The 43,986-nt window shown below is 39.4% G+C and carries 40 protein-coding genes and 1 pseudogene; 20 read left to right on the top strand and 21 right to left on the bottom strand.

The features are described 5' to 3' along the window. The 5 genes from J671_RS12090 to J671_RS12070 all read right to left on the bottom strand — a co-directional run. Positions 1-239: helix-turn-helix domain-containing protein (locus J671_RS12090; RefSeq protein ID WP_230400570.1), on the bottom strand; the 239-nt coding region annotated here is incomplete at its 3' end. 94 nt (positions 240-333) lie between these two features. After that, a complete protein-coding gene (locus J671_RS12085) occupies positions 334-723 on the bottom strand; it encodes a hypothetical protein (protein WP_228132352.1) in 390 nt (129 codons plus the stop codon). Between the two features lie 88 nt (positions 724-811). Continuing rightward, positions 812-2,881, bottom strand: a complete 2,070-nt coding sequence (glyS, locus tag J671_RS12080; protein ID WP_031982362.1) for a glycine--tRNA ligase subunit beta — start codon at positions 2,879-2,881, stop codon at positions 812-814. Then, positions 2,881-3,858 carry a glycine--tRNA ligase subunit alpha gene (gene glyQ, locus J671_RS12075; RefSeq protein ID WP_000085212.1) on the bottom strand — a complete coding sequence of 326 codons (978 nt, stop codon included), beginning with the start codon at positions 3,856-3,858 and terminating at the stop codon, positions 2,881-2,883. Before glyQ ends, glyS begins: the two co-directional genes overlap by 1 nt. An 89-nt stretch (positions 3,859-3,947) precedes the next feature. Further along, on the bottom strand, positions 3,948-4,373 hold the full coding sequence (locus J671_RS12070) for a hypothetical protein (RefSeq protein ID WP_031982360.1): 426 nt from the start codon (positions 4,371-4,373) through the stop codon (positions 3,948-3,950). 29 nt (positions 4,374-4,402) lie between these two features. Between J671_RS12070 and J671_RS12065 the strand changes: the two genes are divergently transcribed. From J671_RS12065 to J671_RS12050, 4 genes are all read left to right on the top strand, one after another. Next, the gene (locus tag J671_RS12065) at positions 4,403-4,819 is read left to right on the top strand and encodes a lysozyme inhibitor LprI family protein (protein ID WP_002052267.1); all 417 of its coding nucleotides are present in this window, start codon (positions 4,403-4,405) and stop codon (positions 4,817-4,819) included. A 109-nt stretch (positions 4,820-4,928) separates the two neighbouring features. Next, positions 4,929-6,191 (top strand): putative DNA modification/repair radical SAM protein, encoded by a 1,263-nt coding sequence (locus tag J671_RS12060; protein WP_031982359.1) that lies wholly within the window; start codon positions 4,929-4,931, stop codon positions 6,189-6,191. 2 nt (positions 6,192-6,193) lie between these two features. Then, the gene (locus tag J671_RS12055; RefSeq protein WP_004711769.1) at positions 6,194-6,991 is read left to right on the top strand and encodes a TIGR03915 family putative DNA repair protein; all 798 of its coding nucleotides are present in this window, start codon (positions 6,194-6,196) and stop codon (positions 6,989-6,991) included. A gap of 132 nt (positions 6,992-7,123) precedes the next feature. After that, positions 7,124-8,224: an HPP family protein gene (locus tag J671_RS12050; protein ID WP_031982357.1), complete on the top strand. Its 1,101-nt coding sequence runs from the start codon at positions 7,124-7,126 to the stop codon at positions 8,222-8,224. Positions 8,225-8,293: 69 nt separating this feature from the next. Here the strand turns inward: J671_RS12050 and J671_RS12045 are convergent, their stop codons facing one another. Next, a complete protein-coding gene (locus J671_RS12045) occupies positions 8,294-8,548 on the bottom strand; it encodes a PspC domain-containing protein (RefSeq protein ID WP_002052345.1) in 255 nt (84 codons plus the stop codon). Positions 8,549-8,799: 251 nt separating this feature from the next. Between J671_RS12045 and J671_RS12040 the strand changes: the two genes are divergently transcribed. After that, the gene (locus J671_RS12040; RefSeq protein WP_016803860.1) at positions 8,800-9,447 is read left to right on the top strand and encodes a hypothetical protein; all 648 of its coding nucleotides are present in this window, start codon (positions 8,800-8,802) and stop codon (positions 9,445-9,447) included. Between the two features lie 79 nt (positions 9,448-9,526). Here J671_RS12040 and J671_RS12035 read toward each other — a convergent pair whose 3' ends face one another. Beyond that, complete coding sequence (locus J671_RS12035) at positions 9,527-11,350, bottom strand: acyl-CoA dehydrogenase C-terminal domain-containing protein (protein WP_004884612.1); 1,824 nt, start codon at positions 11,348-11,350, stop codon at positions 9,527-9,529. A gap of 257 nt (positions 11,351-11,607) precedes the next feature. Here J671_RS12035 and J671_RS12030 point away from each other — a divergent pair, with 257 nt between their 5' ends. Continuing rightward, positions 11,608-13,950: a hypothetical protein gene (locus J671_RS12030; protein ID WP_031982355.1), complete on the top strand. Its 2,343-nt coding sequence runs from the start codon at positions 11,608-11,610 to the stop codon at positions 13,948-13,950. A gap of 47 nt (positions 13,951-13,997) precedes the next feature. Here the strand turns inward: J671_RS12030 and aroE are convergent, their stop codons facing one another. From aroE to ribA, 3 genes are all read right to left on the bottom strand, one after another. Next, positions 13,998-14,786: a shikimate dehydrogenase gene (aroE, locus tag J671_RS12025; protein ID WP_031982353.1), complete on the bottom strand. Its 789-nt coding sequence runs from the start codon at positions 14,784-14,786 to the stop codon at positions 13,998-14,000. A 177-nt stretch (positions 14,787-14,963) separates the two neighbouring features. Further along, positions 14,964-15,914, bottom strand: a complete 951-nt coding sequence (gene hemF, locus J671_RS12020; RefSeq protein ID WP_031982352.1) for an oxygen-dependent coproporphyrinogen oxidase — start codon at positions 15,912-15,914, stop codon at positions 14,964-14,966. A 127-nt stretch (positions 15,915-16,041) separates the two neighbouring features. Next, positions 16,042-16,644: a GTP cyclohydrolase II gene (ribA, locus tag J671_RS12015; protein WP_001121174.1), complete on the bottom strand. Its 603-nt coding sequence runs from the start codon at positions 16,642-16,644 to the stop codon at positions 16,042-16,044. 303 nt (positions 16,645-16,947) lie between these two features. Here ribA and dxs point away from each other — a divergent pair, with 303 nt between their 5' ends. The 8 genes from dxs to J671_RS11970 all read left to right on the top strand — a co-directional run bounded on the left by dxs (position 16,948) and on the right by J671_RS11970 (position 25,713). Next, positions 16,948-18,852 carry a 1-deoxy-D-xylulose-5-phosphate synthase gene (dxs, locus tag J671_RS12010; RefSeq protein ID WP_031982350.1) on the top strand — a complete coding sequence of 635 codons (1,905 nt, stop codon included), beginning with the start codon at positions 16,948-16,950 and terminating at the stop codon, positions 18,850-18,852. 121 nt (positions 18,853-18,973) lie between these two features. Beyond that, positions 18,974-19,804: an inositol monophosphatase family protein gene (locus J671_RS12005; RefSeq protein WP_002052337.1), complete on the top strand. Its 831-nt coding sequence runs from the start codon at positions 18,974-18,976 to the stop codon at positions 19,802-19,804. 410 nt (positions 19,805-20,214) lie between these two features. Next, on the top strand, positions 20,215-22,068 hold the full coding sequence (locus J671_RS12000) for a DEAD/DEAH box helicase (protein ID WP_016804170.1): 1,854 nt from the start codon (positions 20,215-20,217) through the stop codon (positions 22,066-22,068). A 403-nt stretch (positions 22,069-22,471) separates the two neighbouring features. Next, entirely contained in the window at positions 22,472-23,290 is an 819-nt protein-coding gene (locus tag J671_RS11990) for an ABC transporter ATP-binding protein (protein WP_004711782.1), read from the top strand. After that, positions 23,287-24,063: a lipid asymmetry maintenance ABC transporter permease subunit MlaE gene (gene mlaE / locus J671_RS11985; protein ID WP_001091949.1), complete on the top strand. Its 777-nt coding sequence runs from the start codon at positions 23,287-23,289 to the stop codon at positions 24,061-24,063. Before J671_RS11990 ends, mlaE begins: the two co-directional genes overlap by 4 nt. Next, positions 24,063-24,746: an outer membrane lipid asymmetry maintenance protein MlaD gene (locus J671_RS11980; protein ID WP_002049738.1), complete on the top strand. Its 684-nt coding sequence runs from the start codon at positions 24,063-24,065 to the stop codon at positions 24,744-24,746. Before mlaE ends, J671_RS11980 begins: the two co-directional genes overlap by 1 nt. Before the next feature lie 26 nt (positions 24,747-24,772). Further along, entirely contained in the window at positions 24,773-25,414 is a 642-nt protein-coding gene (locus tag J671_RS11975; protein ID WP_002049753.1) for an MlaC/ttg2D family ABC transporter substrate-binding protein, read from the top strand. Between the two features lie 11 nt (positions 25,415-25,425). Then, on the top strand, positions 25,426-25,713 hold the full coding sequence (locus J671_RS11970; protein WP_000250997.1) for an STAS domain-containing protein: 288 nt from the start codon (positions 25,426-25,428) through the stop codon (positions 25,711-25,713). A gap of 74 nt (positions 25,714-25,787) precedes the next feature. Here the strand turns inward: J671_RS11970 and J671_RS11965 are convergent, their stop codons facing one another. Further along, entirely contained in the window at positions 25,788-26,801 is a 1,014-nt protein-coding gene (locus tag J671_RS11965) for a CorA family divalent cation transporter (protein ID WP_002049699.1), read from the bottom strand. 157 nt (positions 26,802-26,958) lie between these two features. Between J671_RS11965 and J671_RS11960 the strand changes: the two genes are divergently transcribed. Beyond that, positions 26,959-27,540, top strand: a complete 582-nt coding sequence (locus tag J671_RS11960; protein WP_002049746.1) for a TIGR00730 family Rossman fold protein — start codon at positions 26,959-26,961, stop codon at positions 27,538-27,540. A 14-nt stretch (positions 27,541-27,554) separates the two neighbouring features. Continuing rightward, the gene (locus J671_RS11955) at positions 27,555-27,956 is read left to right on the top strand and encodes an NUDIX hydrolase (protein WP_004884602.1); all 402 of its coding nucleotides are present in this window, start codon (positions 27,555-27,557) and stop codon (positions 27,954-27,956) included. 2 nt (positions 27,957-27,958) lie between these two features. On the opposite strand, the gene J671_RS11950 is transcribed toward J671_RS11955, so the two are convergent. Further along, entirely contained in the window at positions 27,959-28,594 is a 636-nt protein-coding gene (locus J671_RS11950; protein WP_031982346.1) for a ComF family protein, read from the bottom strand. Then, a complete protein-coding gene (gene recG / locus J671_RS11945; RefSeq protein ID WP_031982344.1) occupies positions 28,587-30,632 on the bottom strand; it encodes an ATP-dependent DNA helicase RecG in 2,046 nt (681 codons plus the stop codon). Before recG ends, J671_RS11950 begins: the two co-directional genes overlap by 8 nt. A 20-nt stretch (positions 30,633-30,652) precedes the next feature. Here recG and J671_RS11940 point away from each other — a divergent pair, with 20 nt between their 5' ends. Next, complete coding sequence (locus J671_RS11940; RefSeq protein ID WP_006582598.1) at positions 30,653-31,468, top strand: NAD(P)H-binding protein; 816 nt, start codon at positions 30,653-30,655, stop codon at positions 31,466-31,468. A 79-nt stretch (positions 31,469-31,547) separates the two neighbouring features. Further along, positions 31,548-32,534 (top strand): putative multidrug efflux protein AdeT2, encoded by a 987-nt coding sequence (gene adeT2 / locus J671_RS11935; protein ID WP_004711792.1) that lies wholly within the window; start codon positions 31,548-31,550, stop codon positions 32,532-32,534. Positions 32,535-32,576: 42 nt separating this feature from the next. On the opposite strand, the gene plsB is transcribed toward adeT2, so the two are convergent. Further along, positions 32,577-35,150 (bottom strand): glycerol-3-phosphate 1-O-acyltransferase PlsB, encoded by a 2,574-nt coding sequence (gene plsB / locus J671_RS11930; protein ID WP_004711794.1) that lies wholly within the window; start codon positions 35,148-35,150, stop codon positions 32,577-32,579. 275 nt (positions 35,151-35,425) lie between these two features. On the opposite strand from plsB, the gene J671_RS11925 reads away from it, so the two are divergent. Beyond that, a complete protein-coding gene (locus tag J671_RS11925) occupies positions 35,426-36,298 on the top strand; it encodes an acyl-CoA thioesterase (protein ID WP_002049736.1) in 873 nt (290 codons plus the stop codon). A gap of 108 nt (positions 36,299-36,406) precedes the next feature. Then, positions 36,407-37,672 (top strand): dicarboxylate/amino acid:cation symporter, encoded by a 1,266-nt coding sequence (locus J671_RS11920; protein ID WP_031982342.1) that lies wholly within the window; start codon positions 36,407-36,409, stop codon positions 37,670-37,672. A gap of 43 nt (positions 37,673-37,715) precedes the next feature. Here J671_RS11920 and J671_RS11915 read toward each other — a convergent pair whose 3' ends face one another. The 7 genes and pseudogenes from J671_RS11915 to J671_RS11890 all read right to left on the bottom strand — a co-directional run bounded on the left by J671_RS11915 (position 37,716) and on the right by J671_RS11890 (position 43,875). After that, complete coding sequence (locus J671_RS11915; RefSeq protein WP_079378128.1) at positions 37,716-38,666, bottom strand: metal-dependent hydrolase; 951 nt, start codon at positions 38,664-38,666, stop codon at positions 37,716-37,718. A 123-nt stretch (positions 38,667-38,789) separates the two neighbouring features. After that, complete coding sequence (yihA, locus tag J671_RS11910) at positions 38,790-39,566, bottom strand: ribosome biogenesis GTP-binding protein YihA/YsxC (protein WP_022575955.1); 777 nt, start codon at positions 39,564-39,566, stop codon at positions 38,790-38,792. 108 nt (positions 39,567-39,674) lie between these two features. Next, positions 39,675-40,112, bottom strand: coding sequence for an RrF2 family transcriptional regulator (locus J671_RS11905; protein ID WP_006582600.1), 438 nt, complete (start codon positions 40,110-40,112; stop codon positions 39,675-39,677). An 85-nt stretch (positions 40,113-40,197) separates the two neighbouring features. Further along, complete coding sequence (locus tag J671_RS11900; protein WP_016804177.1) at positions 40,198-40,962, bottom strand: globin domain-containing protein; 765 nt, start codon at positions 40,960-40,962, stop codon at positions 40,198-40,200. 2 nt (positions 40,963-40,964) lie between these two features. Beyond that, positions 40,965-41,045: pseudogene (locus tag J671_RS26125) on the bottom strand (hypothetical protein); the annotation flags it as partial. Positions 41,046-41,105: 60 nt separating this feature from the next. After that, positions 41,106-42,641 carry a helicase HerA-like domain-containing protein gene (locus tag J671_RS11895; protein ID WP_004711804.1) on the bottom strand — a complete coding sequence of 512 codons (1,536 nt, stop codon included), beginning with the start codon at positions 42,639-42,641 and terminating at the stop codon, positions 41,106-41,108. A gap of 43 nt (positions 42,642-42,684) precedes the next feature. Further along, entirely contained in the window at positions 42,685-43,875 is a 1,191-nt protein-coding gene (locus J671_RS11890; RefSeq protein WP_016804179.1) for a PLP-dependent transferase, read from the bottom strand. Positions 43,876-43,986: the final 111 nt, after the last annotated feature.

The raw sequence follows: 43,986 nt of genomic DNA, 5'->3' as shown, positions 1-43,986 counted from the left end.
TGCTGAGGAGACCATAAACAACGGATCGCTTCAACAATAAATTTCCAGAGGATTGAATCGATTTTGAGTTTTCTGTGACCACGTCTACGTCTAGCGAAGGTGTTATCAGAAGCATATCGAGCTTGATAAACGTCATTGATGCTATTTCTTTTAAGCTCACGATAGATCGTACTAGGATGTCTTTTAATGAGTTCAGCAAATTTTCTGGCTGAAAAGCCTTCTTTTCTTGACTCAAGCATTAATGCAGTACGATCTTCAAAGTTAAGATGATGGTATGACAATTTTATATACTCCATAAACCCTTTAAATTAATTAGGTGGTTTATGTCGCACTTCAAGTTTTACTCTGCCGATAAATACTGCTGAAAAAAACCAAAACAAAAACCAGCAAAACTAGCGGATTATTGAAGAAGAATTTGCTGATGCCAAATAGCATGAAAATAATGGTACTCGAAATCCAATACAGCAGAGCCAAAATAAATTTGTTCACTGATAAATTACGAACAGAACGATCTAAACGAGGCAGAGTTACAGCTAGTATAATCAGCCCAGCAAAACCACCTAGAATAGAGATAACCATAAAGAACAGGCCGCTCATATCTGGTTTGGTCTTTATATGAGGATATAGTTTCCATAGGCCATAACCGAATGACATCAAAAGGGTGTGGCAAAGAACAAGATAACCATCTATACGATAAAAATTTTTAATTGAAGAGGTATTCATTATGATGACTGCGGATTTATTTTTAATATTATTAAAAAACCCCACTAATCTATAGAGGGGTTCTCATTAATTTACAACTAATAAAGGCTTAGCCCTGCAACACGCTCACATCAGCCACAGCAGTAAACAAGTTACGCAACTGAGCCAATAAACGTAAACGGTTTGCTTTCAGGTTAGCATCATCTGCCATTACCATTACGCCATCAAAGAATGCATCAATCGGCGCGCGAAGTGCTGCAAGCTTAGAAAGAGCAGCAGTGTAGTCTTTTGCTGCAAGTAATGGTTCAACTACAGGTGTCACTGCTTGAAGCTCAGCAAATAATGCCTTTTCAGCATTTTCAACCAAGTTCGCTTCAACAACAGAACCTTCTGGTGCTGCTTCTTTTGCAAGAATGTTAGCCACACGTTTATTTGCAGCAGCAAGTGCAGCAGCTTCAGGTAATGTGCGGAAGTGGTTAACAGCATTTACGCGCTTGTCAAAATCAAGTGGAGATTTTGGTGCAAGTGCTTGAACGGCTTGAAGTACATCAACAGCAACGCCTTGGTCTTCGTACTTGGCACGATAACGACCTTCCAAGAATGCAACAGCATCAGCACGAGTCTTGTCGTGGTCTTTAACGATATCGCCATAGCCTTGAAGCGCAAGATTCACTAGCTCTTCAATCGTTACATCTAATTCATTTTCAATGATTAAACGTAAGATACCAATTGCTGAACGACGAAGAGCAAATGGGTCTTTAGAGCCTGTTGGCGCTTGTCCAATACCGAAAATACCAACCAGCGTATCTAAACGGTCAGCAAGGGCAATGGTTGTACCTGTTTTAGTTTTAGGTAAAACATCACCCGCAAATTTTGGTAAATATTGTTCACCTAAAGCTTCAGAAACTTCAGTGTTTTCACCTTCAATACGTGCGTAGTAAGTACCCGCAATACCTTGAAGTTCTGGGAACTCACCTACAAGTTCAGAAGTTAAGTCACATTTAGCAAGTAATGCAGCTTTTTCAGCATCGGCTGGGTTTGCACCAGTGATTGGAGATAATGCAACTGCAAGTTTTGCAATACGTGTTGATTTGTCCCAAAGCGTACCAAGTTGTGCTTGGAATACCATGTTTGCTAGTTTTTCTTTACGAGATGCAAGCGGTTGCTTTTGATCTTGTAAGAAGAAGAATTCAGCATCAGACAAACGAGGACGAACAACTTTTTCGTTACCTTCAATAATTTGAGTCGGGTCTTTAGACTCAATGTTTGAAACAGTAATGAAGTAAGGTTGTAATTTACCTTCCGCATTGATCAAACAGAAATATTTCTGGTTGTCTTGCATTGTCGTAATAAGTGCTTCTTGAGGAACAGCTAAGTAGCGTTCTTCAAAAGTTGCCCGTAAAGCTACAGGCCATTCAACGAGACTTGTTACTTCATCAAGTAAGTCAGCTGGAACAATTGCAGTCGCGTTAACTTCATCAGCTAACTTTTTCACTTGTTCTTGTATGTTTGCCTGACGCTTTTCAAAGTTCGCAACGACGTAAGCTTTTTCTAAAGCCTCTAAGTAATCATTTGCATGCGCTAAAGTTACAGCGTCAGGTGCATGGAAACGGTGACCATAAGTCACATTGCCAGCTTTGTGATCTTGAATAGTCGCGTCAACAATTTGGTTATCTTTGAGTAAGACAACCCATTTCACTGGACGTACAAATTCGGTACGGCTTGCAGCAGAACGCATGCGCTTAGCAATTGGTAAATTATCTAACGCTGTTTGTAAAATCTGTGGAAGTAAAGCGTCAAGGCTTTGTCCTTTCACATCTTTTAAATAGCAAACTTTTTCAACTTTACCTGCTTGGAATGTAGAAAGCTGATCAACAGTAATGCCTTGTCCACGCATAAAGCCTTTAAGTGCTTTAGTCGGTTTGCCTTCTGCATCGTAAGCTGCTTGAACAGCCGGGCCGTCAAAACGTTTTTGTGTATCCGCTTGCGCAGCATCTACATCTACAATTTTAAGCGCTAAACGACGTGGAGCGGCATAAGCTTCAATAGATGCGAAGTTTAAACCTGCTTCATTTAAGCCTTTTACAGTTTCTGCTTGTAGTGCATCACGTAATGTTTTTAAGCTTTTTGGTGGAAGCTCTTCACAGCCAAGTTCGAATAAAACAGTATGTTTGCTCATTAGTTTTTCTCCGCCTTTGCTGCTTCACTTTCAGCTTGTGCTTTTAGCTGTGCCAATACTTCATCACGTAAATGCGGTTCTGCCATTGGGAAGCCAAGTTCTGCACGCGCTTGTACATAACTTTGTGCAATTGCGCGTGCCAAAGTACGTACACGTAAAATGTAACGCTGACGCTCAGTCACAGAAATTGCACCACGTGCATCAAGCAAGTTAAAGGTATGAGACGCTTTAACAACTTGCTCATAAGCTGGAAGTGGAAGTTTAGCTTCCATTAAACGGTTTGCTTCTGACTCGTAGAAATCAAACAGTTCAAATAGTTTGTCAACTGGAGCGTATTCAAAGTTATAAGTCGATTGCTCAACTTCATTTTGATGGAATACGTCGCCGTAAGTTACCGTGCCGAATTGGCCTTTCGTCCAAACAAGGTCATATACCGAATCAACACCCTGTAGGTACATCGCAAGACGTTCTAAACCGTAAGTGATTTCGCCTGTTACTGGGTAACATTCAACACCACCGACTTGTTGGAAGTAAGTGAACTGAGTTACTTCCATACCGTTAAGCCAAACTTCCCAACCTAGGCCCCAAGCCCCAAGAGTTGGAGATTCCCAGTTGTCTTCTACGAAACGGATATCGTGAGTAAGCGTATCAATCCCGATTGCTTTTAAAGAATCGAGATACAGCTGCTGGATGTTGTCTGGGTTTGGCTTAAGTACCACTTGGAATTGGTAGTAATGTTGCAAACGGTTCGGGTTTTCACCGTAGCGGCCATCTTTTGGACGACGTGAAGGTTGAACGTATGCCGCGTTCCAAGTCTCTGGCCCTAAAGCACGTAAGAATGTTGCGGTGTGGAATGTTCCAGCGCCCATTTCCATGTCGTAAGGTTGTAGTACGACGCAGCCTTGTTCGGCCCAATAGTTTTGTAGGGCAAGAATTAAGCCCTGAAATGTATCAATGTGCGAGATGGCGCGACTCATGTAGCATCCACGAATTTATGAGAAAAATTGCCCCTAAGTATAAGGATTTTGTAGGGGAGTGGCAAAGGCTTAATCAAATGAATACGTGATTAGCCTATTTGTTTTCGGCTTAGCCATTTCAAGCTTAACCAGTAGCAAAAGCCCGTAAATAAAATCATGAGATAAAAACTGTAAATCTTATAAATATTCCACCAAGGAGACGGGAATGACCCGACAAAAAACAAATGTGCAATAGGGATAATTAAAATCCAGATCGCAGTTCCGCTGATGAAAATACTCATCAGATTTAAACGACTTTTACGGGCCAGAAAATAGGAAATGATATATGCGAAAGGAATAACTAGAAGGCCATAAAAAAGTAAATAAAATAAGAAATGGGCTAGTAAAATAACTCCAATCGAATAAAGGTTAAACTCAGCATTTAATGTCATGACCCCTAAGACAGATAAACTCAGCAATGGTAGGGGTGCAAGCGCAAGTGCATGAATAATCGTTTTTTTGTTATATTGAAGCATATTAAAAATTATAGAACTGAGAAGAAGTTATGTTGAAATTTTGCTGCAAACTTATTGTTTTCTCCAGCCTTTTCTGTAGCCCGTGGCTTTACGCGCAAACCGAAACTGATGAGCAAGATGAATACAATCAATGTGTAGACCAGACCATTAAAGAAATGAAGCTTGAAAGCATTAATAATATGGTCGTGTATAGCTGTTCTGAACAAGCTAAAAAGACTTATGAAGAAAAAATTGTTGCTCTGATTGATCAAATTCGTGCACAAAGCGAAGAATACAAACAGCCAGAACGTTACCAAGATATTTTAAAATCTCAGCGACTCTGGAAAGCCTATGTAGATCAGGAATGTAATAATGCAGGTTCATATATCGGCTCACCGATGTATTCATATTGCCCAATGCAAGAGTATGAAAAGCGTGTAAAGCAGCTTGAAGAATACGTTAATTAAGACAAATTATTTTAAACGTCACCTCATGACGCTGAGCGTACTTCCCTAGATTAAATTTAAGAATGCGACATGATATTTTCTAAACGATGCCATAAATGAGTCGTTTGATATGTCTGATCGCATTCGGGAAAAACTACAAATTCTTGCTGATGCTGCTAAATATGATGTGTCTTGTTCATCAAGTGGCAGTGACCGTAAAAACAAAAATAAAGGTCTGGGGGATGCTAGTCATTCGGGTATTTGCCATAGCTATACTGAAGATGGTCGTTGTGTGTCTCTCTTAAAAATTCTGTTTAGCAATGTCTGTATTTTTGACTGCGCCTATTGTGTTTCACGTCGTTCTAATGACGTTCAACGTGCCGCATTTACGGTACAAGAGGTCGTCGATTTAACCATTAATTTTTACCGACGTAATTATATTGAAGGGTTATTTTTAAGCTCCGGCATTTTTAAATCGGCCGATTATACGATGGAGCGCATGCTCCAAGTGGTTAAAAAGTTGCGCCTTGAAGAAAACTTTAATGGTTATATTCACCTAAAAACAATTCCGGGCGCATCGCCTGAACTGATTCATGAAGCAGGTTTATATGCTGACCGGATGAGTATTAATTTAGAAATGCCGACAGAGATGGGGCTAAAAACTTTTGCGCCAGAAAAATCACATGAGGAAGTACAAAAAGATTTAGGTTTGGTTCGTGACAGACTCATTCAACTGAAAGATGAACGACAAGTTATTAAGCATGTGCCGAAATATGTACCAGCAGGGCAGACCACCCAAATGGTGGTAGGAGCGCATCAAGAGTCAGATCAAGATGTCTTGTTCATGGCAGACAAGCACTATAAAGAATTTAAACTCAAACGCGTCTATTATTCGGGTTATATCCCAATTAATACCGAAAATAATTACTTGCCTGCTGTTGGTTCTGCACCGCCGTTGCTTCGTGAAAATCGACTCTATCAAAGTGATTGGTTGATGCGTTTTTACGGTTTTGAAGTCAATGAAATTGTTAATGAAAAACACCCAAATTTGGATCTGGATGTAGACCCAAAATTAAGCTGGGCGTTAAGGCATCCCGAGCAGTTTCCAGTAGATTTAAATCGTGCAGATTATCAAATGATTTTACGTGTACCGGGTATTGGGGTGAAATCGGCCAAGAAAATTGTGCAAGCACGCCGGTTTGGCAAAATCCATACCGATTTACTTAAAAAACTCGGTGTGGCCTATCAGCGTGCAAAATTCTTTATTCGCTGTGAAGACACTCCAAAATTCCAAAAAGAATTGTCTTCAAGTTTTATTCGGCAGCAGATTTTAACGCAGGGATCTTCGAAATATGTGCAGCAACTCTCGCCACAATTAAGTCTTGGGTTTTAGCCATGTTTAATGAGGAGGTTGCTTACTATTTTGATGGTTCAATGGTTGGGCTGCTGAGCTGTGTTTTTCGTGCATTTCAATTTAAAGAATTACAGGTCAGGCTCTGTTTGAATGATGCAGCTCAACATGGTTTATTTGCCGATAAAATTGAGGTTGCAAATAATGAGCAACATGCTGAACGTGTATGGGCTGCGCTACAAAAAAAGCTTTCATCTTCTTCGTTAAAACAATTTTATTTTGCTTATTTATCCGAATCTTTAGATGCCTATCAGCATTTATTTAATTACTGTATTTATGTGTTTACTAGCCATGTTTCCATAGAAAAAGATTATTCAAATCCTAGTGTTCTGGCAATTGCACAGTGGACGAAAAAGGTCGGGCGAGAGAAGCATCGAATGGAGGCTTTTATTCGTTTTAAGAAAACTAAAGATGAGCTTTTTTTAAGTCTGGTTCGTCCTGATTTTAATGTTTTACCACTCATTCAGCCGCATTTTAAACGGCGTTATCAAGATCAGCGTTGGTTGATTTATGATGAGCAACGTAAGTTTGGAATTTATTATGATTTACGGGAAATACATGAAGTTTCGCTCGAAGCCTCGGACGTTGACCGTAATTTAAAAAATGGAATGAGTCAAAGCTTTCAGCTTGAGTTAGATGAGCAAGAAGTTTTGTATGATCAGCTTTGGAAAGATTATTTTAAGAGCGTAAATATTACAGAACGCCAGAATATAAAGCTCCATGTGCAATATTTGCCGAAACGTTACTGGCGTTATTTAAATGAAAAATTGATGGAATATTAAAATTTTCAAATAGTAAGAATATATTCAACAGGTTTTCTGATAATTGAAAGATATAATTTAAATGCACTTTATGTGGCTTTGGGCGTATACTTTTGCCCGTTATAAATAACGGCATATCCCCTAAGGTGTACTGTGAGTGTTATACAGCCAGAATGGTTACAGATTTTAAAACCGAATTTTAAGGTTTTACCACTAAAAGAACGGTTGCTTTGTGGCGTTGGAGCGCTATGTGGTTTAGCAATTTCTTCCTTAATTAGCTGGTATGTTTTAGGTGGAATTAATGCATGGTACATTGCACCTATGGGAGCTTCCTCAGTTCTCTTATTTGCTGTGTCGACCAGTCCGCTGGCTCAGCCTTGGAATGTTATTGTTGGTAATCCCTTAGCCGCCATTATTGGCGTAGCCTGTGCACAGTACATTCCGGATTTAACTACGGCTTTTAGTGTGGCTGTAGGGCTTGCTATATTTTTAATGATGACCACTGACTCTTTGCACCCACCGAGTGGTGCAGTTGCGATTACGGCTGTGTTGGGTGGTGTGGCTATTCACAAATTAGGTTTCTATTTTGTTTTCTATCCAGTTCTACTCAATTCATTACTTCTACTCGGTTTCGCCATCTTTTTTAATAGACTGATTGGGCGGCATTATCCAGTTACTGCACACTTAAATGAACGCAGTAAAGATCCAACGCCAACTCAAAAAGTCTCAATTCAGCCAAAAGATATTGAATATGCATTAGAGCATCACACTGAACTATTAGATATTAGTCAGTACGATTTAGAAAAAATCATTTTAGAAGCGCAAGAACATGCCAATGAACGCATGGTGAACCAATATGCCTGTCAGGATATTATGAGCCGTGATGTGATTAAACTACATGAAGATGATGATATTCATCAGGCATTAGATAAATTTAAACAAGTGAACTTGATGAGCTTACCTGTGGTCAATGCAGAAAACCATTTAGTAGGAACTTTAGCGCTATATGAAGTTGTGGAGTGGTTTAAAGGGGCAGCCGATCCAAGAAACTCATGGCAACATTATGTAAAGCAAATTATGAGTCGTCGAGTTGTTACTGTACTACCAACTCAGCCTATTCAAGATCTTGTACCTTACTTTGTTGAGAAGTCATTTAACTATATTCCTGTTGTTGAAGAGCGAAAACTGATAGGAATCATTAGCCGTGCAGATATGATCGCGGCATTACAACAGCAGTTAAATCGAAAACTATAATTTTAAGCATAAAAAAAGCTACGGTTGATTAGGGGATGCAACCGTAGCGACCAAAATAAACTAAGTGATTTAATGTATTTGTTCTTCTCGTACAGTACGAACAGGTTGTTGATAACCTTGGACTTGTTCAGGCTGTCTTTTCGGAATAACTAACCATAAAACCAAGTAGACTAAAATTCCTGGGAAAGCCGCACTCATTACCGAGACCAATACGAAAATAATGCGTAATAAATTTGCGTTCCAACCAAAACGTTCAGCAATACCGCCCATTACACCGGCGATCATGCTTTGTCGGTTCGAGCGATATAAACCAGAATTGGTCATGTAGTTCTCCTCAAATATATAAATGACAAGGTTTGTTATTTCCCTTGGTTAATAGAAATATGGCGACAAAATTAACTAATTAAAGTCCGATAAAATTAAAAATAGTTAAAATATGTAAATGATTTAAATGAATGAAAGCAACATCTACTAAAATGCACCCTTTCGGGGCTAAAAGTGTTTGTAGCAGTAATGGTAGTGTTCTTAAATCATAATTTGAACAGTCACATTGCTGTTGTATGTGAATGATGTATATGTCTTTGAAGTGGTCTGGTCTTTTAATTAAACATTTAGGTTTGGCAGCCATCTTATGTATGGCGCTGAGTGCCTGTGATGCAAATCATGCCGATTCTAAGGATCACTCAGCGTTAGCAACGACTTCTAAACATGATAATAGTCTAGTTAAAAGTACGACTGCAGTTAAAACGTTGGATGATGCAGCGGGACGAACTTTTTTACCCGATGGTGCCCCAGATCAGACATCTAAAATATCTGAATCAGATCAACAATATGCAGGTCGCTATCATACCCGTATTTCATGTGAAGATAATTTTGCCGATTGTGAAACAGGTGAAGCGGAATATATTTTAAACTTATTACCTGATGGCACTGCGTATTGGAACGTTGTTCATTTTGGGCGAATCAGTAATAAAGATGGTGCAAAAAGTGCAGTCATCAATCGATTATGTCCTTCATTAAAGTGGAAAGTTGATTCTGCTGCTCATGAGTTAAAGATTCAGTGTCCAACATCAGATGTTAACTTCTACTTTAATATTATTTCGAAACAGAAATTAATCGTAAATTTAGAAAAACTGTTCTATAGCGATTATGGTAAAAATCGTGAGTTTTTAGAACAAAACTATTTTGTTCCTACAAAAGCTTATGTACTTAATAAAGAATAAAGTTATTTTAAATCAATAAAAAAGAGCGCAATATTAATTGCGCTCTTTTTTATTTTACTACTTACTTATTAACTTATTATTAGTAGTCGAAGCTAAAGTGTTCAACTGGTAATGAAGTAAGTGTACGAGAAGTCGTTACCATTGATTCTGCATGACCTTGTGCACGTGGTAATAAGCGGTCGAAGTAGAAATCAGCAACTTTAATTTTTGCTTTATAGAATTCAGGAGTTTCTTTACCGTCACCTGCTTCTAATTTTTCAGAAGCAACTACGGCTTGTTGAGCCCAGAAATAAGCCATCATGACATAGCCTGAGAACATCAAGAAATCTACAGAAGCAGAAGATACGATGTCACGGTCTTTACGTGCAGCAAGCATGATACGAACAGTTAAAGTGTTCCATTGAGCACAAAGCTTTGTTAAATCCCAAGCGAAACGACGTAAGTATTTATTACGTGCATGTGTTGCACAGAATTTTAAGATTTCAGCAGTGTATTCACGCACTACTTTACCTTTTGAGCTTAACAACACTTTACGACCAATCAAGTCGAGTGCCTGAACACCAGTTGTTCCTTCGTATAAAGTAGAAATACGAGCATCACGTACGATTTGCTCCATACCCCATTCTTTGATGTAGCCATGACCACCATACACTTGCATACCGTGGTTAGCAGCTTCTAGGCCAAGCTCAGTCAAGAACCCTTTCAAAATTGGTGTATAGAAACCAAGTTTGTCATCATAATCTTCAAATGCAGCTTGGTCACCGCGCGTCAAAGCGTCTGTCATTTTGTCAGCAAGCTGTGCTGCGTAATAGATCATTGAACGACCGCCTTCAGCGATCGCTTTTTGTGTTAATAACATACGACGTACATCAGCATGGTGAATAATCGCATCAGCCACTTTATCTGGATCTTTTTTACCAGAAAGGGCACGCATAGACATACGTTCTTTGGCATAAGGTAGAGCACCTTGGAAAGATAACTCAGCATGTGCAATACCTTGAACCGCAGTACCAATACGCGCAGTGTTCATAAAAGTAAACATCGCATGTAAGCCTTTGTTTACTTCACCAATGAGGTAGCCTGTTGCGTTGTCAAAGTTCAACACAGCAGTTGCAGAAGCACGAATACCCATTTTATGTTCGATTGAACCACAGCTAACCGTGTTACGTTCACCTACGCCGCCATCAGCGGTTGGAATAAACTTAGGAACGATAAATAAAGAAATACCGCGTGTACCTGCTGGTGCATCTGGAAGACGTGCAAGCACGATGTGAATAATGTTCTCAGTTAAATCGTGTTCACCAGCAGAAATGAAGATTTTTGTACCAGAAATTTTATAAGTACCATCAGCTTGAGGCTCAGCTTTAGTTTTTACCTGACCTAAGTCTGTACCACATTGAGGTTCGGTTAAGCACATTGTGCCGCTCCATGTACCTTCAACAAGTTTAGGCATATAGGTTTGTTTTTGCTCATCTGTACCGAATTGCAAAATCGTATTCATACAACCTGAGCTTAAACCAGGATACATGGTAAATGACCAGTTCGCTGTACCCATCATCTCTGATTTAATCAGGTTTAAAGACATTGGAAGGCCTTGGCCACCAAATTCTTCAGGATAAGAAAGTCCTTGCCAGCCACCCATTACAAACTGGTCATAAGCTTCTTTAAAACCTTTTGGTGTTTTCACTTCGCCGTTGTCAAAATGGCAACCTTCTTCATCGCCAGATTGGTTAAGGGGAGAGAGTACGTTTTCACAATAATCTGCCGCACCTTCAAGAATCATATCTACAGTATCTGGATCTGCACTTTCACCATTTGATAAAGTTTTATAGTGAGCAGGGTAGTCTAATACTTCATTCATTAAGAAGCGGATATCGTGTAGGGGAGCTTTATATGCTGGCATGGCTTTAATCCTAATTGTAAGACATTGTGGGATTATCTGAATCGATGATTTGATTATTCACTCGCATGATAAAAATACAATGTTAATCACACCCGAAAAGAATGTCAGAAAAGCGAATTTTGTCGAAAATAAATACACTGGAAATTATATTTTCTGATAAAGTCAGGTCTTATACTTTTATGTGAAAAAACAACTAATTTTTTTATTTTTAGCAAGTTTTGTTAAAAAGATAAAGCGATAAGGTTTTAAAAAAGGTTATGCATTTAAAATATCTCAGTTTATGTTTATTTAGTTTGGGCTTGACTGCATGTGCACAACACGGCGTGCGTCCACAAGTGGCATCTGCGAATTTAGAGCAAAAGGCCATTCAAAGCGTTAATGCGATGTATGAATATCCAAGTTATGACTATCGCGGAAATTTTAAAATCACGGTTGATCCATCACAAATAAAGCAAAATGGAAAAGCTGAAAATAGTCCAAAACTTGATGCCGAATTACAAAAGAAAGTTGATCAATATTTAGGTGAGCAAAAAGTTGGTTTAAGTAAAGCTCAGAAACAGACCCTATATGCAGCTATTGCAAATGAACAAGGTGGTTTGGGGCCCTCAGCACGTTCTGAAAAAGTAAACGCCGTATTAATTAATTTATTAAATGATCTTCAGTTTAGCTATGACGGCTCAATTCATTACCGTCAAAAAATGGGTTCATTTAACCTTACTGCTAAATATGAAAAACCAACGCTATTGGTTCAGGCAAAATTGCCAATGGTGCTTGATCTGGAAAATTATAAGTTTTACGTAAATTACTTCGGTTTAATGCCGTATTTAGTCAATAAAGAAAATCAAAATAATTTGGCTTATATTGATTTTTCAAAATATAAAGACTTCTTTAAAAATGTCGATACGAAGAAGTTTATTGAATATCTTAAAGCTTCTAGTGCGGTTTCTTATCGTTTGGCTGACCCGCAAAACTTACAACGTGTATCTTTGACGGAGACTGATCGTAAGGCTGGGGCAGTTGATAAAATTCGTTTGAAAACCACCATTGAAGAGTTGCTTTTAGAAGTTGAGCTGTATGGTCAGGTCAATGATAAATATCTTCAAAAAAGTGTATTAGGTTTTGATAACCAAAAGATGGCTGAAAAAGTAGCAAAAGAGCTTGCCGCTTCTGAAGCGAAAAAAGGCGCTGTTAATAAAGAAGAACAAAAGGTTTCTTCTGATGATGCCGCTGCTGTAAGTCAGGAATTGTATAGTTTAATCAATGCACACTTTGATGGTGGCCTTTCATCAAATGATGCAGGTGAAGACAATTTAACTACGGCAGCACAAGCTCCGGCAGCAGCAGATGCATCAGTTTCTGAAGATCAAAATGGCAGTGAAGAAGCAGCTGCAGGTGGTGTACAGGATGCACAAGGTGAAGATGCTGTAACGCTTACCGAAGATCAATGTATTGAATTAAAGTCACTGAAAAAACCGGTTGCTTTAGGTGATATTAATTATTGCCAAGTTTATGGCATTGATGTGCTAGACCAGAGTGCGGCGAGTGCTGAAAAAGTTCAAACCAAGTCTCGCCGAGACACTTTAAAACAAACTTTTGAAGCTTATAACCAAAACCAGTTTATCAATGATGAAGCATTCAAAGCTTTATGGCTAAAACACAAGGCCGAGATTGAGCAAGCTTTACCTAAGCAAAGAAATCCAATCACGATTGATGTGGCTTTAGATGATAAAGGTCGTGCAGTGAACATGACCTATGATGTTGCTTATACGCCAGCCGAGTTTAAACATAGCTTTAATATTAAAGCTGATATGCAAATTTTAAATTACGGTAAAGCAACCTCAATTGATCAAAAGCAGCTTAAACAGGCCAAGTCTATAGCTGAAGCAAGTAAAGGTTCTATGCTCGAAAACTTTATTAAAGGTTTTGGAGAAAAGCTTGGACAAGGTGATGTTTTAGAGCATCCGGTAGGCACACATAGTGATGTACAAGATTTAGATGCAAATCTGGCTGTACTGGCTGATAAAACCTATGATGAAATGCATGCTTATGACAAAACTTATAAAGCAGTATTTATTGCCAAATTAACAGCTGAAAAACCGTCATATATCAAATATTACTCTGTTCAACAGCTACAAGAAATTGCAGAGGTTTATGCTTACTGGTTCTCGGAAGAAGATACCTATAACCCTCAAGGAAAAGCTTTAGAGCGTATTACTGCTTTACAGAAAAAGCATCATCTTGAACAGGATGAACAGTTTGACCATGAGTTAGGGCGTGCTGTAGATCATATTGTGATAGAGACTATGCAAGGTAAAGCAGGGCGTGAAGCTTGGCAGAAACTACAAAAGCAATATAAACAGCCAGCCCAACTGTTCTCAAAGCAGTATCAGTTAGAATTTGAAAAACAAAATGGTGTTTCTGCTGAAGAAAAGCATTTGTTATCAGAAACGGCTGATATTTTAGGAAACGTTTATGTGGCCGCGCGTAAACAACAGCTTACGGAAAAAACAATTCAGAAGTTAAAACCTGAACATAATGAATTTATTGATTATGAAATTTTCCGAGATGTTTATAAGCAAATGGTCGCTGCTAAAAAATAGTAAATGAGATAAAAAAAGAACCTACTTTAAGTAGGTTCTTTTTTTGTTTATAAGAAATCTTTTAACTCTGGTCTTACACCATTCCAGATATAAAAAGCTTCGATGGCTTGGCCTACTAACATACCAAAACCTTCTGCATAAGGCACATTACGCTGTTTCGCCTGATCAAGGAAACTAGAAGGTTTGCCATAAGCCATTTCATACGCATATTTGAACTGTAATTTTTCAGGAAGTTGTAAAGCACCACCTGAAAGACTTGCAGAAGTTGCATTAATTACAATATCAAAATCGCCGTCTAAATCATTTAGAGAAATTGCTTGTAATTGGGCTTGTGGAACTGCTGTTTTTAAGTCATCTACAAGTTGTTCTGCACGAGCGAGGGTTCGGTTGGCAATAACAATCTTTTTAGCGCCAGCCTGTACCAGTGGGTAAATGACACCACGAGTTGCACCACCAGCTCCTAAAATTAAAATAGTTGTATTTTCTAAGTTCCAATCTAAAGCTTGTATTGCAGCGACTAGGCCTTGGCCATCTGTATTGTCACCATGCAATTTGCCATTTTCCATCCACAAGGTATTTACAGCTTTAGCAATTTGGGCACGCTCGGTTAAAACATCACATAAAGCAAAAGCTTGCTCTTTAAAGGGAACAGTAACATTCATGCCACTGCCGCCTTCTGCAAAGAAACTGCGCATGCTTGACTCAAAACCATCTAGAGGAGCGAGACGTTTTTGATAGTTTAGATCAACACCTGTTTTTTGAGCGAAAGCATGATGCAATTCAGGCGAGCGTGATTGTTCGATCGGGTTGCCAATTACTGCAAACTGTTTGGTCATTCTTGTATCCAAAATTTTAAAATGGCATAAAGCAGATAAAGCCTGTGCTGAATATTCAGCAGGCCTCACTATAAGTCAAAATAACACAAGAAAAAATATTTGAATGAAGGAAGGGAAATTGAAATCAAAAAAGGAGATTCTTTAGGGTGGAAGCCAAAGAATCCCCAAAACAAAAAATTAAGCGACTTTTTCTTTTAAACCTAACCAATCACGAGGTTTTAAGTAATAGTCAGTTAAACGCTTCTCTGGAGAGTCTTCATCCCATTCAGGACGATAAGACCATGCAGCTAAATTAGGTAGGCTGACTAAAATAGACTCGATACGGCCACCTGTTTGTAATCCAAACAACGTACCACGGTCATAAACCAAGTTATATTCAACATATCTACCGCGGCGATAAAGCTGAAATTCTCGTTGAGCTTCGGTATAAGGCTGTTCACGGTGTTTTTCGAAAATTGGCAAAATGGCATTTAAATAACCATTGCCTACAGCTTGAATATATTTAAAGCAAGTTTCGAAATCCCAGCAATTTAAATCATCAAAAAATAAGCCACCCACACCACGCTGTTCATCACGATGCTTTAAATAAAAGTAATCATCACACCATTGCTTATGTTCAGCATAAACATTGTCACCAAAAGGTTTACATAGGTCGTAAGCAGCTTGATGCCAATTTAAAACATCTTGGTCATCTGGATAAAATGGCGTTAAATCAAAACCACCACCAAACCACCAAATGGGCTCTTGTCCTTCACGTTCTGCAACGAATAAACGGACATTTGCATGAGAGGTCGGAATATTTGGGTTTTTAGGATGAATAACTAAAGAAACACCTAGTGCCTGAGCTTTAGCCCCTGCAATTTGAGGGTGACGTTCTGTAGCAGACGCAGGAAGTTTACTAATGTTGATGTGAGAAAACATCACACCACCTTTTTCGATCACTGTACCATTTTGCAGCACACGTGAACGACCGCCGCCGCCTTCAGGGCGTTCCCAATCATCAATAATAAATTCTGCCGTACCACCGCCAGCTTTTTCTTGTTGTTCTAAACCAGCACAAATACGGGCTTGTAAATCGAGGAGAAATTCGCGGACACGTTGAATATCTGTGGAAGTCGGATGTTGCATAATGACCCTCAAAGATGATTGATATAAATTAAATACATCAAAACATAAAACCATAAAAAAAGTAAGGGATTTTTTCTAAATCTTGAAAAAATCCCTTAAATATTGTTTTTAAATTTTGGAATTGGAATCAAAAATCATCTTTTTGATAAAGGTGATCCATTCTTTCACGTTTGGTTTTTAAATATTGTTCATTAAAAGGATTGCGGCCGACAGTTAACGGTACACGATCTACGACATTAATACCCTGATCTTTGAGTGCCTGAATTTTCAAAGGATTATTGGTAATTAACTTCACTTCTTTTACTTTTAAGTGATCGAGCATAATGCTACACATATCGTAACGGCGTGCATCGGCAGGTAAATTCAATAGTAAATTGGCATCTACTGTATCGTGACCCTGATCTTGCAAAGCATAGGCACGAATTTTATTGGTTAAACCAATTCCACGACCTTCTTGGCGTAAATATAAAATTACACCTTGTCCTGCTTCATTGATGAGTTTTTGAGTGGCTTGTAATTGTGGGCCACAATCACATTTTAATGACGCAAAAGCATCACCTGTTAAGCATTCAGAATGTACACGAACCAAAACAGGGCCTGTTGGCGGATTTTCTAACCCTTTAGAAAGTGCCACATGTTCTTCACCTGTAACGGGATCTTGAAACACAGAAATATTGAATTCACCAAAAGCGGTCGGGAGTTTTGATGTTGCAATGAACTCTATAGGCACAGATTAACTCATCTTTTAACCGAAAACGGTTTAAAGTATAGCGTAATGCTGGGAGATTGGTCGAATTGTCATAATCATTTTGCACACTAAGGTTTTCTTTTTTGTATAAAGAAGACGATAATAGTTGATAAATAGTCAGATTATTCAGGATAATCTGCCAACCATACCCATAATGTATGAGAGACTGCTTTGCATGATCTCGTTCGCAAATGTGGCTGATTGAAGGTGACTTCATTCGATTGTATGATCGACCCATTTTGACCCAGCTTAGGATTTGCCAGGCTTATAAAGGCTTTGCCACATATGTTGTATACCGAAATTCCAACTCAACGCCCTGTTACGCCATTGTTAGATGCAATTGATCATCCTCAACAATTACGTCAGCTCGAGCATAGCCAACTGGTTCAAGTGGCTGATGAGTTGCGTCAATATATTTTATATGCAGCAGGCCAGAGTGGTGGCCATTTCGGTGCTAACCTCGGCGTGGTTGAGCTGACGGTTGCGCTGCATTATTGTTTTAATACACCAAATGACCGGTTAGTTTGGGATGTAGGACATCAAGCATATCCACATAAAATCCTGACTGGTCGCCGTGAACAAATTACAACTATCCGTTCAAAAAATGGATTAGCAGCTTTCCCTGCCAGAGAAGAATCAGTTTTTGATACCTTTGGGGTAGGGCATTCGTCAACAGCGATTTCAGCTGGCCTAGGTATGTCACTTGCACGCCGTTATCAAAATGACCCATGTGAAGTTGTTTGTATTGTAGGTGATGGTGCAATGACTGCAGGCATGGCATTTGAGGCTATGAATGATGCGGTTGCACATGATGCTGACTTGATTGTTGTACTCAATGACAATGACATGTCCATTTCTTGCAGTACTGGTGGCTTCGCTAAGCATTTAGCTGCAATTTGGGAAAAAGGTCATTTAGTCAATGTAAATGAACATGGTGAAGCTTATATCCAGCCACATCCAAAATGGACCTATAACTCTCGATTACACCAATCGGCAACCGATGCTGCAGATAACCTATTTAAAGCAATTGGTTTTGATTATTTTGGACCATTTGATGGGCACGATGTCAATCAGTTGGTTCAAGTGTTCAATGCGCTTAAAAAGCGTAAAGGTCCACGTTTAGTTCACGTTTATACTAAAAAAGGCAAAGGCTTTGCTCCTGCTGAAGCTGACCCGATTACTTACCATGCGATTAGTAAAATTAATGCCACTTCAGGCGGGAAAGCCCCACCAAAGTATTCGGATGTTTTTGGTGAATGGTTATGCGATGAAGCTGCTCAAGATGAGCGGTTGCTTGCGATCACGCCTGCTATGTGTGAAGGCTCGGGCATGGTTAAGTTTGCCAAGCAATTCCCACAACGTTTCTTTGATGTCGCAATTGCAGAGCAGCACGCCGTAACACTTGCAGCTGGTATGGCTTGCGAAGGGCTAAAACCTGTTGTTGCAATTTATTCGACATTCTTGCAGCGTGGTTATGATCAACTTATTCATGATGTTGCATTGCAAAACCTTGATGTAACTTTCGGTATCGATCGTGCCGGTCTAGTCGGTGAAGATGGCCCAACACACGCAGGCGCATATGACTATGCCTATATGCGTACTGTACCGAATATGGTGATTATGGCACCAAAAGACGAAAATGAATGCCGTCAAATGCTTCATACAGCCTATGCCTATAATGGTCCTGCCGCAGTACGTTACCCACGTGGTGCAGGTGTTGGTGTTGAAATTCAAAAAGAAATGACTGTTCTTGAATTAGGTAAAGCTGAAATTGTTGCAGAAATTAAACCAATTAGTGATGAGCAAATTACAGTTCTAGCATTTGGTAGCCGTGTCATGGTTGCTATAGAAGCTGCCGAGCAACTTGCACAAAAACACGATGTTGGTGTGCGTGTTGTAAATATGCGCTTTGTAAAACCGCTTGATGAGCAAATGATTCGAGACTTGGCTGAACATACTCATTTATTCGTGACAGTTGAAGAACATGCGATTATGGGCGGCGCGGGTAGTGCAGTGAATGAGTTTATGGCACAAGAGCAAATTGTTAAACCTATCATTAACTTAGGTTTGCCAGACTCATTCTTGCATCAGGCTTCACATAATCAAATGCTGCAAGATTGTGGTTTAGATGCGAAAGGTATTTTGAACTCAATTGAGAGAGCTTGGCTTAAGCAAAATCAGGTCGTTTAATCCGTTAATAAAATTTTTGAAACATTTTTTCCCATAAAGCGCATTCATTTGCTAAAATGTATGCGCTTTTATGCATTATTCTTTGTCAAAATCTTCAAATTTGTATTGTAGTGGGTGTTCAATGGAACCTATGGTGGTGATGGCTGCGCGTGCGGCTCAAACAGTTGGTCAAGAGCTTTTAAAAGCGCATCAAAATCGTCATAAACTCGATTTGCAAGTTGAAGAAAAAGGCATTGATGGTCCTGTAACACGTGTAGATCGTTATTTAGAACAATTAACGATTGATACATTACGTAAAAGTTATAAAAACCATAGCTTCTTAGGTGAAGAGTTCGGTTTGCAAGAAGGCAAAGGCCATGATGCAGACTGGTGCTGGGTCATTGACCCACTTGATGGCACGCAAAACTTTATTAATGGTTTCCCTCATTTCTGTATTTCTATTGCAGTTCAACACAAAGGTGTTACTCAGCACGGCGTAATTTATGACCCTGTACGTGACGAATTGTTCTCTGCAAGTCGCGGTCGTGGTGCGGTGATGAACCAACGCCGTATTCGTGTAAATGTAAAAGATAGCTTAGAAAATACGTTCTTGGCAGTAGGCCATCCTTATCGTGCTAAACGTGCTGGTGAAATCGTATCTTATGCAGAGCAGCACTTTGCTTCATTATTAGCTGTTACTCAAGCGGGTGCTCAAATCCGTCGTGGTGGTTCAGCTGCTCTAGATTTAGCTTATGTTGCTGCTGGTCGTTTCGATGGTTTCTTTGAACTTGGTTTAAAACCATGGGATATCGCTGCTGGTGAACTTATTATTAAAGAAGCAGGCGGTGTAGTGGTTGATGCTCGTGGTGGAAATGATTCACTTGAAAATGGTCAAGTGCTTGCTTGTTCACTTAAAATGCTAAAACCATTAATGCAAACAGTAGTTCCTGCTTGGGATAAAGCTGCAAAATAATTGAGAAACGCTTTGTGAGTTAAAACCCTCTTTTTATAGAGGGTTTTAATTTTTTAATGATCGGTAAAATAGAAATAATAATAGAAATAACGATAAAGTTGATTAAAACACATGACTTTTAAATTCTTTCTGCTATAATCCGCCCACGCACTTAAATTTCCGTTCATTACCTGAACATTCTGTTCTATTCATTGTAAGCGCACGCTGTCCATAGAGAGGACCATTTCTTGCGCCCCGATCGCTCAGCGATTCTTCAGGTTCGGCCGTAATCAAGCGTGCGTTTAATCCACATCGTCGTTACTCGGATTGCCGCTGAATAATAAGGTTCAGCTAATTTTGCTTTGCCGCTTTGTGCCGATGTCTATTTTGTACTTATTAAAAATGGAGCACCCATTAGGGTGAAACTCTCTATGAGCAAAACTTTTGCCGAATTTTCTTTGCATGAAACCTTACAACAAGCGCTTGAAGGTTTAGGTTTTACTACCCCGACTCCTGTGCAAGAACAATCTATTCCTGCAGCTTTAGAAGGTAAAGACCTTTTAGTTTCTAGCCAGACTGGTTCTGGTAAAACTGCTGCATTCTTGTTGCCGACATTAAATAACTTGGCAGGTCAAGAAACTTTCGTTCCGTTCAAAGAACGCATGAAAGCTGTAACTCAACCAAATATTTTGGTAATTTCTCCTACTCGTGAATTAGCACAACAAGTAAGCCAAGATGCAATCGCATTTGTACGTCACATGAAAGGTGTTCGTATTGCTGCCATTATGGGTGGTATGCCGTTTGCTAAACAAATTCAACAGTTAAAAGGCGCGCAAGTTGTTGTTGCAACTCCAGGTCGTTTACTTGACTTGGTAAACCGTCGTCAAATTAAATTAGATCAAGTAGATGCTTTAATCGTTGATGAAGCGGACCGTATGCTTGACCTAGGTTTCTCTGAAGACTTAGAGGCAATCAGCGAATTAGCGGCTAACCGTAAACAAACATTAATGTTCTCTGCAACATTTGCTGATCGTATTATTCGTCTTGCAGCATGCATGATGAAAGATCCAATGCGTATTGCAATTGAAACAGGTCATTCAACCAATACAGATATTACGCAAACATTGCATTGGACTGATGGTTTTGAGCATAAGAAAAAATTACTTACACATTGGTTAAGTGATGAAAACTTAGATCAAGCTGTAGTTTTTGCAAGCACTCAAGAAGACACTGATATGTTGGCTGAAGAGCTTGCTGAAGCAGGTCATTCAGTTGTTGCACTTCACGGTGCAATGCCACAAACAGTTCGTAACCGTCGTTTACGTAGTATCCGTGAAGGTCGTGCAAAAATCTTAGTTGCAACTGACGTTGCTGCTCGTGGTCTTGACGTTCCAACAATTTCACACGTAATTAACTTCGGCTTACCGATGAAGCATGAAGACTACGTACACCGTATTGGTCGTACAGGTCGTGCGGGTCGTACAGGTCAGGCAATTACTTTAGCGACTTATCGTGAGCGCGGTAAGATTCGTGCACTTGAAGAATATTTAGAAGCACGTTTAAGTGTTTCTGAAATTGAAGGTTTAGAGCCATCTCCACCTCCTGCTCGTTCAGGTCGTGATGGCGGTGGTCGCGGTCGTGGCGGCAACGGTGGTCGTGATGGTCGTCGTGGTGGCGGTTTCGGCGGTGGTCGTCGTTTTGAAGGCGAAAGTAACTTCAAACGCCGTGAAGGTGGTCGTGATGACCGTCCGCGTCGTAGCTTTGATGATAAACCACGTGGTGATCGCCCATTCGGTGGTGAAGATCGTCCGCGTCGCGAGTTCAACTCTGACCGTCCACGTCGTGAAGGTGGTTTTGAAGATCGTCCAAAACGTAGCTTCGGTGGTGAAGATCGTCCGCGTCGTGAGTTCAACTCTGACCGTCCACGTCGTGAAGGTGGTTTTGAAGATCGTCCAAAACGTAGCTTTGGTGGTGAAGATCGTCCACGTCGTGAGTTCAACTCTGATCGCCCTCGTCGTGAAGGTGGTTTTAACGATAAGCCTCGTTTTGATTCAAATGATGACAACCGTGGTAATCGCGTAGATTATAAACCTCGTCGTGAAAACGGTTTTGGTGACCGTCCACAACGTAGTTTTGGTGGCGAAGATCGTCCACGTCGTGAAGGTGGTTTCGGTGATCGTCCAAAACGTAGTTTTGGTGGTGAAGACCGTCCACGTCGCGCAGTTCGTGAAGAACATTTTAATCAAGAATCTCGTGGTGAACGTCGTCGTAAATTCGACCGTTAATCTTAAAAAGATTTAAAAAAAGGCCAGTTAACATACTGGCCTTTTTTATTTTTCAGTTTTGTTATAAAATAACAAAGTGTGAAATAGTTCAACATTTATTGTAATAATGTGTAAAAGTAAGCGAAAAGAGACTCCTTTGGCATGGTTGAGTAAATTATTACTTCAACATGGTTTGCCATACCTTTTTATTGCACTCGCTTTGTGTAATGGAATCTATTTTGCCTATGCTTTATTAACTGGCCATTTCGTAGATCAGTTTCAAGTTCTCAATCAGTAAATTTCTTTTCAAAATCTAGCTCATATTGATGAATGAGCTTGTTTCGCTTTTGTCAAAATTACAACAAGATTCTCAAAATTCAATGTTATAGTATGCGGGCATAAAAGTGCAGGAATGATTGCCATTATGAATAATAAAACTCCTCTCTCGACTCAGTCACTCATTGAAGTGAAAAATTTGAGTTTTAATCGAGGGGAACGCGTCATTTATGACAATATTAGTTTAAATATACGTCGAGGCCAGATTACGGCCATCATGGGACCATCTGGTACAGGTAAAACGACTTTATTACGTCTGATTGGTGGGCAGCTTGTTCCCGATCATGGTGAAGTTTTGCTTGATGGTAAAGATATTGCTCAAATGTCACGTCAGGAATTGTTTGCAGCGCGTGCACGTATGGGAATGCTATTCCAAAGTGGTGCTTTATTTACCGATATGTCGGTGTATGAAAATGTCGCTTTTCCAATTCGTGCGCATACTAAGCTTTCTGAAAATCTGATTGCTGAACTGGTCGCTTTAAAGCTTGAGTCTGTTGGCCTGCGTGGAACAGAACAGCTTATGCCTACTGAGCTATCGGGTGGTATGAATCGACGAGTTGCTTTAGCTCGTGCAATTGCGCTTGATCCAGATTTAATTATGTATGACGAACCTTTTGCAGGGCAGGACCCGATTGTAAAAGGTGTTTTAACACGTCTCATACGCTCATTACGAGAAGCTTTGGATTTAACCACCATTATTGTTTCGCATGATGTTCCTGAAACCCTATCTATTGCCGATTACATTTATGTTGTGGCAGAAGGAAAAATTCAAGGGGAAGGAACACCAGAAGAATTGCAAAAATATGCTTCTCCATTTGTAAAACAGTTCTTAACTGGTTCTGCAGAAGGTCCGGTTGAGTACCAGTTTAGCCACCAAGCTTATTTAGATAACGAGGTTCGTCCATGAATACGATTGCCTGGTTAGGTAGACTCGTTATTGAGCGGATTCGAGGGATTGGTGTTGCGGCACTGATGCTCTTACAAATTATTTTTTCATTACCTTCAGCAGGCGGTTTTGGACGTTTCGTCTATCAAATGCATCGTGTAGGGGTAATGTCTTTACTTATTATCACGGTATCAGGTTTATTTATTGGTCTGGTACTCGGATTGCAAGGCTACTCAATATTGGTCAATGTTGGTAGTGAATCAATGCTAGGCACTATGGTGTCTTTAACCTTACTGCGTGAGCTTGCACCAGTTGTTGCTGCTTTACTATTTGCTGGACGAGCAGGTTCTGCATTAACTGCTGAAATTGGTTCAATGAAACAAAGTGAACAGCTTGCCAGTATGGAAATGATTGGTGTTGACCCTTTAAAGCAAATCGTATCACCACGTCTTTGGGCTGGCATAGTCAGTTTGCCAATGTTAACTGTTATCTTTGCTGCGATTGGTATCGTTGGCGGTAAATTGGTTGGTGTTGACTTTCTTGGCGTTGATGAAGGCTCCTTCTGGAGTGGTATGCAAAATAATGTTCAATTTGGCCATGACGTTGTAAATGGCATCATTAAGAGCATTGTATTTGCTTTACTTTGTACATGGATTGCTGTTTTCCAAGGGTATGCATGTGATCCAACACCTGAAGGCATTGCAACGGCAATGACCCGAACGGTTGTATATTCTTCATTATGTGTTTTAGGTTTTGATTTCGTGTTGACTGCGGTCATGTTCGGAGGGATTTAATGAAATCACGTACTAGTGAGCTGGCCGTAGGTATCTTTGTCATTATCTTCGGTATTGCTTTATTCTTTTTAGCGATGAAAGTAAGTGGTTTGGTAGGTACAAACTTGAGCGAAGGTTACACCATGAAAGCTCAGTTTGATAATGTTAACGGACTTAAACCACGTGCTAAAGTAACGATGAGCGGTGTAACAATTGGTCGTGTTGATTCAATCACGCTTGATCCGGTTACACGTTTAGCTACAGTAACTTTTGATCTTGATGGAAAACTGACAAGTTTTAATGCTGAACAGTTAAAAGAAGTTCAAAAAAATGCTTTAGACGAATTACGTTATAGTTCTGATTATACGCAAGCGACTCCAGCGCAACAAAAAACAATGGAACAGCAACTGATCAGTAACATGTCATCCATCACCAGTATTGATGAAGATGCTTATATAATGGTTGCAACCAATGGTTTATTGGGTGAGAAATATTTAAAAATCGTACCGGGTGGTGGTCTTAACTACCTTAAACGTGGCGATACAATTTCTAATACCCAAGGAACGATGGATTTAGAAGATTTAATTAGTAAATTTATTACTGGTGGTGGCGCAGGTAAAGTTGCCGCTGGTTCATCATCCTCAGCAGAAGAAAAAGCTCCTGCAAGTACTGACAGCAGCGCACAGCCGTCATTTGTTGAGTAAGAGATTATTTGAAGGAGTGGTTCCAGGTGAATAAGTTGTTTAAACAAACCCTGACAGCAAGTGTTTTGTCTACTATGATTGCTGGTACAGCTTTTGCTGCACCTTCAGAAGCACCACCTGATTTTATTAAGCGTGTTGCTGATGGTTTGATTGCTCGTTTAAAAACAGATCATGCCAAGTTGCAAAACAACCCTGCTTTAGTTAAATCAATCATACGTCAAAATTTAGATCCGTATGTTGACTCACAAGCGTTCACTCGTATTGTGATGGGTACTTATGCGACAAACCAGTATAGTACGGCTGCACAGCGTGCTCAGTTTGAAACAAACTTCCGTAATACATTAATTGAGAATTACGGTAGTGCATTTGCTAAGTATACAAACCAGACTTACACCATGCGTCCTTATAAAGCGACTGCAGGCAAAAACCCTGTTGTAACTTTAGACTTCAACCACAATGGCGATAAAATTCCTGTGTCGTTCCAGTTGGCTGACAAAGGTTCGCAGTGGAAAATCCGTAACATCAATGTTTCTGGTATTGATTTAGGATTACAGTTCCGCAACCAGTTTGCTGCAACTGTTAAGCGTAATGGTGGCGATTTAAATAAAGCAATTGCTACGTTCCAACCTGATGCAGATGCTGCTGTTAATCAGAACAAACAAAAATAAGTAGGTGAAGAGTGGTTCAGTATCTTAACCAAGAGTTAGTTGTTTCAGGCAAAATCGATTTTGAAAATGCTGAACAACAATATCAAGCTGGATTGGCAATTATTAAAAAGCAGACTAGCTTTCCTCTAATTGTTGATTTAAAACAGCTTGAGCATGGTAATACGTTAGCATTGGCGGTGTTAGTTCAATGGTTACGTCAGACGCCACAGAAGTCTGGATTACATTTTAAAAATGTTCCAGAGAAGATGCTGAAAATCATTCAAGCTTGCCATTTGCAAGAAGATCTACATTTGGTCTGATTATGCAAAGATAAAAAAAGCACCTAAATTTAGGTGCTTTTTTTATATAAAGGATTGGTGAATATGGACAGGCTTTAAATCCACTTTTTCCAGCGGAAATAAATGATAGGGCCAATAAAAAAGCCAATAATGATTAATAAGACTGCGATAAAACTACTTTTACCATGAGCAAAAGGCAATACTTCGGTGTTCATACCATAGATACTCGCGATCAGCATTGGTGGCGCTAACATACTTGGTAAAATCGAGAATCGACGAATCGTATCGTTTTGCTCAGTGTTAATGAACCCAGACGTTGTATCAAGCAAGAATCGTACTTTTTGGAATAAGAAAGCATCATGTTCTACAAGTGAACGAACGTCTTCACTGAGCTCTCGGATATCTGCATCGTAGATATGACTGCCTAAAGCACGTGGACGAGATAAAAACGTTAAGACTCTTCGTAAATCAATTAAACACAGTTGAGCTTTTCCAAGCATGTCTTCTTGTTGAGCCAAGCGGGTAATCATGTCATCAAGGTCTAAAATCTTCTCACGTTGATGGTTGTTGAGCACCTCAGTAGAGTATTTTTCTAGATCCTTGTGGATATCTTCTAAGATATCCGCAAGCTCATCCAGTTTTGCTTCAAGCAAGCCTAATAAAATCCAAGTTGGATCTTTGTAATCCATTTCATAGTCATTACGACGAGCTCGCGCACGAAATGCACGAAATGCAACTAGCTTCTCACCACGCAAAGTAAATAAGCGATCTTTATGTAAAATAAATGCTACGGTTTGCACCATGGCAAGCATATGGGATGAATCTTCCGCATCTCCATCAACCTGATAATTTTTATTTTTCGTTAAAAAATAGGTGCTGATATGCAAAATGCCGTCATCATCACGGTAGAATCGAGCAGAAGATGAAATGTCTTCTAGCGACTTTAGTGTGGGTAAGTTCTGATCGTAGGCATCTAAGACCCATTGTTGTTCTTCTTGAGAGGGTGCAATTAGATCAAGCCATACTAATTCGGGATGTAGATCAAATCCACCGTTGATGGTGGCATCTTCCAGACTTCCGCGTTCTGTGGCATAAAAGGCTTCAAGCATGTGTCTTTTTTCCTCACGCAGTCTGATGGAAATTGATGGGTGTATTTTAGACAAGGATTTGCCGAAAAACACTTGCCAATACGCTATTTTGCAAAAAAAAACTCTGTCGATAGTCTAGTTTGTCAGCATGACAGTTCAATAAAACGGTTTTTATACTATGAATTCAATTTGTATTTTCTGTGGTTCATCTTTAGGTTCAGACCCAATCTTTCAACAAATTGCTCAATTAACCGGTCAAACTATTGCTAAACAAGGTAAAACTCTTGTTTATGGTGGTGGACGTTCGGGTTTAATGGGCGTTGTCGCTGATAGTGCTTTACAAGCCGGTGGACAAGTCATTGGCGTCATTCCTCGTGCTTTAGTCGATCGCGAGTTAGCTCATCCCGGGCTGACAAGACTATATGTCGTCGAGAATATGCATGAGCGTAAGACCAAAATGGCAGATCTATCGGACGGTTTTATTGCTTTACCAGGTGGGGCAGGTACATTGGAAGAAATCTTTGAACAATGGACATGGGCACAATTAGGTATTCATCAAAAGCCGTGTGCTTTTCTAAATGTAGCGGGCTTTTATGAAGATTTGCTTAAAATGGTTCAAGGAACTGTAGATAAAGGTTTTAGCCAAGCAAGGTTTGCCGACAAATTGATCGCTTCGGATAAAATTGAGGATATTCTTCAGCAATTTGAACAATATCAGCCGCCTGCTCCGAAATGGACAAATGCGGATGTTCAACCATAAATGAGGTTAGATAGGTGAAAACAATTACGGTCGCCGCTGCGGTGATCTTAAATGAACAAAATGAATTATTGCTTGTTAGAAAGCGTAATACACAGGCTTTTATGCAAGTAGGCGGTAAACTGGAGCCGAATGAGGCTCCGGAAACTGCTATACAACGTGAAATCTTGGAAGAAATAGGTAGCTCGTGTGTAATAGAGCGGTTTATAGGCCGTTTTGAGACAGCAGCAGCCAATGAACCAGATCATACGCTGATTAGTCATTTATATTTAGTTCGTTTGAAACAGTCTCCACAAATTGCAGCCGAGATTGCTGAAATGAAGTGGATAAAATTTAATGATTCCGAGACAAAACTTGCGCCATTAACCAAAGAAATTGTAATTCCATGGTGTGAGCAGAACTTATCTACAACTCTATAATTTTAATATGATGTAGATGAGGCAGCAGCTAGGCAACTTGCATAAATAGATGTGCACCCTAGCTGTTTTAGTGCCTGACTTAAAGCGTGAATTGAACTTCCTGTTGTGATTACATCATCAATAATCAGCACACGACGGTAACGCCGTTTTTCTTGAGTCATCGCAACAAATTGCTGTTCAATATTTTCAAATCTTTCGAGGCGAGACAATCCTTTTTGAGAGCGTTCATTTAGGCGCTGCACAGGCTGCCAAACAGGTATTTTTAATTGTTTACTTAAAAGTTTGGCGAGTAATAAGGATTGATTAAAACCACGTTCAGTTAAGCGTTGTTTAGAAATAGGCATAGGTACTATGGCTTGTACCTTAGGAAATTTTATTTGCTGTAAGACCTCGGCAAGTAAGGTTTGATAGTGTAATTTTTGTTCATATTTGAACTGCTGAATTATGCGATTAATTGGATATGCGTAGTGGCAAGCCACAAGAACAGATTGATCATTGCGCTGAACTGTTTGCTTAAGCCACGGTAGTTGTTCCCAACATTCTTTACAAAGTGAATATTTTTCCCGTGTTCCTATTTCACATAATAGGCAAGGGGACAATAACTGAAAAAGATATTGAGGGTTGAACAACTTAAACATAAGCGTATCGAGGTGCTTCAGGCAGCCACCGTTTCAAGAGGGCGTCAGCTTGCTCAGGGTAATCTTTTAGAACTTGTTGTGCAACGTAATGCGCTTGAGTCAGTAAATGATCATCTCGTTCTAAACGTGCGACACGGAAGCCCATATCACCTGTCTGTTTTGTTCCTAATAATTCACCCGGACCTCGTAATTCAAGGTCTTTTTCAGCAATGACAAAGCCGTCGTTACTTTCTCTTAAGATTGACAGTCTTTCTTGCCCATTTTGTGAAAGAGGGGGTTTATAGAGAAGAACACAAAAACTAGCCTTTGCACCTCGTCCGACACGACCTCGTAATTGGTGTAGTTGTGAAAGACCTAAGCGTTCAGCATTTTCAATGACCATAATTGATGCATTAGGTACATCTACCCCAACTTCAATAACAGTTGTCGCAATTAGCAGTTGTAGTTCATTGTTTTTAAATGCTTGCATGACAGATTGCTTTTCATCAGCTTTCATTTTGCCATGAACCAAACCAATATTAAGTTCAGGAAAGCGCTCTTTCATTTCTTGATAAGTGGCTTCGGCAGCTTGAGCATCTAAAGTTTCGGACTGTTCAACCAGAGTACATACCCAGTAGGCTTGTTTACCTTCTCGGCAATTTGTAGCAATTCGATTTAGCACTTCTTCACGACGATCTAGCGGAATTGTGACGGTCTGAATTGGAGTTCGGCCTGGCGGCAATTCGTCAATAATCGATGTATCCAAATCGCCATAAGCACTCATTGCTAATGTTCTAGGAATTGGCGTTGCAGTCATGACGAGTTGATGTGGTGTGAGTTGTTCTGCGCCTTTGTTGCGTAAAGCCAATCGTTGATCCACCCCAAAGCGGTGCTGCTCATCAATAATCACGAGTCCTAATTTGGCAAACTCAACATTATCTTGAAACAAAGCATGCGTACCTACAATAAGCTCGGCATGGCCCTCTTTGATTTGTTGTTCAGCTTGTGTTCGTGCTTTACCTTTTTGTTTGCCTGACAGCCAAGCTACTGTAATACCTAAAGGTTCAAACCAGCGCTTAAAATTTAAATAATGCTGCTCTGCTAAAATTTCGGTAGGTGCCATTAAGGCAACTTGCCAATCTGCTTCTAAGGCGTGACATGCCGCAACTGCCGCAACTAAAGTTTTACCTGCACCTACATCACCTTGTACCAAGCGTAACATCGGTTGGTGTTGTTTTAAGTCGCTTAAAATTTCTTTTGATACACGCTTTTGTGCGTTGGTCATTTGAAAGGGAAGAGCTTCTAACAGTTTTTTTGCAAGTACTTTACTACTCGGAAAAGCAGGTGAGGCAATTTGACGAATATAAGCACGTCGCGTGAGAAGGCTAATTTGATGTGCGACCAACTCTTCAAAAATAAGGCGTTGCTGAGCAGGATGAGACCCTTGGGCCAATTGAATCATATTGGCATCGACAGGTGGCTCATGAATGTAATGTAGGGCTTCTTTGAGTGCGTATCCATTTGTATATTGTTTAGGAAGCAGCTCAGGTAGAGCATCACTATGATGCTTCAACGCTTGTTTAACATATTCACGTAACTTAGGTTGCGTTAAACCATCAGTACTTGGGTAAATTGCCGTGAGCTGCGTTTTGGGTAGAGGCGTATGCTCATTAATGAGCTGAATTTCTGGATGATAAAGCTCAAGTCCTCGTGCACCTACGCGAACTTCACCAAAAATACGTAAACGATGGCCTGGTTTTATTTTGTCGGTTAAATTTTTATAAATATGATAAAAGCGTAAAGTCACCTTACCAAATTCATCTTGTATTAATGCGGCCATAGATTTACGTTTACCTGGAGGGAAATCAACAGATTTGACTTCACCCTCGAGTAAATAACTACGACCAACCACCAATTGATTCATAGGAATAATGGTACTGCGATCTTCATAATCACGGGGCAGATGAAACAGTAAATCATCTGTGGTAAAAATATTTAGTTTTTCGAGTAGGGCTGCTGAAGCCGATCCAACGCCTTGTAACTGATGGACTGAAGTCATGTCCCCTCAACGAGTTCTCTATGCATATATTATTTATCGGTTATGGTAAAACATCTCAGCGTGTTGCTAAACAACTATTTGAGACAGGACATCAAATTACCACAATCAGCCGTAGCGAAAAAACAGATCCTTACGGGAAACACCTCGTACAGGATATTTTTACACTTGATTTAAGTGAAATTGCGCCTGTAGATGTAGTGTATATTTTACTTTCTCCAGACGATAGTACAGTTCAAGGTTATCAACATACTTACGTTGATAGTATTGAACCTATTCGTCAGGCGTTAAAATTACATCCAGTCAAAAGACTCATTGTCGTGTCATCTACACGTGTATATGGTGAAAACTCTGGTGAAACTATTAATGATGATAGTGAGATTCACCCGAATGATGCTCAAGGACATATCCTGCATAATATGGAATTGCTTTGGCAGAAATACTTTCCAGCTCAGTGCGTGATTGTACGTCCTACAGGGATTTATGGTACTTCGATTGACCGATTAAAACGCATGGCTGAAAACACACAGACCTATCCAAATATTCACTATAGTAATCGTATTCATATTGATGATTTGGCAAGATTTTTAGCATTTTTAGCCGATTTTGAAAAACCGCATAAGAGTTATCTTGTTGCAAATAATGCTCCTGTACCTTTACATGAAGTTTTACTGTGGTTCCAAAGTCAGTTGGATTTACCACTTCTTACTTTAGATTCAGCTCATGTTTCAGGTAAAAAAATATATGCGAAACATTTATTTGAAACAGGTTTTCAGCTTGAGCACCCAATTTGCTTTAATGACTATTTATTATGTTTAAATGCTCATGGTACAAATTAAAATTTAGACTAAACTTTAAATAACAATAGAAATACCAGAAGAGGCAATCAAATTGCCGATAAAGAAAAAAAGGTTGCAAGTGAAGAAATTTTGTTTAGCTCTTATTTTGAGCGTAATGTCAGTTGCGAGTTGGGCTCAAGATCAGGTGTGGTGTACATATGATCCTATGGGTACCCAAGGGGATATAACGCGTCGTTTAAACGACATTCGGTTATATGCTCAGCAATATCAAGTCAAGTTCAAGGTCGTCAGTTATCAAAAAGAGCAGCAAGCTATACAAGCTTTTGATGAGGGGAAATGTTCGGGGCTAGCAGCAAGTAACTTTAATACTTATCAGTACAATCATTTTATGGGGAGCAGTTCGGGTATCGGTCTTATACCTAATAACCGAACTGCCCGAAATTTATTGCAGCTTTTAAACCATCCTACAATTGAGAAAAAACTTATTAATCAAGACTATGAAGTGGTCGGTATGATTCCAGTAGGAACAGCTTACATGGTCATGAAAAACAAAAAAATATCAAAAGTTGCACAGCTTAGAGGCCAGCGAGTCGGAGTCTTGGCTAATAATCCGCCACAGCAGGCTTTGGTGAGAAGTGTAGGGGCGCAGCCAGTCTATGTTGACTTATCCAATGCAATTGCCCAGTTCCAGCAAAATAAAATCGATATTATGCCTGCACCGATTTATGGTCTTTTACCTTATAACTTACAGAAAGATTTTGGGCCAGACACTCAGGTGATTAATTTTCCATTGGCTTATTTTGGGGTAAATCTAATTATTAAACCTCAAGCTTATCCTGCCAATTTTGGACGAAAAATTCGGGCTTGGTTTGTGCAAAATAGTCAATTACTAACGAATAGAGCAATGCAGTGGGAAAATCATTTACCTGCCTATTATTGGGTAGATGTTTCTTTTTACGAAAAGCAGAGCTATGACATTATGGTGGCCAAAATACGGAATCAATATGTTCGCTCTGGATATTATGATGCATACTTTGTTGAGCTAATGAAACGCTTACGTTGTATCGATGATCCACGTTACTTTGAATGTTCTATGCGTCGATAAAATAAAAGGCAACCTGAGTTGCCTTTTATTTTGACTAAAATTTTAAGATTTCTTACGTTTTAAACGGCGTTTAGCTTGTTGAGAAGCCATTGCTTCAAGGGCTTCTTTTAACTCTTCATCAGTAAAGGTGGTGATGTGTTGCAACATCTGTAACGTTACTTCATCAAGTACTAACTGTGCGCCTGCTGCCATTTGACGGAAATTATCATCAAACTCGATTTGGCCTTGGTCATTCGTTCGAATGTAATTTTGTTGAGTTAAGACTTTGATAAAGCTTTGGAACAATGCTTTGTCAAAGAACTCTGGAGAATTAAACTCGTAAAGTACAGACAAACGTTGGCCTAACAAATGACTTAGCTCTTCAACTTGTTTTGTTGAAATATTGCCTGAACCACGCTGTGTGATTAAAGCTAACGTCATGTAATAACGCTCAAGACTTTGTTTAACAGGTGTTGCCAATACAACAAGCTGATTGTGCTCTTCAGTATTTGGTGCAGAGCTAATCAAGTTACCTTCATCATCTTGCTCAATAAGTTTTGATTGAACTAATGCATCTGCATATTGTTCAATCTGTTCTTTAAGTTCACTACTTTTCCATTTAAGGAATAGTTCAGCTTTTAAGAACGGGTAAAGTGTATAGATGACATTACTTAAATCAGTACGACTGATTTTTCCGTTATGCTCAACAAGAGATGCAACCAATGAAGGTAAAACGAAAGCATGTAAAATGTTATTACGGAAATAAGTGAGGAGAACGGCTTGGTTATCTTCAATCGCAATAATGTCACCAAGAGCATGCTGTACACGCTTAATGAGTTTAAGCTTTAAGCCGTAAGCAATAATTTCCTTACCAGATAAAGGCGTTACTTCTGTACGTGCATCATAAGGGAAATTTGATGCCAAATTGCGATAAGCTTCTAGCTGTTTAATGCAGATTTCTTCATCAAGCGTATGCTTTGGTGTTGCAAGTAAAATAATTGAAAGTAAAGAAACCGGGTTAATCACTACCGCACGGTTAATATTCTCTAAAATTGCATTTGCAGAGCTATTCACTGCTTCTGAAACAGCGGGTGGTACTGGGTCGTCATTCTTTTCAATGTAGACATTTTCTGCATTGTGCTGTTTAAGCAAGTCGTCTAGAAAAACAGGTTCACCAAAGTTAACGTGTACCTTACCGAAAATACGTTCAATTTTTCGAAGTGTTTTTAAAATACCAAAAATAGACTCAGCTTCTTTTGGCTTACCTTGCATTTCGCCTACATAGGTCGAACCCTCCATAAGACGTTCATAACCAATATAAGTTGGTACAAATACAATCGGCTTGGCACGGCCACGTAAATGGCTATGAACTGTCATTGCGAGCATGCCAGTTTTCGGTGGTAATAAACGACCTGTACGTGAACGTCCACCTTCAATAAAGTATTCAAGTGGTGTGTTACGAGAAAGAATACTATATAAATATTCTTTAAATACCGAAGTATAAAGGCCATTACCACGGAAAGAGCGGCGAATAAAGAAGGCACCGCCACCACGTAAAAGCTGACCAACGAAAGGTAAGTTTAAGTTGTCGCCCGCAGCAATATACGGAACCATCAAACCACGTTTATAGATCACATAAGACAGTAATAAGTAGTCAATATGGCTACGGTGACATGGTGTGTACACAATTTCATAGTCTTTTGCGAGCTCACGAACAGTGCTGAAGTTATGAACTTCTACCCCGTCATAAAGCTGAGTCCATAAGCGTGTTAATGCTAAATCTGCAAAACGAACTGCTGAGTGAGAATAGTCAGATACGATTTCGTTGACATAACCAATCGCACGGCGCTCTGCTTCAAGCATGCTGATTTTGCCACGAATACTTTCGCGTCGAATAGCTTCTTGAACATCACGAGACTTTAATACCGACTGCATGACATTGCGGCGATCTGATAAGTCAGGGCCTAAAACAACTTCACGTTGGCGGTCAAGGTAGTCATTTAAAGTGCTCACAATATAAGTCGCTGGTGAAAGGTTCGGATAATGCTGTTGAGCATATTCAACGAGGTCACGCAAAGACTGTGGTTCATGGAACTCTAAATAAGATTGACGACCATGTAAACCAATATTTACAAGCTGTTTAACGGTACTTGGTGTTGCCCATGTGTCTGAGAACAATAGCTTAAACCAAGAGTCTTCTTTATCTGGAGAGCGGCCCCATAAAACGGTTACTGGAACTAGTTCTATATCGAGCTCAGGATTTGCTTGTAAAACTTCAATCAGTTTAATTAAACGAGGTGGAAAAGCATGAGGAGGGGGATTTAATAGATTATTTTCATCATTATGTTGTAAAAATAAAACTGATGCTTTTTCCTGATGAGAACCGATGACTAACGGATCTAATGCAGGTTTTAAATTTAAACGGCGAGTTTCCCCATCCACCACTAACGCATTACTGCGAGAATGATTTTGCAAGACGTAGCACACTACCTTTTGGCGCTCAGTCTTTGCTTCAGTTTCCGATGTTTCTGATACTGGTTCAGTAGGAACTTCCCCAAGAACATGTGGTGTTACCACGAGGTCAAGTAGCTTACTTGAAAGCCGACGATACATTTGACCAAACCCACTCTTGGACATAAGAACTCCTACTTCTTAAAGACAAATCCCAGCACCAAATGCAGAGGGTAATTATTTTGAGGCATTTATTAAAAAAAACAATATGCTACTTTCTTATAAATTATAATGCTTTTGGCATTTTTTATCGTTAAAAATCGTATTTTTAGCTACTTTAAGGGTAATGTTCGTCAGAAGTTGACTGATTGTTCCATGTACAAATAGTTTTTTATGGCACAATAGATTCTACACATCTGTCCTTTAATACCAATTTTGCCTGCAATATGAAGGTATCTCTCATGAATGCGTTAACCCAAGAACTGGTTGAGCTGCTCACTTTAGAAAAGCTTGAAGAAAATATTTACCGTGGAATTAGCCGTAATTTGGTCGGTAAACGTGTTTTTGGAGGTCAGGTTTTAGGGCAGGCTTTACGTGCAGCTTCTTATACAACTGATCGTCCTGCGCATTCTATGCACGCTTACTTTTTATATGGTGGCGATATTAATGCTCCAATCATTTATGAAGTAGATCGCTTGCGTGATGGAAAAAGCTTTGTCAGTCGTCAGGTTCGGGCAGTCCAACATGGACGAGTTATTTTCTCTGCAATGGTATCTTTCGCCAATCCTGAAGAAGGCTTGAACTACCAACACTCAGAACCAGAATATCCAGCTCCTGAGACCTTAAAGTCGGAAAATGAACTGAAAGAAGGTATTCTTAATTTTGTACCGGAAAATGTTCGTGCAAGTTTCATGCGTGAACGTCATGTTGAAATACGACCGATTGATCCAGTCAATCCATTTCAACCACAACCGGAAGCGCCATATAATGCGCACTATATCCGTACCCATGACCGTATTCCAAAACAACTTGATGATATCGCTTTACATCAAGCAATTGTGGCGTTTTATTCGGACTTTACTTTGATGACTACGGCTTTAAGACCACATGGTCTAAGCTATATTTCTCCAAGTTTGCAGTGTGCCAGTATTGATCATGCCATTTATTTCCATCGCCCACTGCGCGCTGATGAATGGATGCTCTATGACATGGAAGCAACAGTTAGTGCAGCTTCTCGTGGTTTGAATTTTGGCCGTATGTGGCAAAATGGCCAACTTGTATGTAGTACGGTACAAGAGGGTTTAATTCGTTTGCGGGAAATTGAAACGCAATAAACTTATTTATAAAGCCATCTCATAAGATGGCTTTTTTATTTTAATTGAAAGGATGTGACAAAAAATTGCTCGAATGAAAAGCAAGCTCATGTCATATTTGCAAAAGGATTGCCTACTGAAAAAAATAATGCTGATATGAACTTAAATACACAAATTCTGATTGCTGCCATTTTAGGTTTAGCCTTTGGCTTCGTGCTTACCATGTATCCTGATACTGCTTTTGTAAAGCATAGCTTATACGGCTTAGGCATATTAAGTAGTGTCTTTATTGGGCTGCTTAAAATGTTGTTGGTGCCGTTAATTTTCAGCTCTATTGTTGTGGGAGTTTCAAATTTACAGGCAGGAGGGCAGCTAGGTCCTGTTTGGAAAATTACGTTTTTATGTTTTATCACCACCACCACATTGGCCTTATTCTTGGGTATTGGCTGTGCTCATTTATTTGAGGTGGGGCGAGGCGTAGATATTTCAATTTTTCAGGCATCAATGCAAAACTATCAAGCACCAGATAGTTTAAATCCAGCAACTTTCTTTACTAACTTTATTCAAAATACGTTAATTAACCCCTTTAAAGCATTTAGTGATGGAAATGTTTTAGCTGTTGTGGTGTTTGCACTATTTGTGGGTTTTGCGTTGGTTCAAGGTGGTGAACGCTTTAAGAGTATCCGCTTATTAAGTCATCAGTTTTTTGAAATGATGATGATGCTAGTGGGATGGGTCATGAAGTTGGCACCATTAGGAATTTTTGCATTACTTGCTAAATTAATGGCTACCGAAGATATTTCAGTATTAAGCCGCTTGGCAGAGTTTGCTGTTGTTGTAACTGGAACCACTATTTTCCATGGTGCTGTTGTTTTGCCATTACTGCTCTGGATTGTTGGTCGTATGAGTCCTTGGACTTTTTTCAAAGGTACACGTACAGCCTTAATTACTGCGTTTGCAACAAGTTCGAGCTCTGCAACAATGCCGCTGAGTATGAAATGCACACAGGAAAACTTAGGTGTTCGTCCTCAAACGGCAGGTTTTGTGATTCCATTAGGTTCTCAACTTAACATGGATGGTACAGCTTTATATGAAGCTGCTGCTGCGCTCTTTGTTGCAAATTTAGTGGGATTAGACTTAAACCTGACCCAGCAAATTGTTGTGTGCTTAACAGCGATGATTGCATCACTTGGTGCACCAGGAATTCCAAGTGCGGGTATGGTCACCATGATTATGGTATTGCAATCTGTGGGGTTACCAGCCGAAGCAATTGCTATTTTACTTCCAATCGACCGTTTACTCGATACGGTAAGAACGGTGGTAAATGTGCAGGGCGATATGATGATTAGTGTAGTTGTAGATCGATATACTAAAGAGAAAGATATCAGTTTCTAATCTCTAAATAAAAAAGCAGGATTTATATCCTGCTTTTTTATTTTTAAGCGGCTTGTAGCTCGGCTCTTTTTGCTGCTGGAGATTGAGATAAATAACTTACCGCATCTTCAGTGCTACCTTCTTTAACTGGATCGTACCAAGGCATGAGATAGTCAATTTGCTGAGCAATAAGCCAAAATGGATTTGGTAATACCTGATTATCTTTACGGCTAATCTTGTACCACTCTACAGCAACCCAAACTGGAAAAAATTTAGATTTGGCCGCATCGGCAAAGCGAGGATCTTGCTTCATAATATGCGCAGCGCCGTCTACCCATAATCCAAGGACAAGGGTAATAACAGCAAGGCTTAAGTAGTAACGTGGGATGTAACCACCACCAAGATGACGATATAAATCAAAGGCTACGGTGCGATGTTCAATTTCTTCAGAACCATGCCATTTAACCAGATCGACCATTTCTGGATCTGCGCCTAATTCTTCCCAACGGTTGTTATAAAGCGCATATTTACCGAGTACACAGGTCATATGCTCAACAGTTGCGATAACACCTAAACGAAATAAATCCCATTGTTCCTGCAAGAACTGAGGAACTTCTTTATCAAAAGGTTTATCTGCCAAAGCAGTGGTAAATAGATAATTCATAATGTCCAGATTTCTCTGGATATCAATATTACGTGCGCTTAAATATTCTTTATTGGCAGAAGTGTGTGCATTTGCGTGCATTGCTTCTTGGCGAATAAATGCTTGGACATCCTGTTTAAGTTTTTCATCGGTAATACGAGGTAAAACCTTATTATAGAGTCGACAGAACCAGAACTCTCCAGCAGGCAAGATATTATTAATTTCATTAATAAAATAACTTGCAAACGGTTGGTTTGGAATCCAGTCTACAGGGGTATCTTTCCAGTCAAATTTTACCTTGCGTGGAAGAATTTTATAATCAATAGAAGAACCTAAAGCCTTATTCTTCAAAAAAGATAGCAATTTCATCATTTAGTCCTGATTTTTAACTCGATGAAGTTATAACGAGTATAAAAAAAGCCCCTACATTTGTGTTTAGCAATAGGGGCCAATTGAATATAAATTTAATAAAGAAATTGTATCTGTTTTGACGATTTACTCTTCTGCATCCTCATCGCTTGCTTCAGGGATCGCATCGACGTCAAATTCAGGCTGTTGCTCAAGCGTAAAGTGTAGACGTCCAGCCATTACACTTGCGAGTTCTTCTAAGCCTAGTTTGTTTAATGAAGAGAAAAGCTGAATTGAGAAATCAAGCTTCATTTTTTTCAATTGTTGTTTAACTTCAAGCAAAACTTTGTTTGCTGGACCACGGTTAAGTTTATCTGCTTTGGTTAAAAGAATATGAACAAATAAATGGCGGGAATAAGCCCACTCTAGCATCATCATGTCAAAGTGCTGTAAAGGATGGCGAATATCCATGAGTAAAACTAATCCTTGTAAACTTTTACGATGGATTAAGTAGTTCTCTAATTCTTTTTGCCAAACACGTTTCATATCCTCTGGTACAGCCGCATAACCATAGCCAGGAAGGTCAACTAAACGTTGATCGGGATTACCTAAACTAAAAAAGTTAATCATTTGCGTACGGCCAGGTTTTTTTGAGGCACGTGCGAGTTGTTTTTTGTTGGTTAAAGCATTAATAGCGCTAGACTTACCAGCATTTGAGCGCCCTGCAAAAGCAATCTCGTAGCCACTATCTTCAACACAAAGTGCCAATTTAGGTGCACTCATTAAAAACTCAGCTTGGCGTAACCAGTTTAGAGATTGCACAGCATAGGCTGTGATCGCCGGGTCTGGTTTTTTTTCATAACTGATCTTTTGCTTGGGTGCTAGTCTGGCTTTGGTGTCTTTCGATTTTTCACTACGACGCATAAAAAATAACTTTTTAAATGAGAGGGCTCGCGCTTAGTATAAAGGAGCTTGGTTATTCTTGCTAATTTTCAGTAAGCTTGGTTGTAAAGATAAATAGAATTACAAACATTAGATTTGCAAAAAGGAAATAGGGGATGTGTCAGATGCAGATTTAGGCTGTTGTAAAACTTCACCTAATGTATGCTGATCTAAACTTTGATAGAAACTTTCTAAAGCCTGATCAAGAATTCCTTTTAAACCACAATGCGAGCGTAAAACACAAGGAGGAGTATTGCATTCAACAATTTGATGATCACCTTGTAAAATTCGCACAATTGCGCCGAGCTTTAAATCTAAAGCTTTTGGATTTAAACGAATTCCACCGCCTTTACCTCGAATGGTAATAATCCACTCTTGTTTACCCATAAAATGGACAACCTTCACGAGATGATTTTGTGAAACATATAAATCTTGAGCGATTTCTGCAATTGTATACGGTGCATCACTTGGACGAGCGACATACATTAATATTCTTAAAGCATAATCGGTAAATTTATTAAGTTGCATGATCACCAAAAACAAAAGGATAAGAGGTTGATCATCTTAGCCTGAAAGTCTAAAGAATAAAACTTTCAGGCCAGAGCTTTTTCAATTACAGCGTTAAAGGGGCTGAAACTTGTACTTGATCACCAACTCTATAGTGTTCAAGCAAAATGTTCGAAACTGAGAACTCTGTATGGTTTTCTTCAGGCTGAACTTCAAAATGATAAGTATTATTTTCTTGAGCCTCTGTGAACTTAAATGCTTTAGGTTGTTCAAGCTGGTGGTCGGGAACTTGAACTTTTACAGAAATAAAGGCATTTGCTGGGCCAGTTAATACATCTTCATGGTCAGTTGCTTTTAAAGTGAAACGTTTGCCAGATTCAAGTGGATCAATTTGTGTGATTTCAAATGAACGCCAACCAGCCCATCCACCTTTTAAGCTCTCAAGTTGCGCATATTTCTGTTTTTCAACACCAATTAATATATCTGCCAACTGTAAATAAGCTTGTTTCCACGCTTCAATGAGTTCTGATTCAAAAGGAACATTTAAAACTTCACTAATTGAATGAAGCAAGTTATCGCCCACAATTGCATATTGATCTGGTTGAATGTCTAAACTCACGTGCTTCGTGGTAATGCGTTCAACTGCTTTGGCAAGCACTGTAGGATTCTCAATATTTTCAGCATATGCGAGTACTGCTGCTGCAAGAGCACGAGGTTGGCGTAGGCTGGTTTGATCATCAAGATTAAAAACATTTTTTAATTCTGGGTTGTTATTCAACATACGTTTATAAAAGTATGTAGTCAGCGTAACGCCATGTTCGCGCAATACAGGTACAGTAGATTTAACGAGTTCAATTTGTTGTGGAGTCATGGCTAGACCTTAATTATCTGGCTATATAAGATGTATTTAAAATACATCTTTAAGAAAATTGTGGCAATAGCTTTTTTACAAAAACCTTAATTAAATTAAGGGATATTACATCCCTTAATTTAATTAATTGATTTGATTATTTTTTATTTTCCAAATAATGAACCGAGTAATCCTCGTACTAATTTTTGTCCAGTACTACCCCCTAAACTTCGAGCGGCACTTTTTGCAAAAGTTCCAACAATATCTTGAGTCAATTTTGCTCGTTCTCTTGCCGCACGTTCTTCTTCTTTCTGCTGTTCACGTGCTAGACGTTCTTGTTCTTTAGCTTGCTGTTTCGCTAAAGCTTCTTGCTCTTTGGCAAGCTCCGCATCTTGTTTTTGTTGTTCACGCTCAGCGACTTTATTTTGGAGCATTTCATATGCACTCTCACGGTCTACGACTTGTTCATAGACGCCAGCAATAATACTTTGCTCAATTAAAGTTTTTCGTTCTTCAGGTGTGATAGGGCTAAAAGAAGAGTAAGGAGGCATAACCCAGCCACGTTCAACAATTTGTGGAGTACCTTGCTCATCTAGACAACTAATAAGTGCCTCACCCACGGCTAGCTGTGTAATTGCCTCATCCACTTTAAAATCAGGATTTGAACGGAATGTATCTGCAGCAGTTTTTACTGCTTTTTGATCTTTGGGGGTAAAGGCGCGTAGAGCATGTTGCACACGGTTACCGAGCTGACCCAAAACACTTTCTGGTAAATCAAGTGGGTTTTGAGTGATAAAGTAAATACCGACGCCTTTAGAGCGAATTAAACGTACAACTTGTTCAATTTTTTGTTGTAAAGCTTGACTGGCGTTGTCGAATAACAAGTGAGCTTCATCAAAGAAAAACACGAGTTTTGGTTTATCCATATCGCCAACTTCAGGAAGTTGTTCAAATAATTCAGAAAGCATCCATAACAAGAAAGTGGCGTATAGCTTAGGTGTATTCATGAGCTTGTCTGCAGCAAGAATATTGATATAGCCACGACCATTAGCATCAGTTTGTATAAAGTCTAGAATATTTAAAGCTGGCTCTCCAAAGAACTGGTCTCCACCTTGGTCGGCAAGAGCGAGCAAATTACGCTGAATTGCTCCTAAACTAGCTGGAGATAGATTGCCGTACTCGGCTTTAAATTCTGCCGCATGTTCACTCACAAAGGTGATCATAGCTTTCAGATCTTTAAAGTCGACTAACAGTAATCCTTGATCATCTGCAATGCGGAATACAGCAGATAAAACACCTTCTTGAGTATCATTTAGGTTAAGTATACGTGCTAATAAAATTGGCCCAATCTCAGAAATAGTGGTTCGAATAGGATGGCCTTGTTGCCCAAATAGATCCCAAAAAATAACGGGATTAGCCGCAAATGGAACACTATCAATTTGTAGAAGCTTTAAGCGTTCATTAAATTTATCCGAGGCCTCGCCAGCTTTTGCAAGACTTGAAACATCACCCTTTGCGTCAGCAAGAAAGACGGGAACACCGATTCGAGAAAAACTTTCTGCAAGAACTTTTAGGGTGACAGTTTTACCTGTACCCGTAGCACCTGCAATCAGGCCATGTCGGTTGGCAAATTGAGAAAGCAAAACAATTTCTTTTGATGTGTCATTAATGTTTTTTGCAATAACAATCGGTGTACCCATATATTTTTATCCCTTGGAGCGAGCCACTATTGATGTTGTCGTTTTACAAATGTTTTAGTGCATTTTCGATATCTTGAATTAAATCTTGAGGATCTTCTAGCCCTATACACAAACGAACCAATAAACCTTGTTGTAAATGTGTATTCTCAAGTTTCCTCATCATTTTTAAATCATAAAGCATAACCAGACTAACTGGTCCACCCCAGCTAAAGCCAAGTTTAAATAACTTAAGAGCGTCACAAAAACGGCGTACTGCTGAAATATCATAGTCAGGTTTAAATATGACACTGACTAATCCTGCACTCTTACCTGTAGTGCAAATCTCTTGCCAATATTGATGACCTGGAGAGGCTTTATCGCTTGGATGTAGAACTTGTGCAAATTGAGGCTGTTGCTTCAACCATTCCAATAAGGTTTTTGCATTATCTGATTGCTGTTTATATCGTAGTGACATATGTGCGAGGCTGCGCTGAACTTGTGCTGCATCATCTCCTGAGATAGCAATACCTAGAATGGCATGTGTACGGAACAGGCGGTGATACAGTTTTTCATCACGTGTTACAACACTTCCCATTAAAATATCACCACCACCACTTGGATATTTTGTTAGCGCATGTACGGTTAGATCTACCGACAAGTGCTCATCAGAGAAATCAAAAGCATTAAATGCAAGTCCAGCGCCCCAAGTATTATCTAAAGCAGTTACAACTCCATGTGACTTGGCTTTTTTAACAAGTTCTTTAAGATCGGGAAATTCAAGAGTCACTGAACCTGCTGCTTCTATCCATAAGAGCTTGGTTTTTTCAGTCGGCTTAAAACTTGATACATCAATTGAATTATAAATTTTGACACTAATACCATATTGATCTTTTAAGTGGTTTAGATGCTCTAGATTTGGGCCATATATATTGTCCGGGACCCAAACTTCATCGCCTGTTGCTAAAAAAGCAGAGTTAACTAAGTTAATTGCAGATAAGCCGCTGGGTGCAAGTAAACAGTACAAGCCACCTTCAATTTGAGCAATATTGTCGCCTAAGGTAAATGTGGTTGGCGTACCGTGCGTTCCATAACTGTAATCATAAGGGTCGGTCCAGTGGCGGTCAAAAAGGTGCGTAGTTGATTTAAAAATAATAGTCGATGCACGAAATAAGGGAGGTTGCACAGTTTCAATAAATTGTGGTGCTTTTCGTGGTGCATGAATGAGTCGGGTTTGGAAATTGTTATGCTTTTTCATGGGGCGCTATGCTTTAAATAATAAGATTAGATTAAGAGAAAACTGATTTATTCGCCAGATTTTTGGTTAATTCTAAGATGTTTCGTTACTACTGTAACATTCACTAAAAAC

It is taken from the genome of Acinetobacter sp. 1130196 (genome assembly GCF_000588095.1).
GTDB classification, from domain to species: Bacteria; Pseudomonadota; Gammaproteobacteria; order Pseudomonadales; family Moraxellaceae; genus Acinetobacter; species Acinetobacter nosocomialis.
Note: the sequence above shows the minus strand (reverse complement) of the source record. Positions and strands in the feature narration are given on the sequence as shown.

What these genes read in the sequence shown, in the direction of transcription:
- J671_RS12085 (WP_228132352.1), bottom strand. Translation starts at nt 723, where the DNA reads ATGAATACCTCTTCAATTAAAAATTTTTATCGTATAGATGGTTATCTT.
- glyS (WP_031982362.1), bottom strand. Translation starts at nt 2,881, where the DNA reads ATGAGCAAACATACTGTTTTATTCGAACTTGGCTGTGAAGAGCTTCCA.
- glyQ (WP_000085212.1), bottom strand. Translation starts at nt 3,858, where the DNA reads ATGAGTCGCGCCATCTCGCACATTGATACATTTCAGGGCTTAATTCTT.
- J671_RS12070 (WP_031982360.1), bottom strand. Translation starts at nt 4,373, where the DNA reads ATGCTTCAATATAACAAAAAAACGATTATTCATGCACTTGCGCTTGCA.
- J671_RS12065 (WP_002052267.1), top strand. Translation starts at nt 4,403, where the DNA reads ATGTTGAAATTTTGCTGCAAACTTATTGTTTTCTCCAGCCTTTTCTGT.
- J671_RS12060 (WP_031982359.1), top strand. Translation starts at nt 4,929, where the DNA reads ATGTCTGATCGCATTCGGGAAAAACTACAAATTCTTGCTGATGCTGCT.
- J671_RS12055 (WP_004711769.1), top strand. Translation starts at nt 6,194, where the DNA reads ATGTTTAATGAGGAGGTTGCTTACTATTTTGATGGTTCAATGGTTGGG.
- J671_RS12045 (WP_002052345.1), bottom strand. Translation starts at nt 8,548, where the DNA reads ATGACCAATTCTGGTTTATATCGCTCGAACCGACAAAGCATGATCGCC.
- J671_RS12040 (WP_016803860.1), top strand. Translation starts at nt 8,800, where the DNA reads ATGTCTTTGAAGTGGTCTGGTCTTTTAATTAAACATTTAGGTTTGGCA.
- J671_RS12035 (WP_004884612.1), bottom strand. Translation starts at nt 11,350, where the DNA reads ATGCCAGCATATAAAGCTCCCCTACACGATATCCGCTTCTTAATGAAT.
- J671_RS12030 (WP_031982355.1), top strand. Translation starts at nt 11,608, where the DNA reads ATGCATTTAAAATATCTCAGTTTATGTTTATTTAGTTTGGGCTTGACT.
- aroE (WP_031982353.1), bottom strand. Translation starts at nt 14,786, where the DNA reads ATGACCAAACAGTTTGCAGTAATTGGCAACCCGATCGAACAATCACGC.
- hemF (WP_031982352.1), bottom strand. Translation starts at nt 15,914, where the DNA reads ATGCAACATCCGACTTCCACAGATATTCAACGTGTCCGCGAATTTCTC.
- dxs (WP_031982350.1), top strand. Translation starts at nt 16,948, where the DNA reads ATGTTGTATACCGAAATTCCAACTCAACGCCCTGTTACGCCATTGTTA.
- J671_RS12005 (WP_002052337.1), top strand. Translation starts at nt 18,974, where the DNA reads ATGGAACCTATGGTGGTGATGGCTGCGCGTGCGGCTCAAACAGTTGGT.
- J671_RS12000 (WP_016804170.1), top strand. Translation starts at nt 20,215, where the DNA reads ATGAGCAAAACTTTTGCCGAATTTTCTTTGCATGAAACCTTACAACAA.
- J671_RS11990 (WP_004711782.1), top strand. Translation starts at nt 22,472, where the DNA reads ATGAATAATAAAACTCCTCTCTCGACTCAGTCACTCATTGAAGTGAAA.
- mlaE (WP_001091949.1), top strand. Translation starts at nt 23,287, where the DNA reads ATGAATACGATTGCCTGGTTAGGTAGACTCGTTATTGAGCGGATTCGA.
- J671_RS11980 (WP_002049738.1), top strand. Translation starts at nt 24,063, where the DNA reads ATGAAATCACGTACTAGTGAGCTGGCCGTAGGTATCTTTGTCATTATC.
- J671_RS11965 (WP_002049699.1), bottom strand. Translation starts at nt 26,801, where the DNA reads ATGCTTGAAGCCTTTTATGCCACAGAACGCGGAAGTCTGGAAGATGCC.
- J671_RS11960 (WP_002049746.1), top strand. Translation starts at nt 26,959, where the DNA reads ATGAATTCAATTTGTATTTTCTGTGGTTCATCTTTAGGTTCAGACCCA.
- J671_RS11950 (WP_031982346.1), bottom strand. Translation starts at nt 28,594, where the DNA reads ATGTTTAAGTTGTTCAACCCTCAATATCTTTTTCAGTTATTGTCCCCT.
- recG (WP_031982344.1), bottom strand. Translation starts at nt 30,632, where the DNA reads ATGACTTCAGTCCATCAGTTACAAGGCGTTGGATCGGCTTCAGCAGCC.
- J671_RS11940 (WP_006582598.1), top strand. Translation starts at nt 30,653, where the DNA reads ATGCATATATTATTTATCGGTTATGGTAAAACATCTCAGCGTGTTGCT.
- plsB (WP_004711794.1), bottom strand. Translation starts at nt 35,150, where the DNA reads ATGTCCAAGAGTGGGTTTGGTCAAATGTATCGTCGGCTTTCAAGTAAG.
- J671_RS11925 (WP_002049736.1), top strand. Translation starts at nt 35,426, where the DNA reads ATGAATGCGTTAACCCAAGAACTGGTTGAGCTGCTCACTTTAGAAAAG.
- J671_RS11915 (WP_079378128.1), bottom strand. Translation starts at nt 38,666, where the DNA reads ATGATGAAATTGCTATCTTTTTTGAAGAATAAGGCTTTAGGTTCTTCT.
- yihA (WP_022575955.1), bottom strand. Translation starts at nt 39,566, where the DNA reads ATGCGTCGTAGTGAAAAATCGAAAGACACCAAAGCCAGACTAGCACCC.
- J671_RS11905 (WP_006582600.1), bottom strand. Translation starts at nt 40,112, where the DNA reads ATGCAACTTAATAAATTTACCGATTATGCTTTAAGAATATTAATGTAT.
- J671_RS11900 (WP_016804177.1), bottom strand. Translation starts at nt 40,962, where the DNA reads ATGACTCCACAACAAATTGAACTCGTTAAATCTACTGTACCTGTATTG.
- J671_RS11895 (WP_004711804.1), bottom strand. Translation starts at nt 42,641, where the DNA reads ATGGGTACACCGATTGTTATTGCAAAAAACATTAATGACACATCAAAA.
- J671_RS11890 (WP_016804179.1), bottom strand. Translation starts at nt 43,875, where the DNA reads ATGAAAAAGCATAACAATTTCCAAACCCGACTCATTCATGCACCACGA.